Origin of the sequence: Vibrio coralliirubri (assembly GCF_024347375.1) — a bacterium.
Lineage (GTDB): Bacteria > Pseudomonadota > Gammaproteobacteria > Enterobacterales > Vibrionaceae > Vibrio > Vibrio coralliirubri.
The window spans coordinates 2475009-2532679 of the sequence record NZ_AP025470.1 but is presented as its reverse complement, the minus strand read 5'-3'; the positions used below and the strand labels follow the sequence as shown (position 1 = coordinate 2532679).

Sequence of the window (57671 nt, the reverse complement as noted above, 5' to 3'; positions counted from 1 at the left end):
GCGGTGTATGTTTCACGAAGAAAAACCTCTGGCGACAGAGGTCATCGCCAGAGATCAGAATCATTTGAGGATTACGTTTTAATAGAAATTAAATCCAAATGTGCAATATTGGGTTGGCCTAGGTTCTAACACGTTACGAGAATCGGATTAAAAGTGAGCAGCCCAACCAATCAGGAACCCTTGCGATGCGGTATCGTATTCAAAGGTGCCCTTGTTTTCGTAATCAACCCAAGTGGATTTGTAGGCAACATTTAAGTCAGACCAACTGTTTATCTGGTATCGCACGCCAGTTAACAGAGATGAAGTAAAGTTGGTGTCACTGCCAAGCCCTGCATCAATGGTTGCGTGAAACTTCCAATCCTTATTGATCTGCGTTATCCATCTCACACCTATTTGGTAATCTATCCAATCTTCATCGAGTGATCGGTCTGTACTTAGCTTGCCACCTGAACCGTAAAGCTTGGCATCAATGTCGTTATCCCACCAACGAAGCCCAAACAGATAATCAATCGTGCCAAAATCGTATTGGTAGCGCTTAAACCCCTTCACATCTAAAACACCTTGTCGGATATCAAGATTGCCTTTTAATACCTCTAGGTTGCTACCTAACACTGAGTTTGTTTTTCCGCTTAACTTCATGAAGCTGTAGTCAATGTAATAGCCCCATTGATTGTCATAGATACCCTCTAAGCGCACCATTGCGGTCATATCAAGATGATCCATGATGAATGCAGGATCAACATCGACATCAGCAGATAAATCACTAATGGTGCTGTCTCCGCGGATGTTGAGTGCAAGCGCGTAAATTTCGAAGCTATGTTGCCACTTTTTTGTATCCGCTTGTGCACTTGCTTCCTGAGCATTTACGGTTGAACTTGCAGCCAATGCTGATGCGAGTAGGTAACGCCATTTAGCCATATTGATATCCTTATCTTCGATGTGAAATAGCACGAATGTGAATGTGTGTTTTAACTATCCATTTTTCACATATGCAACTTGTATATCGCTGATTGTAGACTATGTTTTTTGAAAAGAGCCAAATTAAAAGAGTAAGGATATGAAGCCACAAAGCATTTTTTTGTTCGTCGCTGTTTTGGGTTTAACACCGATTGCGTTGTCGTACGGTTATGCCCCCGTTGTCTCCCTTGATTATCTTTTCGGAATTGATGCTAGCCCTATCAATGTCACTCATATCTTTCGTGCCGTGATGGGGTTGTACTTAGCGTTGGCTCTGTTTTGGATAGCAGGGGCGTTACTAAAGAAATACCGACTGCCAGCACTCTACAGTTTGGTGGTTTTCATGTTGGGTTTGGCTGCCGGTCGAGTCATTAGCTTGTTGATAGATGGCATGCCTCACTGGCTACTTGTCGTCTATCTACTATTGGAGCTTGGCTTTGGTAGGAATAAAAATGGTTCACAAAGAGCAATCTGAAACAGTATAAGGACATTCTATGAAAAGGATTTTCCACCTTGTTGTGATGAGTGTGTTGAGTAGCTTTTCGCTATCGGCATGGTCAGCACAAGAGCAACCGAATATTTTTGTTATCTTCACGGATGATATTGGGATATCAAACCTGAGTGCTTATCACAATGGTGTGATGAGTAGTGAAACACCGAACATCGATAGTATTGCTGAAAAGGGCATGCTCCTGACCGATTATTACGCTCAGCCTTCTTGTACGGCAGGTCGCTCTGCATTCTTAACGGGTCAACTTCCTGTGCGAACCGGCATGCACTCTGTTGGATTGCCAGGTGGCCCAGTGGGTTTAAGTGCTGACACACCAACGCTTCCTGAAATCCTTAAAACCATGGGTTATGTGACGGGTCAGTTTGGCAAAAACCACCTCGGTGACCGAGATGAATTCCTACCGACAATGCATGGTTTTGATGAGTATTGGGGTTGGTTGTATCACTTGAATGCAATGGAATACACAGAAGATCCTGATTGGCCAAAAGATGGCTCTTTGGATGCGTTTGCACCTCGTAATGTGATTTACGCAAGATCAGACGGTAAAGGTGGTCAAACGATCGAAGACGATGGTGCATTGTCGATCGAGCGTATGCGTACCCTCGATGACGAAGTGAATAAACACGCGATCAACTTCATCGAAAGGGCGGTTGAAGCGGATAAGCCCTTCTTCACTTGGTACTGTCCATCACGTGGTCACGTTTGGACGCATCTTTCACCTGAATACGAAGCGATGCTTGGCCAAAATGGTTGGGGGCTTCAAGAAGTGGTCATGAAAGATCTTGATGATCATGTCGGTGAGATGATGGCGAAAATGGAAGAGCTCGGTATTGCCGACAATACCATCATCATTTTCACTGCCGATAACGGCCCGGAGATCATGACTTGGCCTGATGGCGGTATGACACCTTATCACGGTGAGAAAGGGACAACTTGGGAAGGTGGCGTAAGAGCCCCTGCATTGGTCAGCTGGCCGGGTAAAATCCCAGCGGGTACAGTGGGCAATGGCATCTTTGATGGTATGGACTGGTTACCAACTCTGGTTGCTGCGGCTGGTGGTCCAACGGATCTAAAAGAGAAACTGCTGAAAGGTCACGATGGCTTTAAAGCGCACCTTGATGGTTACAACCAAGTGGATATGCTGACTGAGAAAGGCGAGTCAAACCGTAAAGAGATCTACTACTACGAACGAGATCAGCTGCAAGCGGTTCGTGTTGGTGATTGGAAGGCGCACTTCATCGTGCAAAATCACGGTTGGAGTGGTCCTAAAGAAGCGCTAAACGCACCATTACTGTTTAACTTACGTCGTGACCCATACGAGCGAGCGGCAGAAGAGTCGGGCATGTACCTAAAATGGATGGGACAAAAAATGTGGGCATTTGGTCCTGCACAAGCGGCTGTCCAACAACATCTAGCAACTTTTCAAGAGTGGCCTCCAGTAACGCCTGATTCTCCGGCTGAGAAAACCGGTGGTGTAGGTAACTAGTTAAATATCATAAAAAATCCCGCTCACACTGAGCGGGATTTTTATTTGAATGCGTCTTAACGTTGGTTCTATTTTAGCGTCGTTTTTCGTTCAATGAACTTCACTGGCACCATCAGCTTAACTAAGCTCGTGTCTTGCTCTTGAATCTGGCTAACGACAATTTTCACTGATTCACGTGCAAGGCGTCTGAAATCTTGCTTGAAGGTAGTGAGTTGGTAGTTCAACCATTGAGTCTGTGGGATATCATCAAAACCAATCACTTGAAGATCTTCTGGAATACGCAGGTTAAACTCTAAGCGCGCCACATCCATTACCGCCATCGCGAGGTTATCTGTCGCACAGAAAATCGCTTGAGGATGTGTGGGTTCTGAAAACAGGGTCCGAATGGTATCTAGAGCATCAAGGTAGTCATAGTCGGCTTCAATAACACGAGCTTGCTTGCCAGTGAGATCTTCGAATTCTGAGCAAAAGCCCGATTCACGCTCGCCGTTGGTGTAGGTTGGTACGTTACCTGTCAGGTAAACCGCTGATTTTGTTCCTACGCTATGTAAATGCTGAGCGGCGACTTGGCCAGCGGCGTAGTTGTCACTCACCACATGGCTACTCTTCGTCCCTTCAACAACACGTGCGAACTGAACGATAGGGATGTCGAACTCTTCACACTCTTCATAAAGCGACTTATTAAAGGTCGCAGAAGCTGCAATCACGCCATCAACTCGGTATTGGAAGATATTAGGAATCGAGTGGTTGTCGTTTCCATCAACTTGCCAAGGAATCAATACCGCAGAGTAACCCTGCTTTTGTAGCTCAGTAGAGATAAGCTGCAGAGTTTTCATGTGGATAGGGTAGTCGGCATCTGGGAAAACTAAGCCAATCAATTTGGACTCATTTGTCGTCAGACTGCGGGCAAAGGCATTAGGACGATAATTCAACGACTTTGCTGCATCGAACACTTTCTGCTTGGTCTTTTCAGACACTGAACTGCCCGGCACAAATACACGAGATACAGTTGATTGAGAAACGCCAGCAAGTTTAGCGACATCTTTAGAGGTGACGGTTGGCTTTGACGCCGTGGAGTGTTTTGGAGAGCTCATAGACCATACTTTTGAACCAAATTAACTGCGCACAGAGTAACATATTTAGGTACGTACTCATAAAGTAATACCAAGGAATGATATGAAAAATAAGGAATAATGATTATTTTGAATTTGATGTTGGGTATAACCCATTCTCTGTATTGGGAAAATAGTATGATTACAGAGGTAGTGACAAAAAAGCTCTGCGTAAGAGCAGAGCTTTAGATTTCGAATTTACCCATAAAATGAGCAACATGCCGCTACATCGTTAGAAGTAGTAACGGATACCTGCAGCGAATTGGTCATCGCTATTTTCGTAATGGTTACCAACAGATTTGTCGTTACCATTATCAAACTGGTATTCCGTCCAAACTAAGAACTTATTCTTCTTAAAGTGGTACTCAAGGCCAGGAATAATAAGCTGGCGCTCGTAGCCGTTTGCGTTGTCGTCGGTATCCGTTAAGTAGTTCACGTTAAAGGTTGGACGCAGACCGTTTTCAAAGTGGTAGTAAGTGAAGAATTCCGCACCACGGTGGTCGTAGAATTCAGCTTGACTGGTGGTTTCCCAGTTTGAACCTTGGCTGTAGGTGAAACCAACGAATAGACCGTCATTGGTATAGTTAACACCTAATAGACCAATGCGTTGGGTATCTCCATCTTTGATGTTTTTAACGCCCGCATCGACATCATCAAACTCATTCTGGTGGTAAGCTAAACCAATCGTTAGGCCATCCATAACAGTGTACAGCGTTGACGCGCCCATACCGTTTTTCAGCGTTGCTGTTAAGCCGTCTGCTAGGCCAACATCTTCGCGAGTGGTTTGGTAAGTGAAGCCGTATTTCCAGTTGTCGCTAATGCTGTTGCGGTAAGTAATCGAGTTCTCGGCACGACCTGTACCTGACGCAATACCCCAGTCAGATAGGTTGTAGTAACCAGAACCACGCGAACCGAACACTCGACCCATATCGGTAAACCAAGCCACATCGTAGAAGGTGGACCATTGCTTAGTACCTGCTGCGATCTTGCCGTATTTATCGTGCTCTACGCCTGCGTATAGAAGTCGGTCGTAAATATTGTCGCCGTTAGCACCTGAGTTGTAACCCCATTCAGCATGGCCAAAGCCAGTCCAGCCGTTATCGAGTCCCATTTGACCTTTAAGGCCGAAACGAGAGCTACCGCTGTTCCACTCACCGTTGTGGTCGCCGCCCTTATCTTGGTAACGAACGTCAAAACGACCGTCTAAAGTAAGGCTATCGCCCGCGTCATTGGTAAAAGTGTGTGCAGCAAAAGCAGAACCTGAGGTAAGTGCTGTCAGGATCACTGCTGAAAGAATCGACTTTTTCATTGTAATTCTCTTTATTCAGGCCGTAGAAAGCCACCGTGCTTTCAAGCCCGTTATATTGGTAATGGTTTGGCAGGGTGTACCCCATCCATGAGGCACTAGTAGATTCAGTTATTAGTGGAGCAATAATGAATTGGTTGGAGCACTTACTAGGAGCGAGAAGGGTCCCCCAGTAAGCGTGGCAACCTAAATCAGATGTCTATTTAGGTTGCCACTATTTCGTTTCAATCTTTGGCTTTATCGTTTCTATTAAAGCGTTTGGATTAAAGCGTTTTGATTACAGCGTTGGGTTCATGATGGTTGAAGTGCGTTCGAACACATCTAGACCTTGCTGTTGTAGCCAGTAAGGAAGGTCGATAAGAACCCAGTTCTCAGACAGCTTGTCACCGTCACGGTAGTAAACGTCAACTACTTGCATGTTTGCACGTACTTCACCGCCAGTCATACCTAGGAAGCCACCTGTTGGTGTGTTTGATAGGTTTGGCCAACCGAAGAAACAAGAGAAGTTACCTTCAGCGAAACGACAAACGTGACCGTTGAACTTCTTGTCTTTCAGGTTGTTACGGAAAGGAAGTTGGTGCTGTTGTTGGTAGCGAGGAATTGTGTAAGACGCGCCGATACCACATGGGCCGTACCAAATCATGTCTTTTGACCAGCTCTTCGCTAGTACTTCTGGTGGGCAACCCATCGCACCGCTGTCGTTAAGAGCAGACAGGTCATCAACCATTTTGTTTACTAGAGCAAGTGTCGCAACACCTTCTTCTGGAGCCGCGTCTTCGAATAGCAGACCATCGTGGTTACGTGGGCCAGGGTATACGAAGTGCTTACCAGTTGATGGTGGAAGTGGGTAACAACCCGCTTGATCCATCATGCCTAGAAGGTCTAGGAACAGGCCTGTCTTAGTGATTTTGCCATCAACAACGCAGTTAAACTCTGCGTAGCGAACGTTCATGATCTTGCCAGTTGGGCGCATGCCTAGGTATTCAGCGTCGAATAGACCCATGAAGTGACCCATGCTCATTACCCAAATCTCATCTGGGTTAACTTCGTTGTTACCACCGATGAAGATGTCTTGACGACGCTGCATGCGAGTCATTGACTTCATCATTGGTGCCCAGAATACGTCAGCAGCTGCTTGTGCGCCTTCTTGCTCACGGAATGGGTAAACACCGCGCCACAAGTAATCTTCAGAAGTGTGTGCTTTTAAAACTTCAGCAACGTTCTCGTGAGTTGCGTTTTCCATTGCATCGAAGTAATCACGAACAATGCGTTTAGCTTCTTGATATTTAGACATAATAATTTCTCTTTGTGTTGTCGAGTCAACATTCGGAACAGGACTCGATTTGGATTTTGTTACCGGCTGACTTATCAGCCGGCTTTAAATTTTTCGTATTTGAACTTCAGCGTATGAGTTTCGAATTAAGCTTTTGCTGCTTCTGATTTTTTGCTCTTATCGAAGACGCCACCTTTAAGAGTTTCAGGCAGTGTTAGCCATAGTAGGCCGGCGATAATCCATACGATTGGTGAGCCCCACATTGCTGTTTGTAGGTCGGTACGCTCTTGGATGAAGATAAGAACCATTGGTGCCCACATGCCGATAATACGACCGCCATGGAACAGAGCAGCACCATAGCTACGCAAGCGTGCTGGGAACAATTCAGAGAAGTAACCGCCCCATACTGCAGAAGCAGACAGGCCGAAGTTGTAGATAAGACCTAGAAGAGCCAGCATGTTTAGGCCGCCAATCATCATGTCGCCAGGTGCGACAAAGAAGATAGAAACCATGATACCTGCGAGGATGAAGCCGAACGCGTTGATCTTACGACCGTACTTATCTGCTGCCCATCCCCAGAACCATGCACCGAAGAGTGAACCAAATGCTGAGATAGAGAAGATCAAACCGATGGTTGCACCATCAAACATACGAACATCTTTCAGGTAGGTAGTTACAAAGCCACCGAAGAATTGGAATCCGTAGAAGTTAAGACCAGAAAGAAGTAAACAAGTAATCGTAATTTTGCGGTAAGGCTTGCTTAACATCTCACCCCAAGAACCTTTTTTAGCTTCGGTTACTTCCCCTGCTGCATTGGTTGTTGTTTGTTGATCTTCTTCACCGTAGGCGATCACTGTTTTGTCGCTTGGTAATACAAAGATCATTAACGCTGCTGCTACAAGCGGTGGAATACCACCTACCCACATTAGGCTCTGCCAAGGTGCATCAACACTTGTGATGAAGGCTGCGTAAGCGCCCATTGCCACTAAAGCAACAGAGAACATTGAAGAAGCAAAAGCAGTCAACTTACCGCGAACCGTTGGTGTAAATAGGCCAATCATCAAAGATACAGCTACAGTGAAGTAACCACCTAAAGACAGTCCAATGATGAAACGCATTGCAGCCCAAGTAGCGTAGTCGGTAAACATCATGTTGATGATGGTTGCACCACCGTTTAATGCCGTAATTGCTACTAGTGTGGACTTCTTGCCGAACTTGGTTGCGAACCATGCACAGCTTAGTGCACCAATCAGAGCACCAACCGACTGCCAAGTGTAGAACTGAGCGGTATCAGAAAGGCTAATACCAGCATATTCTTCCACAATGTATGGGCGTACGTAGTCAATAATTACAAAGTTATAACAATAAAAAAAGTAACCCACTAGAATTGCTAGATATGCGGCTACCCTTTGAATCATAGGAACTTCGCTCATGTGTTTTTTAATGGTCATGACCGATAAACCTTTATTTTATATAGGGTGGCTTTGGTTTTAATTATTGTGTGTTGATTATTTAGTTTCATCACACCGTCTTCATTTCGGGAGAGATAATAGAATTTTTGTGGTTATTAGATCCGTGATCAAAGTCAATTTTAGAATGAGTGCGTACCCATTTTGTGTGTTTTGGTGACCTGGATCTCATTTGATCGCATTTTTGTGCTTTGTGGGGCGATTTGAGTGTTTAATCGTCTATCTTAGTGATAATAGTCACACTTACTGTGGGTTTTTGAGGGAAAATATCCATTTTTGAGTACTATTGGCGGCGAATGATTTGCGACATACAATAAACTGAATCTAAAAATGGTTACGTACTCAATTTTTGTGGTTATTGCTCTTTATGTACTAACTACTTTGTTTATCAGCTACTTAGTTAATAGGCGCTATAGCGTCGGTGGCGACTTTTCGACTGGTGGAAAACAGTTTGGTTGGTTTACGGCAGGTGTGTCGATTCTTGCAACCTACATCAGCGCAATGACGTTCGTTGGCATGCCGGGCTGGGTTTATAGCTCAGGCATGGAAGCGATGAGCGTACATTTGAACTATCCAATAGTGATCTTTTTCACTGTGCTTTTCTTTGTTCCGGTGTTTTACAAGCTCGGCCTAACCTCGATTTACGAATACCTAGAGCACCGCTTTGGCGTTGTTGCTCGCACGATCAATTCCATCGTGTTCATTGTGGTTCAGTGTATTTCGGCAGGGGTTATTTTGTATGCGGTTGCCCTGATTTTAGTGCAAGTGCTGCCGGTGAGTATCTCTGAGGCGATCATCTACATCAGCTTATTTACCGCGTTGTATACCTATGCGGGCGGTATCTCGACAGTAATATGGACTTACATGCTTCAGTCAGCAGTGTTGATTATCGGCAGCATTGCGATCTTTGTTTTATTGCTGATGAAAATCGATGCGGGCGAGGTGTTGTCTCCTGAACATTTGAATATCATCAACCTCGATTTTGACTTAGGCGTCGATACCACATTGTGGGCAGGCGTAGTGGCTGTGAGCTTCTTGCACCTGAGTGTGTATGGTACTAACCAACTGATTATTCAAAGAACGTTGGCGACTAAGTGTGTTAAAACAGCGCAAAAGTCGATGTTACTTTGTGGCTACGGCGCGTTCTTTGTTTATCTGTTCTTTGCCGTGATGGGGGTGCTGTTAAGTGTCTTTTATCAAGACAGCAGCTTTGAAAACAGCAACGAAGTGATTCTCGATTTTGTGTTTAACCATACCAACCCAATCATTGTTGGTTTGGTGATCTCAGCACTTTCGGCAGCGGCCATGTCGACACTGGACTCCACTTATAACTCTATGGCGACGGTCGCAACGTTCGATTTCTATAAGCGCTTCTTCCGCAAGCAAGCCTCTGACGCGCACTATGAATCAGTGGCTAGAAAAATGAGCTTGGTTGCTGCAGCATCGGTTGTTGTACCTGCTTTGTTGGCGGTTTCTAATGAATCGGTACTTAAAACGATTGCGAGCCTAACCTCCATTTTTGTCGGTATTCGCCTTGGCTCTTTCATATTGGGTTTGTTCTTCAAACAAGCGAATGAGAAAGGGGTGATTGCGGGCAGTATTGGCAGTGTGGCCGTCGTATTCATCGCCAAATACAGTGGAATAGCTTGGCCTTGGTTTGCCTTGATTGGCACTGTGGTTTTCTTAGTGTTAGGTGTTGTTGTGAGCCGCTTCTGGGGAGAGGTAACCGAGCAACAAAATGAATTTATAGCCAAGCAAAAGCATTTGTTTGCAAAGCCTACCGCGAGTCATTATGGCTTGTTGGTGTTCGCTGTTGTGACGATTGCTGCTTGTACTGTTATCCCTAATTGGCTTTATGCCGCTCTTTCTTAATTGACCGATTTTTTACTGGTATATCTATGTTATCGATCTTTGATATCTACAAAATTGGTGTTGGGCCATCGAGCTCTCACACCAACGGCCCAATGATTGCGGGTTTTCATTTCACACAATTAATCGCTGATAAAATCGCAGAAGTGACCCGTGTTCAGGTGGATTTATATGGTTCTTTGTCATTGACTGGCATAGGTCACCACACCGACAGAGCAACAATATTGGGGCTACTCGGTAATAAGCCAGACACCATCAAAATCACCAGTGCAAACCAAGCAATGCGTCATGCCGTAGACAGTGGTGAGATGGATTTAGCGGGCACCAAGCACATTGCCTTCAACTACGAAACCGACATGTTGTTTCACAAAGACAACCTGCCTCTGCATGAAAATGGCATGATGATTACCGCGTTCGACCAGAGTGGCAACGTGATTGTCGGTGAAACTTATTATTCAATTGGCGGCGGTTTTATCGCAACCGCTGACGAACTACAAAATGGTACTCAAACCCAAGCAGTAGAAGTCCCGTTTCCATTCAAAAATGCCGATGAAATGCTGCAACAAGCCGATAATAGCGGGATGAGCCTCGGTGGCATGATTCTAAAAAATGAAGCGGAGTTTGAAGGCTCCGACATTATTTCAGATAAAGCGGATCAAATATGGCGAGTGATGAGTCGTTGTATGGAACGCGGCTTTGAAACCGAAGGCATTCTTGATGGTGGTTTGAACGTGACTCGTCGTGCGCCTAATCTACTGAAAAAGTTAGAAGCGAATGCGGCGGTTGAAAATGACCCAATGGAAATCATGGACTGGATTAACTTGTTTGCGTTTGCGGTTAGCGAAGAAAATGCGGCTGGTGGCCAAGTAGTAACATCACCAACCAATGGTGCAGCGGGCGTGATTCCTGCCGTGTTGATGTACTACCATCGCTTCATTAAAGAGTTGGATACCAAGCAGTTAAAAGACTTCTTAGCGGTATCGGGCGCGATTGGCATTTTGTACAAAACCAATGCTTCAATTTCTGGTGCGGAAGTTGGGTGCCAAGGTGAAGTAGGGGTGTCGTCTTCTATGGCGGCGGCTGGATTAACGGCACTTCGTGGTGGCAGCAATGAGCAGATCTGTATTGCTGCAGAAATCGCCATGGAACACTCGTTGGGTATGACTTGTGACCCAATTGGCGGCTTAGTACAAGTGCCGTGTATTGAGCGAAATGCGATGGGCGCGATGAAAGCCATCAACGCATCACGTATGGCTTTGAAGCGTAATAGTAAATCTTTGATCTCGTTAGATAAGGTTATTGCGACCATGTATCAAACGGGTAAAGACATGAACAAGAAATATCGTGAAACGTCACTCGGTGGTTTAGCCTTGATCCATCTTGCTCACCCTTGTGAATAACTAAGCCAGTTACCTAGTAAATAACAACGTTAAGCCCAGAACCTTAGACTTCAGAAATCTATCGCGGCTGGGCTTTTTGTTTGATGTGTTTTAGGGAGCTAATCTGAAAGCGGTAATCGATAGCTGTTTTTCAACTCTTTTACTGAGATGTTCGATTGAATCGCACTCACACCTTTGACTCTTCTGATCGAGCTAATGCGCTCAAAGTACTCTTCCAAATCTTTCGCCAATACTTGCACCATGTAATCAGCGCCGCCTGCAATGCAGTGACACATTGGAATCCAATCGGTTACCGCGACAAACTCTTCGAACGGTTCTGTGTTTTCAACTTCATGGTTACCCAAGGTCACAAGAGTAAAACCAGCCACATGAAAGCCTAATTTCTTACGATTCAGCTTAGCGGCGTAACCATCGATATAGCCAGTTTCTTCCATGCGTTTCCAACGACGCCAGCATGGGGTTTCGCTGAGGTTGACCTTCTCTGCGAGCTTGCTGTTGCTCATGCGTCCGTCTTGCTGGATATGCTCTAAGATGGCGATATCTGTGTCATCTAACACTTCTTTGGTGGATTCTTTCTGTTTCATGGCTATTTTAGAAAAGTCTTGCTCAAATTTGGATTAATATTAGCCTATATAGCAATTTAATTCCTAGTCGAATCTGTAAACTCTCTCCCTATCAATACTTTACTTATTAGGAGTGAGAGGAAATGAGCTCTCAATTAATGCTGGCGTTCTTGCTATTTTCAACATCAATTGCAATTACCCCTGGGGCTGGCAATATCGCATTACTTGGGATTTCAAGTCGTTATGGATTTGCTGCGACTTTACCTTTTATCTCTGGGAACGCTGTTGGCATCATCATCGTACTGGCGGGTTCTAGTGTCGGTTTGGTGAGCTTATTTACCCTTTACCCAGAGCTATACAACATTTTGAAATACGCGGGTGCGGCTTATTTACTGTTCATGGCGTGGTCGATTGCGAACATGCAAATCGAAGAAAGCACCACCGACAATCGTTCAGGTTTCATGTCTGGTGTGCTGGTGCAGGTGTTAAACCCTAAAGGTTGGATTGCTTCGTTAACTGTGTTTTCACAGTTCATTACTCCGAAGGCAGATTACTTGATTCAAGTCGTGACCATTATAGCGGGTATGGTGATTACCGGTGTGCCGTGCATGTTGGTGTGGGCGTATTGCGGTACCATGCTGAAAAAATTACTGCAATCACCAAAACAGATGATGTTTGTGAACCGTTGCTTGGGCGGAAGCTTAGCGATGGTGGTTGCCTTTATGCTTTATCAACCGGCGTAAATCACAAAGAAAAAAACCACTCCTAAATCCATAGGAGTGGCGTCTAAATGTCGACTAAGTCGTTAACAGTAAAGAATTAAGTTAACAAATATTTAAGGAACTTGAGTTAAAAGCTTTAAGCTTTTCAGTGTAAAGGTTAAGCGGTTTCAGCCTCTTTAACTGGAGCTGAGTTACGGATTAGATGGTCAAATGCACCTAAGCTTGCTTTCGCACCTTCACCCATCGCAATGATGATCTGTTTGTAAGGTACGGTTGTTACGTCACCCGCTGCGAAGACACCTTTCATTGATGTTGCGCCATGAGCGTTAATTTCAATTTCACCGCGTGGTGAGAGCTCAACTTTCGAACCCTTCAACCATTCGCTGTTTGGCATCAGGCCGATTTGAACAAAGATACCTGCGAGTTCGATCTGTTTAAGTTCATCGGTGTTGCGATCTTTGTATTCCAGACCGGTTACACGGTTGCCATCACCAATCACTTGCGTTGTTTGTGCCATCTTGATGATTTCGATGTTTGGTGTTGCGTTCGCTTTGTCGATAAGCACTTGGTCGGCACGTAGTGTGTCTGCAAATTCAAGTACGGTTACGTGCTCAACAATACCCGCTAAATCAATTGCCGCTTCGATGCCTGAGTTACCACCACCAATAACCGCTGTTTTCTTACCTTTGAATAAAGGACCGTCACAGTGTGGGCAGTAAGCGACGCCTTTATTTCGGTACTCTTGCTCACCCGGAACGTTAATTTCACGCCAGCGAGCACCGGTACTTGTGATAACCGTGCGAGCTCGTAGTGTTGCGCCGCTCTCTAGCTCAACGTGGATGTAGCCGTCTTCAGTGTCTTCTGCTGCAATGATGTTTGCAGCGCGCTGCTCAGTCATCACTTCAACACCGTACTCTTTTACGTGCTCTTCAAGGCTTGCCACTAATTTAGGGCCAGTTGTCGCTTTCACTGAGATAAAGTTCTCAATCGCCATGGTGTCCATTACTTGACCACCGAATCGGTCAGCAACTACACCAGTGCGAATGCCTTTACGTGCCGCATAAATTGCCGCTGAAGAACCTGCAGGGCCGCCGCCGACAACCAATACATCAAAGGGTGCTTGTTGGTTTAGGTTTGCCGCTTTCTTTTCTGCTGCGCCTGAATCAACCTTGTTCAGGATCTCTGCCAGTGACATACGACCTTGACCAAATAGCTCACCATTAACGAACACGCTTGGTACTGCCATGATGTCGCGAGACTTCACTTCGTCTTGGAATGCTGCGCCATCAATCATCGTTGTCTTAACCAGAGGGTTAATCGCCGACATCATGTTGAATGCCTGAACCACTTCTGGACAGTTTTGGCACGATAGAGAGATGAAGATTTCTACATTAAGCTCTTGATCTAATTCTTTAATTTGCTCGATTACATCCGCTTCAAGCTTGATAGGGTGACCACCACTATGAAGCAGTGCTAGAACCAGTGACGTAAATTCGTGACCCATTGGCAAACCGGCAAAACCGATCGCGGTGCCTTTCTCTTGGTTCACTACCTGCATGATAGGACTGCGAGTGCTTGCGCTGTCATCGCGAGTCACTTCAATTTTGTCGGTCAAAGACGCGATGTCATTCGCCAGATCTTGAAGTTTGTTCGCGGTGTCGCTGCCATCCAGGCTAAGGACTAATTGAACATTGGTTTTTAGGTTTTCTAGGTATGCTTTTAGCTGCTGCTTCATTGCTTGATCTAACATAATCGTGCCTGCTCTTAAATTCTGTGTCTTGGTATTGACCAATACCTTCTTGCTGAAAAAGGAAAATAAAAAGGGGGCGCAAGTCGGCAAATATTGTGGTGTTGATGTTTTGAAAGGGTGGCGCGCGACTGCCCTTTAGGAGGGGGGCCGAAGCGCGCCTGTAGAACCGTTTAGCTATTCTTGTTAGCTAGGCTTAGATTAAATCTTGCCTACTAGGTCTAGAGATGGAGCTAGAGTCTCTTCGCCTTCTTTCCATTTAGCTGGGCAAACTTCACCTGGGTTAGCGGCAACGTATTGTGCTGCTTTAACCTTGCGTAGTAGGTCTTCAGCGTCACGGCCGATGCCTTCAGCTGTGATTTCCATTGCTTGGATAACGCCTTCAGGGTCGATTAGGAACGTTGCACGGTCTGCAAGGCCTTGACCTTCACGCATAACGTTGAAGTTATTTGTGATGTTGCCCGTTTGGTCACCTACCATGAAGTATTCGATAGTGCCGATTTTGTCAGAAGTATCGTGCCATGCTTTGTGAGAGAAGTGAGTGTCAGTTGATACTGAGTAAACTTCTACGCCGCGAGATTGAAGCTCTGCGTATTTGTCTTGCAGGTCAACTAGCTCAGTTGGACATACAAATGTGAAGTCTGCTGGGTAGAAGAAGAATACAGCCCACTTGCCTTTAACGTCTTGCTCAGTGATTTCTACGAATTCGCCGTTTTTGAATGCTGTTGCGTTGAATGGTTTGATTTCTGTGTTGATCATGATTTGACTCTCTTTCTAATTTGTAGTGTTTAACGCTATCCCGCGTCGATGTAGATATATTGCATTGCTACCGAAAATTAGTGAAATCGGACATTTCTATAGATTCAATAGGCGAATCCTATCTTCGAAAGGAAAAGGCTATCGGTAAAAGCTATCAACAAAAACGACTAACAAAAGCCATCAAACATCAGCAACCCCCAATTTGAGTAGCTATGCTCTTTAGGTTGTTCTCTATATTGGGCTTATCTCTATTGGTGTGCGTATCTATGTATCTATGTATCTATGTATCTATGTATCTATGTGTCTATGTAGGTAAAGGTAGATATGGTTTCTTTACGTGAGTTGAGTTGTTATACCAAACTGTAAATAACAAAATATTATCATTAATATAAATTATGATAATTTCAGTTAATTAACGCATGTGCCTATACTCTCTTCATCGAAACGAAACACCGAAGCTAGTCTTCGAAAAGCACAGAATTTAAAACGAATTTGGAGCAAGTTATGAAAATGAATCACGTAGGCATCATGGTGGGTGACATGGACCAAGCAGTCGAGTTTTACACGAAAGCGCTAGGTCTAAGAATCGTAATGAACAACACCAAAGTGATGGAAGAGCGCGAATCAGCAATCGGCCGTATGTGTATCGCTGTGTTCGGTGAAGGCTTTAAAGGCTTCAACATTGCTCACCTAGTAACATCTGATGGTATCGGTGTTGAGCTGTTCGAAATGAAAGAGCGCCAAGAGCGTCACGAAGTTGATTTCTCTCGCTTAGGTATCTTCCACTTCTGTCTGCAGCTTCCAAAAGAGCAGTTTCACTCAGCGATTAAACGTGTTGAAGAGTTTGGCGGTAAGGTCCGTATGGACATCATGCGTTACCACCCAGAAGACGAACTAAAACAAGCACAAATGGTTTACCTAGAAGACCCGTTTGGCAACCTGTTCGAGTTCTACTCGCACTCATACGAAGATACGTACGCGACTGATTACGAGTAATCGCGTTACTATCTTCCATAAGGTAGAAAAGCCGAAACACCCCTAAAGAGGATTGGTAGAGATACCAATCCTTTTTTGTTTGTGCTTTTTGGGGAAGGGGAGATGTGCTGTTGGCAGGGACCACAGCAGCCACAATGACGGGTTATTGGTCTTCGATTTTTACGCATCGAACCGAGAACATATAGTCTTTTGAACTTGTTGCTCTGCGTATTTCACCTTTATGCGTATTCCACCAAGCGTAAGCAAGTGTTCGGATAATCCCTTTTTTGTCGGATGCGCTGCTCGCAGTCCAAAACTCGGTGTAAGCACCTTCAGTGATATACCAACCATTCCATTTTACGCCTGCAGGTCTAGCAAAGAAGTTCTGTTTATTGATAATAGATGGGTCGACTTTGGAAAATAGCCCGTCTGCTTGAGCTTCTTTGAGTTGCAAACCTAACTTTTGCTCACCCCCACGCCAACCGTTTTGGTGTACTTCTTCCTCAGGCATACCGATGGCCAGTTCCAACTTTTTCCAATCCTTATCGGTGGCCACTCGCCAGCCGGGTGGGCAAAGGTTTCGTTGATCTGAAACATCATGCCAATTGTATAAACGTCCGTATTTTAATAGGTTTTCTTGATCATCTTTTGGGATCGCGCCAGATCTTACCGGGCTACCATCTTGGAACTGAGTGCTTCTCAGGCTTTCCGCTAACCAAACCTGTTCCCCGATAGTAACGGCGCGATAAGTGTTACCTTCCGCGTCTTGAACCGTATCCGTCAGTTGGTATAACTCTTTGTTGATGTCGTTAGCCGATGATGTGGCAGCAATAACCATACTGACTCCTATAGATGAAATTAGCTTTTTCATGATGAATAACCCGTTGTAATCTTATGGGGCTACTTTAACTCTCATGTTGAGCTTAAAATAGGCGATATGCTCTCTAAAACATGCCTATTTGTCTCATTTAGTATGGTGGAGAGATTTGATAGTCAGTTTGTTTTATTGCTATGCGATGTTTTCAATCAGCTGTTTTGATTGGCTCCACTGCTTAGGTGACTGGCCATACACACGCTTAAACTCACGACTAAATTGAGAAGAGCTGACGTACCCAACCGCCATCGCCGCTTCATTGACATTCTTACCTGCAGCTATCTTCATCGCCGCATTATTCAAGCGCATCGACTTCATAAATTGGATCGGTGACATTCGGGTCGCTTGTTTGAATTTTCGGTGGAATACCGCTCGGCTCATCCCGACATGCGATGCAAGCTCATCAATCGTGACGTTCTTTGTCAGGTTCAACGATAAATACTCAATTGAACGGGCAATTTCATTACCAATACTAAACGCACCTCGTACTGAAAGACCCGCCTCACCTTGTAAGACAGCATAATAGAGTTCTCTTAAACGACTCTCGCCGAGAATGGCGGTTCCTGCTTTATCGTCTCCTAACTGAATGAGTCGAAGTAGAGCATCAGAAAAAGTGTCGTCCCAATTGGCGAGTGATAGCCCTTGAGGTTGTGGGCTGCCTTTAGGGATCTTGACCGCACCGCTGACACTCTCCATTGCGATGGCTAACTCGGTCATCACTTTGGTATCGAGTGAGATAGCTACCCCTAACAATGGATTTTCAGGCGTTGCTGCTGGTGTACCCGCCTCAACAGGCATGGAGACTGAGCAGCACAAGTACTGACTGCTGTCATAGATGTACTTATCGCCATCCAATATTGCTTCTTTACTGCCGCTTAAAATCACGACTAGCGTTGGTTCATAGACGGCTGGAGCACACGGAATAGCTTGGGTCATCTTAAATAGGCGAACTCCCTTTATACCCGTTTCGAGCATGCCATCTTCCGTTATGCGACTTTCTACTAGCTGCTTAATTTTCTGTTTCATCAACCTGCACCGTAAATTCGATCTGATACAAATAGGCATGTTTTTGAGATTAATTGGCCTATTTATGAGTCTCTGTGAGAGTTATAGTGACTTCAGACAACAATACTACCGCTGATAGGCGCATGCAAACTGCTTTCGTGCTTTATCAAAAGCTCAATCTAGGCCTGGTCGTTATATCGAAAAGGCTTGGTGGAGATAAGTAGTTTTAAAATAAAGAGTTGGAAAAAGAATATGTTAAAAAGCTTCATTGTCACATTGGTTACGCTGTCTTTGATGGCCTGCTCAACACCTAATGTTTATAACGATCTCAATGCAATACCTTCTACGGAAATGGGTGAGCATGAACTCGGTATTGCGTTTGGCGGTGGTGGCGTTCGTGGGTTTATGCACCTAGGCGTGATCAAAGCCTTGGCGGAGGAGGGCATTGCCCCTGATGTGGTGAGCGGCACCTCTGCGGGTTCGATTGCTGCGACTCTATATGCTTCAGGGCTGAGTTATGAAGAGATGGAACTCGCGATTGAAAAGGTAGGCATGTCTGATATCGCCGATTTTGTCTTTTCTTCAAAAGGCTTGGTGAATGGCAAGAACTTGTCAGAATGGATAAACAGCCAAGTGACGTATGATGATCTGTCTGATATGCCAATGCCTGTCGCGCTTACCGCGACCAATCTGACATCGAGAGAGACTGTTATTATTCGTTCAGGTAACCCGGGGCACGCAGTGCAAACCTCATCAACCATTCCGGGCGCATTTGTACCCGTTGAAAACCAAGGTGATATCTTAATCGATGGTGGGATTTTTAGTGTTGTGCCTGTTTACGCAGCTAAAGATCTGGGTGCAAAAAAGGTGATAGCCGTTGATATCTATTGTCACAATCAAATCACACCAGAAGTCTCGGCGAGCAAGATTACGCTTGCGGCTTTTCGCATGCAAAGCTGTCGCCTGTCTGAGCAAGAGTTAAACAGTGCCGATGTGGTCATTAGACCGGACTATGAGCCGAGTGGAAGTGCTGCTTTTAATGAAAAAGAACAAGCGATACAAGCGGGTTATCTGGCTGCAAAAGAGGCGATGCCTGAGATAAAGGCGATGCTATCCATCTAGCGGCGGAGATATTGCTGAAACACTGTTTGGCTCAAACTCTGGTTAACTGAGATTTAGACGTCCTAGAAAGGATTGGTAGAGGTACCAATCCTTTTTTGTGTTTGTAGGGCCTAATTTAGGAACATCGGATAAACCATCGGTTGCACTAAAACAAGCCGACAATGTTGCTCTTTAGTGCAGTATATCCTTGATGGAAAACTTAACTGATTGATAAATATAATGTTAAACCATTGGCATATATGTTGCTCTATTCCCTTTATGTAAATTGTATACAATAAAAAATACATTAAGGAAGTCACATGGAACAGAACAGTGAATTGATCTACGGATTGGATGACCGACCATCAGTTAAAGCAGCCAGTTACGCGGCACTGCAGCATGTATTAGCCAGCTTTGTTGGCATTATCACCCCCACGCTTATTATCGGTGGCGTTTTAGGGTTGGGTGAACACATTCCTTATCTGATTAGCATGGCACTGATGGTGTCTGGGGTAGGTACCTTTATCCAAGCAAGAAAAATAGGGCCAGTTGGTGCAGGGATGATTTGTGTCCAAGGGACCAGCTTTGCATTCTTAGGATCTGTATTAGGTGCGGGCTTCCTTGTTAAAGCGAATGGCGGTGGCCCGGATGAAATGCTGGCGACCATTTTTGGCGTTTGTTTCTTCGGTGCGTTTGTCGAAATTGTCCTATCGCGTTTTATCGAAAAGTTGAAAGTGGTGATCACCCCAGTTGTAACCGGAATCGTTATCACCACAATTGGCATCTCTTTGATTAAAGTTGGCGTCACAGATATTGCTGGTGGCGTTGGCGCAGAAGATTTTGGCTCTGGAAGCAATCTGATGCTGGGTGCCATCGTCCTCGGAACCATAGTTGCGCTTAACCTGAGTAACAATAATATGGTTAGGCTGTCGTCGATTTTAGTTGGGTTGGTAGTTGGCTGGGGCGTTGCCATTTTGATGGGCAAAGCGTCTATGGTTTCTTTTGCTTCTCAACCGCTATTGAGTATTCCTGTCCCATTTAAATATGGCTTCGCTTTTGATTGGCAAGCCTTCCTGCCTATCGCTTTTATTTACTTGATTACCGTTATTGAAACCACGGGCGACCTTACCGCCAACAGCATGTTTTCAGGGCAGCCGGTTAAAGGGCCTAAATACCTCAATCGACTCAAGGCTGGCGTGCTGGGTGACGGCGTGAACTCACTTATCGCTGCGGTATTCAATACTTTTCCGAACACGACTTTCAGCCAGAACAACGGTGTGATCCATTTTACGGGGATCGCGAGTCGCTACATCGGCTACTTCATTGCCGCGATTCTTTTTCTGTTAGGGCTATTTCCCATCTTAGGTGCGGTATTAATGACGATTCCAAAGCCAGTATTGGGCGGGGCGACATTAGTGATGTTCGGTACGGTTGCTGCGGCGGGCATCAAAATCATCGCTAATGAGAAACTGGATCGCCGCAGAATCATGACGATAGCCACCTCACTAGGCTTAGGGCTTGGTGTCATGCTGGTACCAGATTTATTGAAAGAAGCACCCAAGCTAGTGCAAAGCATATTTGGCTCACCTGTAACCATGTCTGGTATTGCCGCGCTTGTGATTACCGGGTTGATGTCATTGGTGCCTGAAACAAAAGCCAAGCCGATCTCGGATGCAGTTCAAACCAGTAAAGCGTAACGGGGCTCTTCGTGCTGAACTAAGGATGTTTAACTAGAGCCACATGATATATGTGGCCCTGAACTTTAACTTATTGTGTGACGTGTTGGCATCTCACTTAATTTGGTAAATAACATAAAATTATCATTAATATAAATTATGATAATTTCAGTTAATCACCCTATCTCCATATACTCTCTCCATCGAAACGAAAGACCGAAGCAGTCTTCGAAAAATACAGAATTAAAGAGAATTTGGAGAAAGTTATGAAAATGAATCACGTAGGCATCATGGTTGGCGACATGGACCAAGCAGTCGAGTTTTACACGAAAGCTTTAGGTCTAAGAGTCGTAATGAACAACACCAAAGTGATGGAAGAGCGCGAATCAGCAATCGGCCGCATGTGTATCGCTGTGTTCGGTGAAGGCTTCAAAGGTTTCAACATTGCCCATCTAGTCACTTCAGATGGCATTGGTGTTGAGCTGTTCGAAATGAAAGAGCGCCAAGAGCGTCACGAAGTTGATTTCTCTCGCTTAGGTATCTTCCACTTCTGTCTGCAACTTCCAAAAGAGCAGTTTCATTCAGCGATTAAGCGTGTTGAAGAGTTTGGCGGTAAGGTTCGTATGGACATCATGCGTTACCACCCAGAAGACGAACTAAAACAAGCACAAATGGTTTACCTAGAAGACCCGTTTCGCAACCTGTTCGAATTCTACTCGCACACATACGAAGACACGTACGCGACTGACTACGAGTAATCGCGTTATCTACTTGTCATAAGGTAGAAAAACCGAAACATCCCCTAAAGAGGATTGGTAGAGATACCAATCCTTTTTTGTTTGTGTGCTTTTTAAGTGCTCCATCATATGGTGCGGTTAATAAAGCAACAGCTTTAAGGCATTGTTAAATTTGACGTTTTGAAGATAAAACCTTTCATGAATATGACTGAAGCGAGCGTGCTTCATGAAAATATTGCGGAGTCACATTGGAGATAGCCCTCGCTGAGAACTCACAATACTCAGCTTAATACTGCTGAACCGCACTACAATGAAAATAGATAAACATTACATAAAGAAGATCTACTCAAATAGCATGAAAAAACTAAACCTTATCTTTGCCGCTTTTCTTATTACTTTGCTTGCCGGATGCTCGTCACATGCAGCCGTCGATACTTCAAAAACAAAGGGCTATGCCAATTCACATGCGCTTGTGGGAGTGGCTTCTTGGTATGGCGATAAATTCCACGGAAAACTGACAGCAAGTGGTGAAACGTATAATAAAAATGTTTATACAGCCGCTCACAAAACCTTGCCATTTGGGACTATCGTAAGAGTGACCAATACAGCCAATAACAAGTCAGTCGATGTGAAAATTAATGATAGAGGCCCTTACGTAAAAGGCCGAGTGATTGACCTTTCGCACAAAGCATTTTCTCAAATTGGTGACGTCAAGAAAGGCGTAGCAACAGTCAAAATTGAGATCATTGATGACAGCAACACCTTTCGATACAAACACTAGAATCCCCTCCTAACCTCCCCTTGGCTTACATCTACGATCCATTACTAGTAGTGGGAAAGGGGAGGAACAAAACCTCGATACCGATGAATGAATAGCTCATTTATGCTTACTCAATAGGGCTGCTTTGTAGCCTTTTTTTGTCTTCTTCTAATCAAATTTTAATAAGATTATCTCATTTCTAGTATTCGGGTTGATGATGTTATGTGGTCAATAAATCAGTGTCTTAGCTTTCTTATCATTAGGGTTCATTGAAATTCATTGTGAAATAATGAAAAGCTGAACTAATCCCAAATTGGTTGTGGCGGGAGTGTAATAGAAAGGGGGGCTCAGTCCAAATTGACGGGGAGAAGAAGAGGGAAATTACATTTCGTTACTCACTGAAGTAAATCTGAAATATTGGTGACACGGTTCTGAAATTTTTGGTGTTTAGCTTATGGGGTTCTATATCGCATTCAAATAAGGAAATACCCGTGAAGCTAACCCCTGTCGTTGCAGCCGTAATTATGTCTTTCAGTTCAGCAAGTTTTGCTTTTAGCTTGCAACAATCTGCTAATGAAAACAGTGAAGATCTCGTATGGACAGGGCATCTAAGCCCAGACAGCGACACGGTAATGTCTGCGATGCTCGCGGCTCATATCTATGGTGGTACAGCGACAGTGCCAGAGCCGATTAATCCAGAATCCACCTTCATTTTGAACTACTGTAATGCAGAATCGCCACGCGTAGAGACAGATTACTCTTCATACCGCGTGGGGCTGGTGGATTTCAACCAAGTCACTCAGCTAGCGCCAACCATTGACCAATCATCGATTGTTGCTGTGGTTGATCATCACGCAATTGGTGGCTCACCGATTAACACACCACAAATTGTCGAAATGGATATTCGAGGTTGGGGATCGGCTGCCACTATTCTGGCTGATAACGCTGAAAAGCTGGATGTGACACTACCTAAGCACCTTGCTTGTGTCGGCTTAGGCGCGATTCTTTCTGACACTGTCGTATTCCAATCATCAACCACGACTGAGCATGATCGTGAGTACGCAGAGAAACTGGCAAAAGTTGCAGGCATTTCAGATATCGAAGATTTCGGCCAACAGATGCTGATTGCTAAGTCGGATCTCAGTCACCTTTCTTCTGAAACCATTCTGACGCTGGATTACAAAAACTTTAAATACGGTGGCAAACAGGTGGGTATTGGTGTCGCTGAAACGCTAACGGCTCAACAACTGATTGACCGTAAAGACGATCTTCTAGCAGCAATGAAGACTTACAAAGAAGAGAACGGGCTAGACCATCTGTTCTTCTCAATCACAGACACTAAGAATAAAGAAGCAAACTTACTTTGGGTAGATGAAAGCGACTATCAAGTGATTAAATCGGCTTTCAACGCTGAACCAACAAGCGACATGTTGACGTTAGAAGGCGTCACTTCGCGTAAGCGTCAGATTGGCCCTGCGGTACAAAAGGCAATTGAGAGCTTGTAAGTTTTAAGAGAGCTTTAGAAGGGATTGGTAGAGATACCAATCCCTTTTTGTTTTTGGGTGGTGTTGAATTGGGGTTGGACAATTCAGTTTTACCAGCCAAAACAGAGTGGCTTGGTGGCGATAAAAAAATGCGAGACTAGTCGGTAAGTAGGATTGCTTTTCACCATCTGAAGTGAAATTTCATGAGCAAAAAACTAAATCCCAAAGAACTCATTTGAATTAGCTAAACACTGGTACATAACTTTTTTCCAGTGGTTATTGAACTGGTCCGAGTCTATCATCGGTTGAAGATTTGCCTCGACAAAAGCATTTTTGATATCGATTGGCATTGCGTTGGGGCTAAACCTTAGAATCATATTTCTGAAAGCATTTTTCTGATCGATTACTTCACTAAGGTGTTTACCAGCTTCTAATCGATAGCGACTAGCTAAATCTAGATTCGTAAAATGGTTGTGTGCTCTGGCTTTATCTTCTTTACGCCACGTAACTGGACAACTTACATAGTAGCTAAGAGCACCCTCATCCTCATCAAGGTATTCTGCGAATACCCATTGCTCCTGAAAAAACATGTCTTTATCAATATATGGATGAATCGCTTGTTCTTCTTCGACAGTAGCGTAATTCTGCCCCTTCTCCCCCATATTACAATCGCGGCATGATGGGACTAGATTGAGAGGCATAATAGAGAACTCTGGGAAGTGAGCCTTGGGCAAAAAGTGATCAAGATTCTTGGTTTGTCCGATATCACCACAAAACGGACACCTTTCCCCTGAAGATATCAATAGCTCGTCATAGAAGCGCCTAGCAGGCTTTTCTTTATTTCTCAGATTGTTCTCGTATAGGTTAACCAGCTTTCGCTTAGTCAAATTCCCAACAACTTGAGTATCATTAGTCAATGGCGTCGTCTTAGGATAATGAAACAAATTGCCAGCCAAACTCAGACCCTGATACTGCGTTTCCTTTGATGAAAATATGGGTAAGTGGGCGACAAAGTTGGCTTTCACATGGACCTGGTCCATACCCTCAGAGCATTTCTCCAACATATCACCAAAAGTTATGTCGTGGGGTTGTAGTTTTTTCATTGAGTCTGACCTGAGTCTCTACTAAGGACCATAGCTTTCAATACAGTCCTCCCTTCCAAGCCAATCTGACTGCCGTATTGGGCCAAAATATCTTCATAAGAAAGGCCCGATTCAACAGAAGTAGCTAACAACGAATGATACCCCGAATTTTCAACTTCCAAGGAAAACACCTCTCGAGTGAGCACTCCAAGATTTTCTCCAAATGTTTCAATTTCTGGCCGTTGTACATTTATAGCTTCTCTAGAACGGTTTACCTTCCATACACAAGATTTAGGCACTTCTTGCAATACAACTGGAGAGTGCGTAGCTATTATAGCAACACCATTTTTCGCATAGAGTAATTCGCTCAAAGTCCGTAAAAAAGCAGCTAACAACGGGGGATGCAGATGCCCTTCTGGTTCATCGATCAAAATAAGTGACTTCTCACCAACCGTATCTACCAATCTAGTTACAGTAAATAAAACAATGGCGTGTCCAGAACTCATCCGAGAAAGGTACTTGTGAATATCCTGATAAAGCAGATCCCTGAACTCATTGCTATCGACCTGCGTATTGGCTGTCTTATCTCTAAGGGCAATATACCTAGTATTAAGGATACTAAGCCCCATATTTGAGAAGTTCTGATCGCTACTTAATTTTTCAATCGCTTTAAGCCACAGCGCTTTTTTGCTTTCTGCTCTCAAGCAACCAATCAAAGCGGATACAAACTCCAAGCGCAGATCATCGAGAGAGCTTAAGACCTGATTATTATGTTTATCTCTTAATCCGATATAGAAGTACTTTGTACCTTTGGCTGGGTCAGGTTGCTCTTGAGGCGGAGAAAAGGGGTCAAAAGCGCTAAATGATACAGATACCAACGAGCGAAAATACCCAGTGGGTATCCGTGACTCATTGAAGTAGTTGCTCTCGGTAAAAAATAGTTTGTCGTTATCTGGCCTTACAATGGCAGCTATCATACCATTTAATATCGTTGTCTTTCCGCAGCCATTACGACCAATAAAGGCGTGTATGTTTGTACTTGGGACTGAGTTGACCATCACCTTAAAAGGTACTCTCAAATCACAAAAGCCGTCCGCGCCACTACGTATAAAATTGAAGTTGAAATCTGAAAGCTCCGCAAAACCTTCTAATACCCTTGCAAACTGGCCATGAACTTCTGACAATGTTACGCCACGAAACAAGGAGGTGTTTAACACTTCTTCATCTTCAATATCAGGCAATCTAGCCGGCAGATAAACGATATCCTGCAAGGAATTTAAAATATGCTTCTTCAGCCTATCATCTAGCTTGTTCAGGTTCTTATAATATTCAACATTTTCCCCAACAGAGAAGTACTTGTCAGTGAGATGATCGAAACTCCCCCCTAGTGTAGAGTGTGTGCTGGTACTTATTGTTTGGCTCTTAAAGGCGATTTTCACATTACCAATGTCATGTAACGTGCCGTTCTGGTCAAACACCGTCATGTAAAACATTGTTACAAAAGAATAATCATTCCAAAAATCCACCTTCAGGTAAACGGTGCTTATACTGGTGGTAGGTAAGTGTACATTTCTATCCAAGACTACGAAGTTAATCATCACATCCCACCATAAAACGTACTGATGAAGCCTTTAACACGCTCAGTGAGTCGTGCAATAACCATATTGCGGTGAAGGAGGATAGGCGGCTTAGTCATTGTATTAATAATCTCTTCCCTATGCGGCTCATGAGTGTTTGCCACCAGTGGCACATAGTACTTTAAGTGACATATCGCTAATTTGAGCTAGGTCTTATAATAGTCCCATCGGTCAGAATGAGTAACCCATAAATTTTCTTATCTGTACTTATTGTCTAGAGTTGACATCCTGTGAGGCTTATTACCCAAAGCCATTCCAGATTAGGAATAGTATCTAGGTCAATTGGGGTATCTAACACGCAATGGGGCAACCCCGTGTTGGTCCAACCTTAAACTCTTTCCTAACCTCCCTTAATCTGCATCTTCGATCCATCGTGGTTTGTAGAAAGAGGAGGCACAGAATACCGATCGTTACGTGCGCAGTTATATATTCAGCGCCAAAGAAGATTCTCCCCCTCGATCGTCAATCTAGAGGGGGTGATGAACTCAACTTGAGGGGGAGTTAGAGGGGGAGGGTGTTTCAAAACATGCGAAAACACGGCAGCCAATCAGTTATCGAAAGCAGTGTGATTGAGCCTGATATAAATGGAACGTACATGCATTCAAATTGAAGATTCGCCGTTCTAAGACTCACAACGTATAAGCGTTATTCGATTCCAACCACTCTTTTACCGCTCGGTTAAAAGTGACCAACTTCTGCGGTGTTACCCTTCTTTGAGCATAGATAAGGCTTAGCTTTTGGGCTTTTATCGACCATTCTGGAAACACGTGAATAAGCACACCTTGTTTGAGCTGCTCTTCAACTTGATAGAACGGCAAGCTGGCGACACCTATCCCTTGCATCGCTAACTCTAAAATTGAACTGTAGGTATTCGAGCTAACGCTTCCGGTTACTTCAACATGGTAGGTTTGCTCACCATTGATCAACTCCAGCTGATTCCAACGTTCATTTTGACTGTTAAGAATGAAGCTGCATTTATGGATGTCTTTAGTGGTGGCAAGTGGGTTAGTCGATGCGTAACCCGCACTGCAAACGAGAACATTGCGGATATGCCCGAGATCGTTGGCAATCACATCATTAGGCAGTTCATCGTAGGCTCGAAAAGCAATGTCAAAGTCGCCAGACTCGATCTTCTTTTTCATCGGCCCAAAGTCGAGAATCAAATCCACTTTTGGGTACTCTTGCTTGAAAGTAGGGATGATATGACGACAAAGCGCACGCCCAAACTCTATCGGTGCGGTAATTTTTAAATCGCCTGCCACTTCCTGCGTCATGTCTAAGACACGCATTTCCGCTTCGATTGCTAATAGTTGAATTTGCTTCGCTTTCGAATACAACTCTTCGCCCACTTCCGTGAGGCTGATAGAACGAGTCGTTCTGTGAAACAGCTTAGAATTCAATGTTTCTTCGAGTCGTTGTACATGCCGAGACACCAAACCTTTTGACACATCCAATACTTCAGCGGCCTTGGTGAAGCTTTGCTCTTCGGCGACAGTCAAGAAGGTCTGCATATAAATCAAATTCATCATTAACACTATTTAGTAAACAGTGAAGTCATTTTGTACTGTTTTTCTCACTCCTTCAAGAAACTAAGATTCAAAACGTAAACAAAAAGGAGAAGAACAATGAACAAATTACTACTTATTACCGCTGCAATGGCTGCCTCTATGAATGTTTCAGCTGCCTCTGTTGTAGAAAGCAACCCAACATTGGTTGGAGACTCATTCGGCTTTGTTGAAGGCCCAACATGGGATGTGGAACATCAACGTTTCTTGTTTAGCGATATTCCAAATAACACAACCTATTCTTACGATCTTAACGGCAAGTTGAGCGTTTTTGATGACAATTCTGGCTATGCCAATGGTCTCGATATTGATGCCAAAGGCAACCTGTGGGCTGCCCGCCATGATAGAAAGCTGTCGTACCGTGAGGGCAACGGAGAGAAAGTGATTGTCGCTGCAACGTATAACGGCAAACTGCTTAATAGCCCTAACGATTTAACCGTTAACAGCGATGGCAGCGTGTGGTTTACCGATCCTCCGTTTGGTATCCAAGGTTACGGCCCAGCAAAGGCAGAACCAGAGCAACCGGTTAATGGCGTTTATCGTTACCTAGATGGTGACCTAAAGCTGATCACGGGAGAGTTCAAGTTACCAAACGGCATCGCTTTTTCTTCTGATGAATCTTCGTTATACGTTGCCGACACATCTGATGGCTGGGTATACCGATTTGATGTTGATGGACAGTCACTCAGCAATAAGACGCAGTTTGCCCAGGTGAAGGCGGAGTCTGGCTCTGAACCTATGGTTGATGGTGTCGCTGTTGATGCCGATGACAACCTATTTGTTGCAGCGCACGGTGGCGTGGGTGTGTTCGATAAAGACGGTAAGCAGATTGACTTCATTGCTATTGATGCGGGCCATATCAGCAACCTAGAAATTGGCGGGAAACAGCAAGAGTTACTGATGGTAACGGCATACAACAAAGTGTTGGTGTTCAAGCTTAAGTAACACCTTACACAAACGAAAAGAAAAAGGGACGGGTAGAAATACCAGTCCCTTTTCTCATTTGAATATGTCGAAAGTGGGTTAGCTCGATGCGCTGTAATGATGTAGCCGATGATTAAGGCTTAGGCTGATTGGCTTCTATATCTAGGGCCGATTGATTTGGCCTGCTGAAGTACTTCTTCCATTTTATTGGCATCATAGGAATGACGATCAGGCTGATGCCGACAAGGGTCAACATGTCTGGAATCTCGTCAAACCACATCACGCCAAATAGGGTCACAAACACCAACCCCGAGTATTCCGCGAGAGCAATTTGGTTTGCTGGCGCTTTTTTATAAGCCACCACCACAAGGGCATGGTATCCCAGAACGAATAGGTTGATTGCCATAATCCATCCAACATGACGCCATTCAATCGCCGCCCATGCAGGCAGAGCAAGAGCCAATGCCAGCGGCAGAGTCATCACACTGGTCCAAAATAGTGTCGAGATAATGTGTTGTTCTGCGTGAAGACGTTTAATCAAAATGTTGCCGACGCCCATCGCGAGCGCACTGCCTAAGCCTGCAATAGCGGCCCAGTGAAATTGCTCTGGACGCAACACGATTAACACACCCACGAAGCCAATCAATGTCGCGACCACTTTTGATGACGTCGGTTTCTCTTTCAATAAAACAATAGAAAGCGGGAGCATGAGAATGGGCCCAACATAGAACATCGCGTTTGCGGTCGCCAAGGTGAGGTGTGTGATGGCAATCATTGCGCAGCCGCTGCCCACCAGGATGAATTGGGCCCGCAAGAAGTTGATGCGACAACCACCTTGCATGCGCGTCTCTTTGGGGAGCTTTAGCCAAAAAGGAAGCAGCAACATCACGCTCAATAGCTGACGGATAAACACATATTGGAACGTGGGCACTTCACCGTTCAGCACTTTGAGTGAGACGTCTGAAAAGGAGGCGAGCAGGTTTGCGAATACTAAGAGCAAAATCGCGTGGTTGGTGGCTTTGGTCATACAGAAACGGTGCTACATATTTGTCATACAATTATGGGCGCACATAATACATGAGAATCGAAAATATGTAAGAACAAAAAACCAAGTAAGAACAATGTCGTTCGATGCTTAGTGATATGGGGTGCGAGATCTGCTATTACGACCTGAGTTCAGTAGGAGAGTGCCCAGTCCAGTTTTTGAATGCTCGACTGAATGCGCTCGAGTCGGAGAAGCCAAGTTCGTAAGCTACATAGGTAATATTGCCGTCGTTCTGATTCAGTAGCGTCATGCTCAGCTCAAGTCGGTATTTATCGAACAAACGACGAAAACTCACACCTTGTTGTTTAAGTTTACGATTCAGGGTTCGAGGGCTGATGTGAAGATTGTTCGCCACGCTATCTAGGTTGGTGTCTTTCACCTCGAGCACCTTGAACGTTTCATTCACTTTGTAGATTAGGTTAGTTTTTAATGTTTTTTCCATCTGTTGATCGGCGATTCGTACTAACTCTTCATGAAAGCCAGCTTGGAATTGGCGAGGTTTCGCTTGGACAAGATCGTTAGGAAATAGGAGGTAGCGGGCGGGGAAGCCCTCCTTCATTTCAACATTAAAGACACGCTCATAGATGCTCAAGAACTCATCACCGATGGTGTTCTTGTGGATGTGAATGGCGAGCTTTTGATTCGGCGCATTAAGGTACCTGCGAACGAGCTTGATCATAATACTGAAATAGAGCCCCAAGCTGATGTGTGTCATCAGTGTGGTTTCGTCAATGTACTCGGGTGTGACGCCCCAAAGCTCAACTTCACCATTTTCTGTTTCACGGCTGAAAATTTTCAGTAATGGATGTATATGAATGGAGTATCGACTCAGCAGTTGGCAAAAGCTGGCGAGATCTGGCGCGGTGAGCATGGCCATTACCGGCGCGCCCATTTCAAGCTCATCGAAGTAGCGAGCAGATTCATCAAATAGGTCGATCAGTTCATGATCAAAGCGTTGGTAGATATTGGTGATGGCGGTTTGAAGCTGATAAGCCGAGATCGATTCGGCGGAGCAAAGTTGTTTATAGACCTCTGCTCCCGACCAGATATCGCTGCTGTCTCCAATTCTAGCCTGAATAGCAGAATCTAAAGTTTTAAACCAAAATATGGGTAATTGAGTACTAAAACTTTCCACCATAACTCCCTGTTATTGCTGGCGATTGAAGAGTGTTCTTCTCGGTAATATGTCCAAATTAAAGGATTTGTTTACGGGTTACAAGTAATGAAAATCTCAGTTCAACCTTAGAATTTGTAATCAACACCGACTGAAACCACATATTGTGATGATTGGTAATACTCAATGTTTGAATTCGTTGTCTTCGCGCCGAGTAGTGACACCAGAGACCAGTTTTTAGCCTCAAAGATATTGGCATATTCATAAGCAACGAAGGCGCCAAAGTCTTTGTCTTCACGTGTCTTATTAAAGATTGGATTCTCTTTATCATAGCTGCGTTTTGCTGCATTGAGTGTTAAAGCAAGACCATGATTTCCGTATCTTTTCGCTAGGTTAATTTCCGCGCCAAGGCTCAAGAACGACAGTGCATCACCCTCAGAATCTGAAGAGAAAACATTCATTGAAGGTGTGAGAATGCCTGACCCGTCTTTCAAGAAGTACTGGTAACCAGACTTGAGATAAAAGTACTTTCGTTCTCGAATCATCAATGCGCGCTCTTCTTCGGTTAAACCAAGCCCTTTAAGGCCGGTGTTTTCTTTTTTAACGTCTGACTCACCAGAAGCAACATCGAGATTGAAGTTTGAACCCATTATTCTTGAAAGCTGCATTCGAACCACAGTGCCAGTGAGGTCGGTTTCTTTCCTATTTGAGTCAATAGCATAAGGGTCATCCCACACTTCGCCAGATATCAGAGTCGGCAAGATAGAAAAATCGACCACCATGCCGCTTTCCACTTGCTGCCTATATCCAACTTCAAATGCCAGCGTACCAGTGATGATGTCGTCTCTTGAGGTACCTAAGAAAAACTGTTTGTGATTCAAAGCGCCAAAGGTGTATTGCACCGAACCCAAAACCGCGACCATTCCCTCGGCTTCCGTGTTACCCGACGACGTTAAATCAGCTTGAGATTGATGGTTGCTTTGACCAACATCGAGGTTACTTGAGTTTGCGGTGAAGCCAGTTAGGAAGGTCATGTTGCCACTGAAGCCTTCGCTTGGTGCTAGAGCTGCGAATGAGTGTGGCGCAAGCGTCAGGCTTGCCAAGAATAGGAAAATAATATGTTTCATCAAAAGACTCGTACTTAAATGGTTTTCTAAATTGAACTGTTTTGAAAGTGAATTGCTTTTTAAAGCGCAATCGGGGCTTTTCTGTTTGCCCAAGGCTTGGCGTGTTCTAGTTGATAGGCCAATTCAAATAGCAGGCGGTCGTTGCCTCTTGCTGCGGAAAAGTGGCTACCAACAGGAAGGTTCTGCTTGTTCCAATACAAGGGAACCGACATCGCCGGATTGCCAGCCACGTTTTCGATTGGCGTGTAGGACATCAATTTTTCTGAACGTGCCCATATCTCTTTGCCGGAGTGCGCTTTCTGGTCGAAATATGCGATGTCCAAAGGAACATGGTTTGCACAAGGGGTGAGCCATATATCGATGTTTTTAAAGAACTCTCGGTTATGACTGGTTGCGAAGTTTTGGCATCGCTCTTGAGAGTCGATATACAAGCTAGGAGTGGCTTTTAAGCGTGCTTGCATCGTACGAGCTAAATAGACGACGTTGTCGCTCACTTTGTCTGGCATCGATTCTAGCGGCATCCCCAAGCGGTCGAATTGCTCAGCAAAGCTTGCCATCTTGTTGCCAAATACGCCCATGTAGTTACGCATGAACACATCGCCATTTTTGATTGGTTGTTCAACTTCGATAACGATATGCCCAAGGCTTTCGAGCAAAGAGACCGTAGAACGAATGGCTGCGAGCGTATCTTCATCAGGAAGCCTGCCGTGGATATCTTTGAGGGTGACGCCAATCTTTATCTGACGGTTAAGAGAAGCATTAACCATTCCTATTGGGGTTCGAGGAAAAGGCGTCTCAAAGTTATTTTTTGTATGATGCTCTGTGACTGAAACTGCCAAAGCCGCGTCACGAACGGTTCTCGACATAAACGATTGATGGGTAAAACCTTCGTTTGTTGAGCCGTCAGTTAGCCCTGAGATCAAAGATTCTCGACTTGGTTTAAAGCCAAAAATACCAGTTGCTGAAGCAGGCATGCGAGAAGAACCGCCGCCATCAGTAGAGTGCACTAAGGGTACATAGCCAGCTGCAATCGCCGCTGCGCCACCGCCAGTTGATGAGTGAACACCTCGGCTTAGATCCCATGGGTTGCGCGTCGCGCCATAAAGGGGGTTCTGGGTGCAGCCTAGTGTCATCATCTCAGGGATGTTCGTCATGCCAATGGTGTTCAGCCCTGCATTTTGAGTCGCACGAATAAACCAAGAGGTCGCATTAGGTTTTCTGCCTTGGTTTAGCTTCGAACCCAGGGTGCATTCAAGCCCAACAACATCAACGCAGTCTTTCACCAAGAAAGGCACGCCAGCAAAGGGTGAGTTCGGGTTAAATGAGTTTGCTCGCTCTAGCGCTAAGTCAAAGCACTCAGAAACAACCGCATTAACTTGATCGTTGGTCTGGCGAATTTTATAGATAGCTTCTTGCACGAACTCTTTTGGCGAGGCTTTTTTGTCTCTTATCAGATTCGCCATCTCAGTCGCATCCAGTGGCGAGTCAACGGTTTGGTGATCTGAAGGCAAATTGGTTGGCGAAGTTGGTGTTGCATTCGCTAAGGTAGGCAGAGAGATAGCCGCAGCAGAAACTGCACCTTTCCCCATAACTTTGAAAAAATCTCTGCGTTTTAATTCATTGATAGTCATCGTTTCTATCCCAAGTTAGAAAGTCACTATCCTTGTTTCGAAACCTAGCTCGCTAGGCTTAGCGTCACTCCGTGTGCTGATTTATGGGAGTAGAATAAAGATTGGCGTGTTGGCGTGCAGTGCAAATACCGCCAATGTTCATACCATTCACGCCAACTGGTTTGTCGGGTTATGTATAGGGAGGGGTTATTGCTCTGCTGCTAGCCAAAAGCTCGACAGGTCTTCAAACAGATCATCATTATCTAAAATACTGAGATGGTTTTCGTTGTAACCACGAATTTGGTCGGCGTTCAATTGAGCGGGGCGTGATAACTGGCTTGATAAATTGATGACGCCATCGTTACTGTTGGTATTAAACAGATCACCCGAGTTATAACCAAAGGCTAAAAAGTGGGGAATGTGGATTTGATTGTTTTCAACAAATAAGTCGCTAATAAATTGGCCGTCTGGGTTTAAGTCAACCCAAGCAGGCATTACCACGGGAGAGTATTCCACCCCTTGCTTAGCTGACTCGACACCACCAAACGGCGAAGAGATGGTGGTTACGCTGCTAATAAAATCACATAACTGCCCAATGCGACACTGACGAATACTGTTAGTCACGATCAAGCCACCCATACTGTGGGCAACAACATGCAACTGTTGGATCTTATATTCAGTCACAACTGTATGGAATAGGTTATTTAAGCCTTTCGAATTCAAAGACAGAGACAGACCTGAAGGGTAGTTAAACACCCATATTTGGTATTTAGATTGGTCCACTTTTTCAATGAGAGGGGCGAAATCTAAAGCCGTTGAATTGATTCCATGTACGAATAGGATTGGGATTTTATTTGGGTCATATTCAGATAGAAAATAGAGCCCAGCATTATCTTCAAGTAAGAAGGTCAGCGGCTGCCACATGCCAAGCTTTGCATTTCTTTTCTCAAAGGGAGAATCTGTTAAATTCACCACGGTGCCTATATCGACGAGGTCTAACTCTATTTTCAATAGTGAGGACAATGAACGATCAACAAACGCTCTTGGGGCATCACTCTCATTAATGGTAAGTGATACTTCGATTGTCGATTTGTCTTTGTGATCGCGCAGGTTAACCACACTGAATGCTTCATCAGCTTGTAGGGTTAGGTCTTGATTCTTATCTTCAAAGATAAGTAGGTAGTGGATGTTATTCGATACATGTAAGTGAATACTGTCACTGTCTATAATGCCATCGTAGCCATCAACCTCGCCTTTGTTAATGTCTTTGATTTGTTCAATCACCACGGCAGAACGGGAGGCCGGTTGATTCAAGATAACCATGTATTGATTGGTTATGGAGTCGATGGCTTGTATCTCATTAGATAGGTTTCTAAAGTTACCGCACCCTGACAGCAGTGAACTGAGTAATAGCACTGTGCTGAGTAGGCGTGCAGTAAGTAATAGCTTCATTCTAATTTCATCCTTAAATCAACTCGTTCCATCATTGAATCAATAGTCTGTGTTTAATAGTAGCAATAAAACAGCGCTTAACAAAAAGGCAAGCAAGCTACTAGAAAGGTCGCTTGCTTACCTTGGAGGTTTAGTTACTCAGTGAGTAATTTGAGCACTAAAGCGTGTTTTTATACACCTTACCGTCTTTCATGATCAGTTTTTGTGTCTCTGTGTTCGCCACACACGCAACACTTTCCAGTGGGTTGCCATCGATGATCAATAGGTCGGCATACGCGCCTTCAACGATCTGACCTAACTTGCCTTCTTGGTATGGGTGTTGATAGGTCGACATCTCGAACAAGCGTCCACAGTTTGATGTCGCCATGCGAAGTGCGGTGATGGTATCGAATACTTGCTCAATCGCACCAAGTTCATTCAATTGTGTCGCATGAACGTTGGTTTCACCCACACAGTCAGTACCAAAAGCAATGTTCTGAATGTCGTATTTCTTAATCAGTTCTGCTGACTTGAACATCGCTTTACCTACGCGTTCTGTTTTGCGGTATGTCTCTTCGTTTGGCAGTGGGATCTTACGCTCTGCAATCAATGAAGAGGTAAAGTAAGAAGGAATAACCCAAATGCCTTTGTCTTTAATTATCTCGGCAATGTCGTCGTCCATGATGGTCGCGTGTTCGAATGACATCACGCCCGCTTCAGCTGCTCGACGCATCGCATCTGAAGTGTGGATGTGCGCAGCAACATAAGTACCGTAATCGGAAGCGGCATCAACCGCCGCTTTCATCTCTTCAGATGTGAATTGCAATGTGTCTAGCGGATCAAACGTTGAAGAAGCGCCACCACCCGCCATGATCTTGATTTGAGAAGCGCCCATAAACAGCTGTTCGCGAACCGCTTTTAAGACTTCTGAACGACCATCTGCCACTTTCATTGCACCAAGCTTCATCATTGGTGAATCTTCATGCCCGTTAGCTAAACGCTCTTGCGCTTGGTTTTGACGGTAATCGGAATGACCACAGGTTTGCGAGATAGCCGCCATCGAAGGAAGAATGCGTGGGCCAGTGGCATAGCCGTTGTCGATACTGTTTTTAAGGCCAAGCGTATTACCCGCCACATCGCGAATGGTAGTAAAGCCACGCATCAGCATCTCTTCTGAAATCTTTGCTGAGCGAATCGCCACTTCTTCACGCGTCATGGTATCAATGATATTGAATGGTGCAGATAAAGTGATATGAACGTGCGCATCAATCAGGCCTGGCATGACTGTACCGCCTTGAGCATCAATCGTTTCATCGGCAATCGTTGGGTCAATCTCTCCAATCTGAGTGATCAAGTTATCTTCGATGAGGATTGATACGTTATCGATTAAGTTGTTATCAACACCGTTAAATACGTTCGCGTTAGTGATTAGCTTTTTCATAGTCTGCACCTTTTGGAAATGAGTGTGTGTCGCTGATGGAGTCATCTTATGGGGCGCAGCATTTGAAGAATGGCCATTTGGTGACAGTGATGAATTGGGTGTGTTTTTGCTATTGCTATAAGAGAGGAAAGGGGGATTTCTGTCGAATCATTAATTTGATAAATGAATGTTGGCGGTGTCATGAAATGGTAAGTTTTGCTTCGATTCGAACGCTAAGATGTATTTCAAATCAAGGCGACTTATCAAATTAGATTAGAGAGAGACAGAATGACTAAATCAGACAAAGTTTACGGGTTCAACACACCACAACGTCTATTCGTCGGTTACACGTTAGCCGTGCTGGTGGACTTAGTAGTGCTTAACTTCTTCGATGAGTACTGGGACTTCGTTAACATTGAGTCTTTCACTATTTCTTTGATTGCGGCATTGTTGTTGCAGCTATTATTGAAGCTCTCTATTGGTTTAGAGCACAAGATTGCCGAGCACTTCAAAAGCAAGCCGGGCACTGCGCCTAAGGTGTACCGAGCAATCACCACTTACATTATCTTGGTGGGTTCAAAATTTGTGATGCTAGAAGCGATTAACCTTCTGTTCGGAGATAAGGTGAGCTTCACAGGCCCTTGGGGCGGTGTGGTAGCGTTCTTCGCGGTGGTATTTACAATTTTGGTTGCTGAAGTGATTGTATCGAAGATCTACTTTGCTCTGGATGACAAACAAGATTCAAATGTGAAAGCGCTTAAAGATACCAACGCGTAACACAACATAAAATACAGATGTGAATAACAGACGAGCCAGCTGAATAAGCTGGCTCGCTTTCGTTGTATCAAGTACTACTCTGCAATAAGTTCGGGGATCTCATCAACCCCACTTTCTGCTATCGTTGGAGAGCCCTGAACAGTCACACCATCGCAACTCACGTAAACTTTTCCATTTCGCCTTACTTGAGTACATTCTTCCGGAATTATTTCCTTTTCAACCGTTTCTGTAACTGTCTCGGTTACAGTTTTAATAATTGGCTCTTCAGTAACTAATCTAAATAAATAATATAGTCCCAAGCTAGCAGCCACAAGAGTTGTCAAAAGCAAAATGATTAGAAAAGCTACTTTTAACCAACGTAGGGCTTTGTCTATTCTACTATTCCAACTATTGTCGTTACTATCTTGTTGCGCTTTCGATTCGGCAGCTATTGCTTTTGCATTTGCTTGAGCTGCTCGGTTGTTAGCTTCAGCTGCCTTTCTTTTTTCGTTAGCAATTTGAGGCTTTGTTGCGTAATTCAATGGAACTAAATCAAGAACCTACGATCTGATCAGCTACCTCCACTCTATCTCGTAGTCCTATGCCTAAGCCTCGTTATAAAACAACCAACTGGAAGCAATACAACCGATCACTCATTAACCGTGGTTCTCTGACTTTTTGGATTGATGAAGAAGCAATAAGCGGATGGGCGCAAAGCAAACAGAATAAGCGCGGTAGGCCGCGTCGGTTCAGTGATTTAGCTATCACGACAGCACTCATGGTCAAACGAGTTTTTTCTATGCCATTGAGAGCGCTGCAAGGATTTATCGACTCGATATTTAGGTTAGCCCATGTACCGTTAAGTTGTCCGCATTACACCTGCATCAGTCGTAGAGCCAAGCAAGTTGAGGTTTCATTTAAGACTAAAACGAGAGGAGCGATACAGCACCTAGCCATTGATGCTACTGGCCTTAAGGTTTATGGCGAAGGTGAATGGAAAGTCAAAAAACATGGGACGGATGGCAAGCGTAGAGTCTGGCGAAAGCTGCATATTGCAGTCGATACCAACACTCATGAGATCATTGCCGCCGAGCTAAGTTTATCGACGGTTACAGATGGAGAAGTACTCCCGAACTTACTGAAACAAACACGCCGAAGTATCCTTGAGGTGTCTGGTGATGGCGCTTACGACACGAGAGCGTGTCACGCTGCTATTAAGATTAAGGGAGCTATTGCGCTTATTCCCCCAAGAGAAGGGGCTGCCTTCTGGGAGCGTGGTCACCCTCGAAATTTCGCCGTGGGTTGCCAGAAATTATACGACTCAAATAAGTATTGGAAAGAGCGGTATGGATACCACAAACGTTCACTCTCAGAAACAGCGATGTATCGAGTTAAACAGTTGCTAGGAGGGAAACTGAGCTTAAGAAATTACAATGCCCAGGTGGGTGAAACTTACGCGATGATAAAAGCGTTGAACAAGCTTACTGGGTTAGGTATGCCTGAAACTTGTCGTATTGACTAAGAAACAAGCGAAACGGGTTGGCTCTATCTCTAAATTTAATTACGCAACAAAGCCGCAAACATAGATATTTTTAGAACCCGACTTGATACGCTCCACTCTCTGATTACCGCTGATGTCCAAGCTAGCACTGCAATTTCTGCACAACCAAGTAAGATTCCAAAAGGAGAAATTGGGATGAATGGAATCAGTGGCTCTGCATGAAATAATACTTCATAACCTTTAACGTTAAAAAGAATAATCATTGCTCCCATGACGAAGAGCATAACTCTAAGCCATATATGTTCAGGTAATTTTATTGTGTTAATGGGCATCAATATTTCTCTACAGGAATATAATTGTCGATATTGTTGGTTTTGAGTATCAGCATTTCATCTCGACCGTACTCAGACATAAATTTGTCATACAAGCTTTTGTTACCATCTACAGCTGCCCAATAAGCTTGGTATTTTTTATAAACCTCATCAATAAACTCAGGAGTGTCCGCAACTCCTGGAATGTATGGACGGTGAAATCCAACTTCGGCACCTGTTTGAATGTACTTTGTAGAACCAGCTGCATAAATGAAACCGCAAGTTGAATAACAGCGCATATATTTATCAGCATCAGTATTCCAGTTATTTTGGAGTATATATTCTCCAATTTTTAAGCCTTCATCTAGTACACCACCAGGGCTATGAAGCATAAACCTTCTTAAATCAACGCCTTGGCTTTTATAATGATCGACATAAGCAATGAATTTTTTGAAAGCGCCAGGCACGATAGGACCTTCACCATACAAGTAAGAACCCTTACTATCTTCGCCAATCATGAAGTTGAGTTTCTTTGAGTGACGTAGTGGGTGTTTATACTTTTCAGGCGCATAAAACTCAGGAAAAACTAAAGGCTGGTGGCTAGAGTTATTGTTTTCTTTTTCTACTTGTAACTTCTTTGGTGTCTTTTGTTTCTGCTCTAATGGTTTTTCATTTGCTAATTTGGGCTCTTTTTTTATAGCATCTTTCTGTTTTTTAGTTTCTTTTGGAGCTTCTGTTGTAGAGGCCTTCTGTTTCTGCGAAGGTTTGGGAATCGACTGAGTCTGCAGATTGTCCTGCTCTTTTTCATGTGACTCTTGTAAACCTTGAGAAGTCGTACTTTCCGCTGTGGGAGCCTGTATATACGTATTGTTAGGCGTCGTGTCTTTTATGTTCGTAACATCGTGTGATTTTTCGCTACTAGAAGTAATAGCTTTATCTGTGCATGCGGATAACAAAATGCTCAGCACAATGACTATTGCGCCAATCAGTATTCTCATGTCAAGTAAATCTCAGTGGAGGTTAATTATTGCGCGCACTATACGGTGTAGCGTATGCAATATCAATAACGTATTTGGGCTTTGTTGCGTAATTCAATGGAACTAAATCAAGAACCTACGATCTGATCAGCTACCTCCACTCTATCTCGTAGTCCTATGCCTAAGCCTCGTTATAAAACAACCAACTGGAAGCAATACAACCGATCACTCATTAACCGTGGTTCTCTGACTTTTTGGATTGATGAAGAAGCAATAAGCGGATGGGCGCAAAGCAAACAGAATAAGCGCGGTAGGCCGCGTCGGTTCAGTGATTTAGCTATCACGACAGCACTCATGGTCAAACGAGTTTTTTCTATGCCATTGAGAGCGCTGCAAGGATTTATCGACTCGATATTTAGGTTAGCCCATGTACCGTTAAGTTGTCCGCATTACACCTGCATCAGTCGTAGAGCCAAGCAAGTTGAGGTTTCATTTAAGACTAAAACGAGAGGAGCGATACAGCACCTAGCCATTGATGCTACTGGCCTTAAGGTTTATGGCGAAGGTGAATGGAAAGTCAAAAAACATGGGACGGATGGCAAGCGTAGAGTCTGGCGAAAGCTGCATATTGCAGTCGATACCAACACTCATGAGATCATTGCCGCCGAGCTAAGTTTATCGACGGTTACAGATGGAGAAGTACTCCCGAACTTACTGAAACAAACACGCCGAAGTATCCTTGAGGTGTCTGGTGATGGCGCTTACGACACGAGAGCGTGTCACGCTGCTATTAAGATTAAGGGAGCTATTGCGCTTATTCCCCCAAGAGAAGGGGCTGCCTTCTGGGAGCGTGGTCACCCTCGAAATTTCGCCGTGGGTTGCCAGAAATTATACGACTCAAATAAGTATTGGAAAGAGCGGTATGGATACCACAAACGTTCACTCTCAGAAACAGCGATGTATCGAGTTAAACAGTTGCTAGGAGGGAAACTGAGCTTAAGAAATTACAATGCCCAGGTGGGTGAAACTTACGCGATGATAAAAGCGTTGAACAAGCTTACTGGGTTAGGTATGCCTGAAACTTGTCGTATTGACTAAGAAACAAGCGAAACGGGTTGGCTCTATCTCTAAATTTAATTACGCAACAAAGCCACGTATTTGGACAAATATAACGCCTACAGATATTGATCTTATAATTACATTCACTTGTTACCTTTATGTTTTAATATTATTGATGCTTTTTTATGTTTGTGTTTTTTGGTTGTCTTGGAAAAGATAATGTTCAGTGATTCTTAGCTATTTTTTACTTACCTTTGGTTATACGCTCGTAAACCACATCCCCGCGTAACACCGTCATCAACACCTGAGTTTTGGCTATTTGTCTTGCTGACACTGTGGTGATGTCGCGGTCGAGAATGGCGAAGTCAGCGGATTTCCCTACCTCAATAGAGCCTGTTACATCTTCAATTCCAAGACTTTTGGCTGCATTGAGCGTGTAAGCGTCGATGGCGGTATAGATATCAGTTAGGCCGGTTTTGCCCATGATTAAGCTGTTCGCGATGCCGACCAAAGGGTTGATGTCGTGTACGTTCCAATCACTGCTTAATGTGATATTGGCGTCGGTTCTGAGGATTGCATCGAGGTTCATCATGGCTTTGGCACGGCGAGCACCAAGAAAAGCTTCGGCCCATTGGTGTTGATGCCTTGCAACGTAATCAGAGCCGACTTGGAAATCTGCAGTCACGTCTAATTGGCGAAAGCGTGGCACATCTTCATCATTGATTAATTCGACATGGGTTAGGGTGTAGGGTTTGGTTGAACCTTGCTTGCGAATACTTTCTATCGCATCAAGCGATTCACGAACCGCTCCATCACCAATGGCATGAATGTGGGCGCTAAAACCGATTTTTTCGAGCGCAGTTAACCACTCTTTCATTTGTTCTGGCGGAATATAGTTCAAGCCATTAGGAGACTGGGGCAGATAAGTATCTAAGTAGGGCGCGAGCGTTTTGGCGGTGCCGTTGATGAAGATACCATCACTGTACATTTTCACCTGATCGACAAGTAACAGACGGCTTTTATCGTCGGAATACATCTTCTCAAAGACTTCTAATTGAGAAGGTATTGCCATCGATGGATACACCCAAGGGCGTAGCGAGACACGCGCCGTTAAGTCTTGATTTTTCTCGGCCTCTAGCCAAACGTCATACCAACCTCGTTTCCAATACATGCGACCGTCGCCAATGGTGGTGATGCCGTGGGCTGCCGCTTCCTCAAGTCCGAACATTAACCCTTGGTAGCTTTGCTCAAACAGTTCGCTTTGGCTGTTCCACGCCATCTCCATCAATTGATCGCCAGCATTGTCTAGCAAGATGCCATTGAGCTTGCCACTGTCTTGGTCTTTTAAATAAACACCGCCTTGTGGGTCTGGAGATTGTTGGCTGATTCGAGCGATTTTTAGTGCTTTTGAGTTGACCCACATCGAGTGTGAAGTTTGCTCCATGATCACCACTGGGCGATCCGGGAAGATACTGTCGATGATCTCTAGCGGTGTATAGTCAGAATCGCTATCGAGCGTCGCTTCCAAAGAAAAACCATAACCCATTGGCCAACCTCTGCCATCGGTATCAGCATTGATCTTACACGCTTCTAAGTAAGGGATTTGCTCTTCTAACGTCGCTTCAGAGTCGAGTTCACAATTGCCACCCAGCTCTGAGGCGGCTTCAAACACATGGTTATGGTTGTCAATGAACCCCGGCAGCACAAAGGCATTGTCTAGATCAATGACATCAGTACTTTGCCCTTGAAAAGTTTGCGCCTGTGATTGGTTACCAATGAAGATGATCTTGCCTTTGTGGGTAACGATCGAGTCCGACTCGCGATGCCCGTATATATCTGCATTGGTAAATATCTGGTCAGCACTTTGGCTTTTAACGGCTGTTTGCGCTTGAACTGCTGTTTGTGTTTGAACAATAGTGTTGGCTTGCGCAAGCACCGGCGCGACGGCCGTTAAGCTTGCAAGTAATGCTATCCATGCAGTGCGTGGCAGAGTGAGTTTGTTATTCATTATTATGTGTTCCATGTTCCACTGTTTAGTAAGTATAGAAAGCGAGTGGCAAGTGTGAAACTCTACATGAATGACAAATAAAAACCGCGATTAATCAATGAATTGTGGTTTGAATAAGCCTTTCATTACGACTCTTGTCTTAAGCTATTACGCAGATCTTTCTTATATTCGTCATAAGAGTTATAGCCATAGAATTTCCAGGTGTGATCACCTTTAATATTGTGGCTGTAGGTGATCTCGCCGATCCACTGCTGACGTGTGGCAAGAATCATATCGCGAATTTTTAATAATAAAGTGTCCATAGTTGCTCTCCTGATTAAGTTCACTTGCAGTATATTTATCGGAGACGAAGAGAAGAGTACCGTCAGTGCAATGTTCAATACTTTTCAGTCAATGTGCTGATTTGGGTGGTTTGTTACGTATACTTTCAATATTAAAAGGTCATTGAGTATCGTAATGAAAGGTTACTTGGAAAAAGTGCCACAACGAGTTGGCATGTCTTGGCGCTATAAGAAAATTGTCGAGAACAGTAAAAGCTATGGTTGGCACCGACACGAAGAGTATGAGATAGCGATTCATCGTCACTTTACTGGTCATGGTTTTATTGGGCATCACCAAAGCGATGTGTTCCATAATCATATGATTTTGGTTGGGCCGGACTTGCCCCACGCTATTTATTCGGACGACAGCACGGATGACCAACGAGTATGTGAAACGCATGTGATTTGGTTTCGTAAAGACTGGATAGAGCCATTGATAGCCAGTTGTCGAGAGCTTGAACCGTTGCGTGCACTGCTGGAAGGCTCAAAGAAAGGATTGCAGTTCTCTCCTAGTTCGGCAGAGAAGGCGACTGAATTGCTAGACAGGGTGATGGAGAAACCGCCACACCAACAGTTACTCACTTTATTCTCGTTGTTTTCGGTATTACTTGATGACGAAGAGGTGGTGCAGTTGATCAACCCGATCTTTAAGGACAATGAAGGTGATGAGATCAGCGATAAGCTAGATAAGGTCGAAGCCTTCTTAATGAATCACTTTATTCAAGATATCTCGATTAACGATTTAGCCAGTCACCTATACATCAGTGAGAGCAGTGTTAGGCGTTTATTTCAAAAGCACTATAAAGAGAGCTTCAGTCAACGGCTTAAAAAGATCCGATTGAATGTTGCGTGCGACTTGCTGATTAATACCTCATTGCCTGTCAGTTTGATCTTGGAGAAAGTGGGATACGACAACCAAGCCAACTTCAATCGTCAGTTTAAATCCTATAAACAGGTGACGCCGACTCAATATCGAATAGCAATGAAACGTCATTGATTCATTCGCAGACTAAACGATTCACATAAGATTCTGAATAAATTACAGTTAAGTGAACTATAAAAATGGATTTAACGTATTACCAAGGATGTAAGTTTATGTTTTCACGAGACTTACTCGCATTACTAATAAAAACAAGTCGAGGTTAGGATGAAAAAAATATTATTGCTGCTTAGCGTGATCTTATTGGGTGGTTGTGTCGGCATGCCCGAAACGGTTAAGCCCGTTCAACAGTTCGAGTTGGATCGATACTTAGGGAAATGGTACGAAGTGGCTCGTTTGGATCACTCGTTTGAGCGTGGCTTAGACAACATCAGTGCTGAGTATAGTCTGCGTGATGATGGCGGCGTGAAGGTGATTAACCGAGGCTATTCGGCGGAAGAGGGTGAATGGAACGAAGCGGAAGGCAAAGCGTATTTTGTTGAAGGCAGCGAACAAGGCTATTTGAAAGTGTCTTTCTTTGGCCCTTTCTACGGCGCTTATGTGGTGTTTGAATTGGACAAAGAGGGTTACCAATACGCGTTTGTTTCAGGTCCAGATACTGATTACTTATGGCTGCTTTCAAGAACGCCAGAGGTTGCGCCAGAGGTGATGGAGAAGTTCAAAAGCATGTCTAAAGAGCGTGGTTTCAACACTGACGAGTTGATTTTTGTCGAGCACACAAAGTAACGATTTTGGGCTTCTTTTGGTCTTTACCTAACTTTACTTATTTACCCTATAAAGTGTAATGATATTAGGCGAAAATAGCGTCATTATTAGAGACATAAAGTGGTCATCATGAGTAAATCGTTATCGAAAAAGACTGTTGTTTTCCATTGGCTTACCGGTATTTTGTTCCTTGTCGTGTTTGTTATTGGACTTCAATTTGAAGGCATGCCGCGTGGCCCCGAAAAAGGCGAGTTAATGGGGCTGCACAAATCGTTGGGTTTGATTGTTTTAGTTGTCGCACTTTCACGCTTGGTATGGCGTTTTAAAGAGGGCGCAATTGAGAGTGTTGCCGTATTGACGAGAGCACAAGAAATCGCAGCGAAAAGCGTTCACCATTTCTTATTGTTGGTGACGTTGGCGATGCCAATTTCTGGTGCGGTGATGAGTGTTGCTGGTGGACGTGCATTAGACGTGTTCGGGTTCGAGCTTATCGCTGCTGGTGAAAAAACCGAATGGTTACAGTCTGCGGCTTCTTTCGTTCATGTCAATTCAGTGAACTTGATCATGGTGGCACTTGCTCTGCATGTATTAGGCGCATTGAAGCATCAGTTTGTCGATAAAGATGGCACGCTAAGTCGTATGCTTGGTCGCTCATAGCCTGACGTTAAAGTTAACGATTTAATACGAAAACACTCGGCATATACCGAGTGTTTTTTTGTTTGTGCTATCTGAATTCATTGGTTGGTTAAGCTTGCTTGCGAACCTGCAACACGCTCAGTATTGATAGAAACAGGAAGAACGCCGGATCACTCCAGCCGAAGCCAACAAATATTCCTGTAAACGCCGCATACAATGTGATGATGGCGCCAAGCATATTTGTAACCACCAATCCTTGGATGAGCTTTTTAGCGGACACGCCAGGTTCAATGTCTCTAAGCAGCCAGCTTATTGCAGCGATACCACCCAAAAATATACTGGTGTGTTGAGAGAGAAAGTACGCGTACTTATCATTGATCTCTACGCCGTACATTGGCCACATAACGGTGGGTAGGAAAAACAGCGCGAAGGCAACCCCTGCGTAAATGATGCCGTGTAGGCTCAAGAATGTTTTGTTGTTCATTGTGTCGCTCTCTTTTTCAACTTGGTGATATCGCTAATCTGTCTCTTTGCTCAATACTTGAGTGAGTGAGTGAGTGAGTGAGCGATGCGTTAAGCGTTGATTGGGCCTTTATTAATGGTAGTTAAGGGCTGATTTACGTCAAAAATTACACCACGCACTTCCTGTACACCCATCTCTTTTAAGCGAGCAGCGTGCATCGCCAGATAGGTTTCAGCACTCAGCTGATCTTCAAATAAGTAGACGCCGCCCCCCAGTTTTTCTGCTTCGTTCTCTGTCCAGATTTTCCAGATCATGCCCGGTTCGTTGTTAATAGACTTTGCTAGGTCAACGAGTGTGTTCGACATCTCTTCACCGAAAGGGCCTGAAAATTCAAAATCAACTTGTAGTAGTTTCATGGTGTTTCTCCGTTTAATAAATTCTGTTTAGCAAATAGGTGTTCAAGACAAACAAGCTATTCTCGTTTGTTGTTGAAACTCATATTACCTGTAAAAAACAGACAGAAAAGTTCATAATATTGTCATTAACTGTCAGGATTTTAGACCGATGAGATTAAAGACCACCCTAGACCAATGGCAAACGCTTTACGAAATTGACCGCGCAGGCAGCATTCAGGCGGCGGCCGTGCAATTGAATAAGAGCCATACCACGTTGATTTATGCTTTGAGAAAATTGGAGGATCAATTGGGTGTGTCTTTGGTGCAAGTTGAAGGACGCAGGGCGGTGCTGTCGGAAGATGGTAAATCACTGTTGCGCCGTGCAAGCAGCATGTTGGAACAGGCGAGAGAGTTGGAACTCATTAGTGAACAGCTGGCGAAAGGCGTCGAATCTGAAATCGTGGTCGCCGTGGATCATCTGTGTTGTCTTGAACGTCTATACAAACCGATGGCGCAATTTATGGCTGAGAACAGCACAACATCGATTCAAGTGATGGAAACATCGTTGTCTAAGACGACTGAAATGGTCACTCAAGAGCTCGCTGATGTTGCCATCATCAATCTGCCTGTCACTAATCATTCTGCTGAGGCTTTTGGCTTTACTATGATGGAGCCTGTTGTTGCGAGTTCACATCCGTTAGCAAGTGCTGCTTCTGTGTCGTTGAATCAACTGTCGTCTTTGCCACAAATTGTGGTGAGGGATTTAGGTGCACGATCCAGTCAAGACACTAAAAAACAAGGGAATAAACAGGATGTGGGGTGGTTGAAGTCGAGTCAGCGTATTACGGTGGATAATTTCGACCATGCATTTGGCGCGGTAGAGCAGGGTGTGGGTTACTGCCGATTACCAAAACACATTGTGGAAAGTCGAGGTAGCGATAAGCTGACGGTGCTCAATGTCGAAAATGGCAGTGGCTATCACGTTCCGCTGCATCTGACTCTGCCAAAAGGGGCCAAGACAGGCCCTGCCGCAAAACGTTTCTATGAACTGCTTCTTGAGTCAGCTTCTATGGGTGGCTAACGGATAAATATTTTAAGATTAACGAGGTTGATTGCCGTTTAAGAACAGCGCGACACACTCTTTGGTGTATAGGAGTCTCTCTTGCTCAGACTCGCCACTTTCATGCCCGAAGAATCCCCAATATGCCGACTTACCATGAAACATAAGCAGCAGTTGTCTTGCTGCGATGATCGGCGAGCTTGATGTCGATAAGATCAAATCACCCGATTCCACTTTGCTTTGTAGATAATCTGCGAGTAAAAGGGTGGTTTTTTGCGGCCCTGTTTCTAAGTAGATTGAAGCGATCTCTGGGTGCGTGTTGGATTGGCTCACCGCATTTTGAAAGGTCTGTCTGGACTGCTCATCAAGTAACAAATCTTGAAACTTCACACCAAACTTCACCAATTCTTCTTCCAAAGTGGCATTCATATCAAAAGCAGAAGGGCTGAGTTCACGCTCGGCACACTTAGTTTGCATGCAGGTTTCGAAAAGCTCGTCTTTGTTTTTAAAGTGAGAGTAGACCGTTTGCTTGGAAACGTTCGCTGCTTTGGCTATCTGATCCATATTGATCTTGAAGCCATGTTCAGAGAAAAGTTTACTTGCTGCGGTTAAGATCTGCGATCTCTTCTGTTCACTCTTGATGATTTTTGTCACGTGCTTGCTTCTCGTTACTTGGTGTTGGGGCGTTACCTAGCTTGTCTCTTTGCTTAGTGCCTATTGATACTCAGTAATAGGTGTCTCGTTTGCGCTAAGCATTATGCTTTTTGTGATGGTTTTATCAATCATTAACCATGAAACTTATTTTTAACACAATCAAACTAGACAGTCTAGTTTGGTTTGGTTAGTCTAAAAAAAGAACGTGATGAGTACCGCATAGGAACAGGAAGTATGTATAAATTGATGAAGGGAAGCGCAGTAGCAGTGGCGTTGTCGACTCTTCTTGTCGGGTGTGGTGAAAATACACAAGCCGAGACAGCATCCGATGCTGATAATGCTGCAGTGGAATCGAATAGTGCAGCGTCGACAGTCTTAACAGTGGAAACTGTCGCTTTGGAACGCTCTCGATCGTATGCGGTACAACGTGAATATGTCGGTGTAGTAAAGGCGGGGCAGCAGGCGAATCTTGGTTTTGAATTGGCAGGCAAGGTAAACGAGATTCTGGTGGATGTCGGTGACACAGTCACAACGGGTCAGCCGTTGATTCGATTGGACACTCAGCTATTGGAAACTGAGTCTAGCCAACTGAAAGCGCAGGCTGAAGAGGTGAAAGCTCAGTTGAGTCTTGTTGCTGCTAACTTAAAGCGTCAACGTTCATTGAAAGCGAAAGGCTTCAGTGCGGAAGCGGAGATTGATTCTCTCACCAGTGAGCAACGGGTATTGCAGGCGAACTTGCTACGTATCGATGCATCAGTGAAAGGCAACGAACTGAAATTGGTGAAGTCGACAGTGCTTGCGCCTTATTCTGGAACCATCGCGACGCGCTTTGTTTCGCTCGGAGATGTGGTGAATGTCGGTAATCCAACTCTTACACTGCTCGCTTCTGAGGGAAAAGAAGCCTTCATCGGTATTCCTGCTCACCAAATGCAAAAAGTCACCTCACTTTCTTCGCCTAACATCCGAGTTGGGAGAACAGATTATGCCGTGGAGCTATTGAATCCCGGCGCAATGGTGGATACCCAATCTCGTAGTGTCGGCTTGCGTTACCTATTCCCTGAAAAGTCGTCGGTATTAGAAGGGCAACTTGCCTACCTTAAATTTGATGAACAGATTGAAGAGCAAGGTTACTGGGTGCCATTAACCGGTTTGATTGATGGTTTACGCGGTGTGTGGAACATCTTTGTGATTGGTGAAGATAACAAGGTTGAACGTAGAAGTGTTCAGGTGTTGTTTGCCAATAATCAACAAGCATACGTGAGTGGGGCGATTGAAGACGGTGAACAGGTGATTGCCAGTGGCTTACATCGTTTAGTTCCCGGACAAACCGTGAAGCCAGCAAGCGCGGCTGAGTAGGTAATAGTATGAAAATTATAGAGACTATTTCCAACACTCGACTGCTTATCTTGATGACAGCGCTGCTGATGGTGAGTGGTATTTCGGCGTTCATGACCTTGCCACGTGCAGAAGACCCAGTAATCATCAACCGTTATGCGAACATCACAACCAGTTTCCCCGGCGCCAGTGCCGAGCGTGTTGAAACCTTGGTTACTGAGGTTATCGAGAATAAGCTGCGTGAACTGAGTGAAGTTAAACTCGTGAGCTCAACCTCTAGGCCGAGCGTATCAATTGTTACGCTAGAACTTAACGACACCATCACCGAGCCAGAACCCGTCTGGTCCCAAGCTCGCGACAAGTTATCTGACATCGAATCCATTTTGCCTGCGGGTGCTCAATCTCCCGATCTCGATAGCGACCATACCTATGCTTTTACGACCATCGCATCTCTAACGTGGTCTGGTGCGGGTGAACCAGACAGGTTAACGCTGGGCCGTTATGCCAAAGAGCTCGCCAAGCGGTTACGAACCTTGTCGGGTACCGAATTCGTTGATGAATACGGGATGCCGCAAGAAGAGATTCAAATCAGTTTACGTACGGCCGATGCCGCTGCTCTAGGGCGTTCGAGTGCCAATATCGCTGAATCGCTCGAAGGGGCAGACGCCAAGAACTCGGCGGGTGAACTGGTCAGTGCCTATTCCCGTTTTGGTTTGGGAATTGAGTCTGAACTGGACTCCATTGAACGTATCAAGCAAGTGCCAATTGCCACTGACAGCAATGGTCACATCATCCGCATGGAAGACATTGCGTCTGTGAAACGTGGTGAGAAAACCCCACAAGATCAGATTGCGATTATTGATGGTGAGCCGGGTGTGATTGTCGCGGCAAGAATGCATCCTGATCTGCGAGTTGATAATTGGACGTCGCGAGCGAACGCTCTGATTGGCAAGTTTGAGCAAGAGTTACCAAGTAACGTTAAGGTGACGGTATTATTTAATCAGCAAGGTTATACCGAAACTCGCTTAGACGATTTAGGCAAGAGCTTGATGATCGGTTTCGGTCTGATTTTGATTGTGCTGTTTGTCACTTTAGGCGTACGTGCCGCGATCTTAGTCGCCATTTCTTTGCCGTTAACCTCATTATTGACCCTGTCGATCATGAAAATGACCGGTGTGCCGATTAACCAAATGTCGGTGACCGGTCTAATTGTGGCGCTCGGGATCATGGTCGATAACGCGGTGGTGATGGTTGATACCATTCAAGCGTATCGTTTGAAAGGGCAACAACGAGCTGAAGCGACCATGAATGCATTGAAGCATTTATGGGTGCCGCTATTAGGCTCAACCTTAACTACCGTGTTGGCGTTTGCCCCGATTATTTTGATGCCGGGTGCATCGGGTGAATTTGTCGGTGGTATTGCGATTACCGTTTCTTTCTCGTTGATCGGCTCTTACATTATCTCGCACACCTTAATTGCGGGTTTAGCGACCAAACTACTGCCTAAGCAACTCAGTGATGTCGACAAGAAAGGCCAGCACCATTGGTACATGACTGGTTTGAGAATCCCGGCTTTGACGCGCTGGTTCTCATCTTCTGTCCGCTTTGGCGTCACGCATCCAATCATCACGATTGCTTTGGTGCTGTTGGTTCCGTTTACTGGCTACTGGAGTATGTCTCAGCTGACTGAGCAATTCTTCCCGCCATCAGACCGAGACATGTTTGAGATTCAGGTTTACATGCCACCTCAAGCGAGCATTTACGCCACCAAAAACACCTCTGAAAAAATAGACGACATCATTCATCGTTACCCTGAAGTGGAACGTATTGATTGGCTAGTGGGCGCAAACTTCCCATCCTTCTATTACAACCTGCAAGCAAGGCAAAACAACGCGCCATACTTCTCGCAAGCGATGGTGAAAACAGAGAACTTTGACCAAGCTAATGCGCTAATTCCACAGTTGCAAAAGGTGTTGGATGAAGAAGTGCCGGAAGCACAAATCTTGGTACGTAAGCTCAACCAAGGGCCTCCATTTACTGCGCCCGTTGAACTGCGAGTTTACGGTGAAAACCTCGATACCCTAAAAGCTATTGGTGAAGATGTACGCTTGATTCTGGCGGGTGTTCCTCATGTCACGCACACAAGGGAAACGCTGCAACCGGGTACGCCTAAGGTGTGGTTGAAAGTCGATGAAGACACCGCAAAGCTGAATGGTATTTCATTGAACCAGTTTGCTGGCATGTTGCAAACCACGCTGACAGGTCGTGAAAGTGGCTCTGTGATTGAGGGCAGTGAGTCTGTGCCAATCCGTGTTCGTGTTGCGGATGATGCGCGTGAAAACTTGGCTCACCTGAGTAATATTCGCTTGCCGATAAGCTCTGATGTCTATTCTACGGGTATCAATGTGTCTACCTTGGCTGAGCTTGAACTGACCACCAGTCGTGGTGCGATTACGCGCAGAAATGGGCAACGAGTGAATACCATTGAGGGTTATATTGAAGCGGGAGTCTTGCCTCAAACCGTGCTCAATGAATTCCAAAAACGCCTAGAAAGCTATCAGATGCCATCGGGCTATACGATTGGTTTTGGTGGTGAATCTGCTGAACGAGATAATTCAGTCAACAGCCTGATCTCGAACGTCGCAGTCGTGGTGGTATTGATGGTGTTGGTGGTGGTGATGTCGTTTAACTCGTTCCGAATGAGCAGCATCATCTTCATGGTAGCAGGATTGGCGGGTGGGCTAGGGTTGTTGTCGGTGTGGATTTTCGGTTATCCGTTTGGCTTTACGGTGATTATCGCGATGCTCGGGATTGCAGGCTTAGCGATTAACGCGGCCATTGTGATTCTGACCGAATTGAAACTCGATAAAGAGGCTTCCTCTGGGAATGTCGATGCAGTCGTTGAGGCCGTTATGTCATGTACTCGACATATCAGTTCAACCACGATCACAACCGTGGGCGGTTTTATGCCATTGATCATTGCTGGCGGTGGTTTCTGGCCTCCGTTTGCGGTCGCGATTGTGGGCGGTACCGTGTTAACCACGCTTATCTCGTTCTACTTTGTGCCGGTGGTTTATCACTTGATGACTCGAAATCAGCGAAAAACCATCGCGACTCAAGCTGCGTAACTGTCTTTTAATTTAACTGCTCTTCAATTGCCCATAATCGAGCCGTATCTGGCTCGATTATGGCATTGTTGTTCTCAATAAATTCATCCCAATATTTACCATTTTGTTGTTCTTTTCACCGCTATTACGCCCTCAATTAGTCAAATTATTCTTTCTGTTAGCCTCAGTATTCTTTCTGTTAATCATTATATTCTTTCAATTCGTCACATTAGTGCGTCGATGAATGATTGGTTATCTTGCTGGTGAATGAGTGGGTGTTTTGAATAATCTAACTAGTGAATACCTTGTAAATGGTATGTGAATTCACAATCTTGACGGGCGTCACACTTCTATTTATTCGCTCTTTCTAATGTACCTTGAACTTGCCTTGAGCTGTGGTGACGCGCGAGTGTTTATCTGCTTTTTCTAAATCCCTTGTCAGCACTGGCTCCACCTATGTAGCACGCTGCTGGTGTGTGTCTTAATCCTCTTCTACTTCTTAGTTTTCGCATCCATAAATGGAAGGTTAGTTTCCAAGTTTGTTTGGTGAGCTTTCAAATTCAACTCTTCATAATGCGCCAAATGTAACAATGTATTTCAAAGTGTAACAATTAAGTCATGTTTTCTGTGTGGTTTTAACCCAGCAGTAACGGGCTCTATTGCATTGCTTTTTGAGATGCGGCGTTTCACATGCTCAACACATAAATATTCTAATGATCATGACAACCAGTACTTAGGCGTTCGTTCTGAGGCTGGATAACCATCGAGAAAGTTAATGGAAGCTTCAAGATATAAACGCATTTTATCGAGGACAAGTTTGTCGAAGATTGGTTTGCTGGGAACCATTCTGATGCTCGAAGGATGTAACTCCGCATTGCTCGACCCAAAAGGTAGCGTTGGCGTTCAGGAAAAAGAGCTGATTATCACGGCTCTGTTGCTGATGTTGATTGTCGTCATCCCAGTAATTCTGATGACCATCTACTTTGCTTACCGATACCGCGAAAGCAATACCACGGAAGAGTATGCACCAGACTGGGCACACTCGACCAAAATTGAAATAGTGGTATGGACAATTCCAATCATCATTATTGCGATTCTAGCCACCATCACTTGGCGAACAACTCACGAACTGGAGCCATCTAAGCCTCTGGAAAGTGACGTTAAACCCATGGTGATCGAAGTGGTCTCTCTGGACTGGAAATGGCTGTTCATCTATCCGGAGCAAAACATTGCGACGGTTAACTATGTTGCGTTCCCGAAAGATGTTCCGGTGACGTTTAAGCTGACTTCAGACAACATCATGAACGCGTTCTTTATCCCGCGTCTTGGTTCGCAGATCTACGCGATGCCGGGAATGGTGACTAAGTTGAATTTGATCGCAAACCACGAAGGTGACTTCAAAGGCTTTGCTTCGAACTACAGTGGCAAAGGGTTCTCTCAGATGAAATTCACCGCATCGGCCATGCCTGATCAAGTGGCGTTTTTAAACTGGGTAGAGAAAGTGAAAGCAAGTCCTGAACGCATCGAAGATTGGGAGCAGTTCCGTTCATTGGCCGCGCCAAGTGTGGCTGAACCTGTGACGTTGTTTTCTAGTATCCCACCATTTTTATTCACTGATGTCGTGACCCAGCACCCTGGTTCAATGAACTGTCTGCCGGAAACCCAAGGATAATCGTAATGTTTGGAAGATTAACTCTAGACTCTATTCCCTACCACGAACCCATTATTTTGGTCACCTTAACCATGATTGCTTTGGTGGGTGCTTTAGTGGTGTACGCGGTCACAAAAGCCGGTAAATGGCAATACCTCTGGAATGAATGGTTTACGTCTGTAGACCACAAAAAACTGGGCTTCATGTACATTGCGGTTGCGATGGTGATGTTAGTTCGTGGTTTTGCTGATGCGGTCATGATGCGCAGTCAGCAGTTGCTTTCTGCAGCTGGTGAGACGGGCTATTTACCGCCACATCACTACGACCAGATCTTCACGGCTCACGGCGTGATCATGATTTTCTTCGTAGCGATGCCATTGGTTATAGGCTTGATGAACATCATCGTTCCGCTGCAAATTGGTGCTCGTGATGTTGCATTCCCTTACCTGAATAACTTGAGCTTCTGGCTGTTTGTGGTGGGGATTATCCTAACCAACATGTCACTGGGCTTAGGTGAGTTTGGTCGCACGGGTTGGTTGGCGTATCCGCCGCTTTCCGGTATTGAGGCAAGTCCGGGAGTTGGGGTCGATTATTGGATATGGGCACTGCAAATATCCGGTGTGGGCACCACGTTAACGGGTGTGAACTTCTTCGCGACTATTTTGCGCATGCGTACTCCGTCTATGCCAATGATGAAGATGCCTGTATTCACTTGGGCATCGCTGTGTGCCAACATCCTGATCATCATCTCTTTCCCAATCCTAACGGTCACCATCGCGTTACTGACTTTGGATAGATACATCGGCACGCACTTCTTCACCAACGACCTTGGTGGCAACGTGATGATGTATGTGAACCTGATTTGGGCATGGGGACACCCTGAGGTGTACATCCTAATCTTGCCTATCTTCGGTGTGTTCTCTGAAGTGACTGCAACCTTCTCTCGCAAAAAACTGTTTGGTTATACCTCGCTGGTATGGGCGACGGTGGCTATCACGATTTTAGCGTTTGTGGTTTGGCTGCATCACTTCTTCACTATGGGTTCTGGCGCCAATGTGAATGCCTTCTTCGGCATCGCTACCATGATTATCTCTATCCCAACCGGAGTTAAGATCTTCAACTGGCTATTCACCATGTACAAAGGTCGTATCCGCTTCACTACGCCAATGATGTGGACGGTCGGTTTCCTAATCACCTTTACCGTAGGTGGTATGACGGGCGTATTGATGGCGGTTCCGGGCGCAGATTTCATCCTGCATAACTCGGTATTCCTGATTGCTCACTTCCATAACGTAATCATCGGTGGCGTGGTCTTCGGTTGTTTTGCTGCGATTGGTTACTGGTTCCCGAAAGCGACCGGCTTCACTCTGAACGAGCTTTGGGGCAAACGCGCATTCTACTGCTGGATCATCGGTTTCTTGATGGCGTTCTTGCCGCTTTACGCTCTGGGCTTTATGGGCATGACGCGTCGTTTGAGCCAAGACATCAACCCTGAGTTCTTCCCACTATTGGCGGTTGCTGCTGCAGGTACGGGCGTGATTGCGATGGGTGTGGTGTGTCAGTTCGTTCAGATTTACGTGAGTGTTCGTGACCGCGACCAAAACCGAGATCTAACCGGTGACCCGTGGGGCGGACGCACCTTTGAATGGGCAACGTCTTCACCACCGCCGTTCTACAATTTTGCAAAACTGCCCAAGGGCGATGAGATCGATTCGTTCTGGTATCAAAAGCAAAGTGGTGAGTTTGACCCAACTCAGGAAGAAGAATACGAACGTATTCATATGCCGAAGAACACACCGACAGGTATTTATGTGTCTGCATGGGCGTTGGCATTTGGCTTCGCAATGATCTGGTACATCTGGTGGCTAGCGGCTGCAAGCTTAGTGGGCATCGTGGTGACGTGTATTCAACACAGCTACAACGACGATGTGGACTACTACGTGGAAGTTGAAGAGATCAAAGCGATTGAAGCGGCTCGACGTGCGCAGCTTGAAGAAGCTAAGAAACAGTCAGTGAAAGGCGACCATTCTGGTCGTGGTAACAGCGCTGACAGTGATGCAGACAGTGGTAATAACGACAATAAAGATGATTTGGAGACGACGTATGCAAGCTAATACTCCGTCACACACTTATGATCTTGCACACTCGCATGATCATCACCACGAAGCTGCGGGCAACAAGTTGTTTGGCTTCTGGGTTTACTTGATGAGTGACTGTGTCCTGTTTGCCACGCTTTTCGCGACGTATGCCGTGCTTGAGAGTGGATCTATTGCAGGGCCGACAGGTAAAGACATCTTTGAACTGCCGTTCGTGTTTGTCGAAACCATGATGCTGCTGTTCAGTAGTATCACCTTCGGTTTTGGCATGATTGCGATGAAGCGCAAAGACGTGACCGGACTGAAGCGCTGGATAAAAGTCACTTTCGTATTGGGCTTAGCCTTCATCTGTATGGAAGTGTATGAATTTCATCACTTGATTGCAGAAGGCTATGGCCCTCAAGAAAGCGCATTCCTTTCTGCGTTCTTTACCTTGGTTGGCACACACGGTTTGCACGTAACGTTCGGTCTGATTTGGATGGCGGTGGCGTATCACCAGCTTTCAACCAAAGGCTTGAACGACAACATGTCGATGCGTTTCCAGTGCTTAAGCCTGTTCTGGCATTTCCTTGATATCGTTTGGATTTGTGTATTTACCATCGTGTACTTAATGGGGGTGATGTAATGGAACAGCATCTAGATAGCGGTGCAACGGATTATGTGAAAGGCTTTATTGCGTCACTGATTCTCACCATTATTCCGTTCTACATCGTGTGGGCCCATGCGCTACCAAGCACGGAAACTTACGTGATCTTGTTCGGCTGTGCGCTGGTGCAAATCTTTGTCCACTTTAAGTACTTCTTGCACATGGAAGCGAAATCTTCCGATGGGCGTTGGAACTTGGTGTCACTGATGTTTACCGCCATCGTTGTATTGATCCTTATCGCTGGCTCGGTATGGATCATCTACAACATGAACGTCAACATGAAGTTGTAGGCTAGGGTATGCTGAAAAGA

Annotated in this window: 52 protein-coding genes and 1 pseudogene (1 of these 53 only partly in view); 26 read left to right on the top strand and 27 right to left on the bottom strand. The window is 44.9% G+C overall.

Annotation, left to right across the window (positions count from 1 at the left end; translation table 11 throughout):
• Positions 1–147: 147 nt before the first annotated feature.
• Positions 148–918, bottom strand: coding sequence for a DUF481 domain-containing protein (locus OCV20_RS11495; protein ID WP_086775031.1), 771 nt, complete (start codon positions 916–918; stop codon positions 148–150).
• Positions 919–1057: 139 nt separating this feature from the next.
• Between OCV20_RS11495 and OCV20_RS11490 the strand changes: the two are divergent.
• Positions 1058–1442 (top strand): annotated as a pseudogene (locus OCV20_RS11490) (DUF4345 domain-containing protein).
• 9 nt (positions 1443–1451) lie between these two features.
• Positions 1452–2954 carry an arylsulfatase gene (locus OCV20_RS11485; RefSeq protein WP_086775030.1) on the top strand — a complete coding sequence of 501 codons (1503 nt, stop codon included), beginning with the start codon at positions 1452–1454 and terminating at the stop codon, positions 2952–2954.
• Between the two features lie 68 nt (positions 2955–3022).
• On the opposite strand, the gene OCV20_RS11480 is transcribed toward OCV20_RS11485, so the two are convergent.
• From OCV20_RS11480 to OCV20_RS11465, 4 genes are all read right to left on the bottom strand, one after another.
• On the bottom strand, positions 3023–4048 hold the full coding sequence (locus tag OCV20_RS11480) for a LacI family DNA-binding transcriptional regulator (RefSeq protein WP_048614684.1): 1026 nt from the start codon (positions 4046–4048) through the stop codon (positions 3023–3025).
• A 250-nt stretch (positions 4049–4298) separates the two neighbouring features.
• The gene (locus OCV20_RS11475) at positions 4299–5375 is read right to left on the bottom strand and encodes a porin (protein ID WP_050646350.1); all 1077 of its coding nucleotides are present in this window, start codon (positions 5373–5375) and stop codon (positions 4299–4301) included.
• Between the two features lie 274 nt (positions 5376–5649).
• Positions 5650–6666: a nuclear transport factor 2 family protein gene (locus OCV20_RS11470; RefSeq protein ID WP_016788980.1), complete on the bottom strand. Its 1017-nt coding sequence runs from the start codon at positions 6664–6666 to the stop codon at positions 5650–5652.
• Between the two features lie 125 nt (positions 6667–6791).
• Positions 6792–8096, bottom strand: coding sequence for an MFS transporter (locus OCV20_RS11465; RefSeq protein ID WP_048614680.1), 1305 nt, complete (start codon positions 8094–8096; stop codon positions 6792–6794).
• 348 nt (positions 8097–8444) lie between these two features.
• Between OCV20_RS11465 and OCV20_RS11460 the strand changes: the two genes are divergently transcribed.
• Both OCV20_RS11460 and OCV20_RS11455 read left to right on the top strand, forming a co-directional pair.
• Complete coding sequence (locus OCV20_RS11460; protein ID WP_086775029.1) at positions 8445–9986, top strand: sodium:solute symporter family transporter; 1542 nt, start codon at positions 8445–8447, stop codon at positions 9984–9986.
• A gap of 26 nt (positions 9987–10012) precedes the next feature.
• Positions 10013–11383, top strand: a complete 1371-nt coding sequence (locus OCV20_RS11455) for an L-serine ammonia-lyase (protein ID WP_086775028.1) — start codon at positions 10013–10015, stop codon at positions 11381–11383.
• A gap of 98 nt (positions 11384–11481) precedes the next feature.
• On the opposite strand, the gene OCV20_RS11450 is transcribed toward OCV20_RS11455, so the two are convergent.
• The gene (locus OCV20_RS11450) at positions 11482–11967 is read right to left on the bottom strand and encodes an Lrp/AsnC family transcriptional regulator (RefSeq protein ID WP_017065258.1); all 486 of its coding nucleotides are present in this window, start codon (positions 11965–11967) and stop codon (positions 11482–11484) included.
• 122 nt (positions 11968–12089) lie between these two features.
• Here OCV20_RS11450 and OCV20_RS11445 point away from each other — a divergent pair, with 122 nt between their 5' ends.
• Complete coding sequence (locus tag OCV20_RS11445) at positions 12090–12689, top strand: LysE family translocator (protein ID WP_086775027.1); 600 nt, start codon at positions 12090–12092, stop codon at positions 12687–12689.
• 136 nt (positions 12690–12825) lie between these two features.
• Here OCV20_RS11445 and ahpF read toward each other — a convergent pair whose 3' ends face one another.
• On the bottom strand, positions 12826–14418 hold the full coding sequence (gene ahpF / locus OCV20_RS11440) for an alkyl hydroperoxide reductase subunit F (RefSeq protein ID WP_086775026.1): 1593 nt from the start codon (positions 14416–14418) through the stop codon (positions 12826–12828).
• A gap of 198 nt (positions 14419–14616) precedes the next feature.
• On the bottom strand, positions 14617–15174 hold the full coding sequence (ahpC, locus tag OCV20_RS11435; RefSeq protein WP_016798107.1) for an alkyl hydroperoxide reductase subunit C: 558 nt from the start codon (positions 15172–15174) through the stop codon (positions 14617–14619).
• 504 nt (positions 15175–15678) lie between these two features.
• On the opposite strand from ahpC, the gene OCV20_RS11430 reads away from it, so the two are divergent.
• Positions 15679–16170: a VOC family protein gene (locus OCV20_RS11430; protein WP_016798106.1), complete on the top strand. Its 492-nt coding sequence runs from the start codon at positions 15679–15681 to the stop codon at positions 16168–16170.
• A gap of 142 nt (positions 16171–16312) precedes the next feature.
• On the opposite strand, the gene OCV20_RS11425 is transcribed toward OCV20_RS11430, so the two are convergent.
• Together OCV20_RS11425 and OCV20_RS11420 are read right to left on the bottom strand one after the other, a co-directional pair.
• Entirely contained in the window at positions 16313–17020 is a 708-nt protein-coding gene (locus tag OCV20_RS11425) for a fibrobacter succinogenes major paralogous domain-containing protein (RefSeq protein WP_261881410.1), read from the bottom strand.
• Between the two features lie 138 nt (positions 17021–17158).
• Entirely contained in the window at positions 17159–18049 is an 891-nt protein-coding gene (locus tag OCV20_RS11420; RefSeq protein ID WP_202910143.1) for an AraC family transcriptional regulator, read from the bottom strand.
• 231 nt (positions 18050–18280) lie between these two features.
• Between OCV20_RS11420 and OCV20_RS11415 the strand changes: the two genes are divergently transcribed.
• From OCV20_RS11415 to OCV20_RS11395, 5 genes are all read left to right on the top strand, one after another.
• Positions 18281–19150, top strand: coding sequence for a patatin-like phospholipase family protein (locus OCV20_RS11415; protein WP_050712183.1), 870 nt, complete (start codon positions 18281–18283; stop codon positions 19148–19150).
• 299 nt (positions 19151–19449) lie between these two features.
• Positions 19450–20826: a uracil-xanthine permease family protein gene (locus OCV20_RS11410; protein ID WP_086775023.1), complete on the top strand. Its 1377-nt coding sequence runs from the start codon at positions 19450–19452 to the stop codon at positions 20824–20826.
• 245 nt (positions 20827–21071) lie between these two features.
• Positions 21072–21563, top strand: a complete 492-nt coding sequence (locus OCV20_RS11405; RefSeq protein ID WP_086775022.1) for a VOC family protein — start codon at positions 21072–21074, stop codon at positions 21561–21563.
• A 334-nt stretch (positions 21564–21897) separates the two neighbouring features.
• Positions 21898–22323: a septal ring lytic transglycosylase RlpA family protein gene (locus tag OCV20_RS11400; protein WP_086775021.1), complete on the top strand. Its 426-nt coding sequence runs from the start codon at positions 21898–21900 to the stop codon at positions 22321–22323.
• 470 nt (positions 22324–22793) lie between these two features.
• Positions 22794–23807: a manganese-dependent inorganic pyrophosphatase gene (locus OCV20_RS11395; RefSeq protein WP_048609317.1), complete on the top strand. Its 1014-nt coding sequence runs from the start codon at positions 22794–22796 to the stop codon at positions 23805–23807.
• Between the two features lie 194 nt (positions 23808–24001).
• Here the strand turns inward: OCV20_RS11395 and OCV20_RS11390 are convergent, their stop codons facing one another.
• From OCV20_RS11390 to OCV20_RS11380, 3 genes are all read right to left on the bottom strand, one after another.
• Positions 24002–24889, bottom strand: coding sequence for an HNH endonuclease (locus OCV20_RS11390; RefSeq protein WP_086775020.1), 888 nt, complete (start codon positions 24887–24889; stop codon positions 24002–24004).
• The gene (locus OCV20_RS11385; RefSeq protein ID WP_086775019.1) at positions 24886–26466 is read right to left on the bottom strand and encodes an AAA family ATPase; all 1581 of its coding nucleotides are present in this window, start codon (positions 26464–26466) and stop codon (positions 24886–24888) included. Before OCV20_RS11385 ends, OCV20_RS11390 begins: the two co-directional genes overlap by 4 nt.
• A 668-nt stretch (positions 26467–27134) precedes the next feature.
• On the bottom strand, positions 27135–28031 hold the full coding sequence (locus OCV20_RS11380; protein ID WP_086775016.1) for a LysR family transcriptional regulator: 897 nt from the start codon (positions 28029–28031) through the stop codon (positions 27135–27137).
• 99 nt (positions 28032–28130) lie between these two features.
• On the opposite strand from OCV20_RS11380, the gene OCV20_RS11375 reads away from it, so the two are divergent.
• Positions 28131–29015 (top strand): SMP-30/gluconolactonase/LRE family protein, encoded by an 885-nt coding sequence (locus OCV20_RS11375; protein ID WP_086775015.1) that lies wholly within the window; start codon positions 28131–28133, stop codon positions 29013–29015.
• Positions 29016–29127: 112 nt separating this feature from the next.
• On the opposite strand, the gene OCV20_RS11370 is transcribed toward OCV20_RS11375, so the two are convergent.
• The 6 genes from OCV20_RS11370 to OCV20_RS11345 all read right to left on the bottom strand — a co-directional run bounded on the left by OCV20_RS11370 (position 29128) and on the right by OCV20_RS11345 (position 36762).
• Entirely contained in the window at positions 29128–30021 is an 894-nt protein-coding gene (locus OCV20_RS11370) for a DMT family transporter (RefSeq protein WP_086775014.1), read from the bottom strand.
• Positions 30022–30157: 136 nt separating this feature from the next.
• Entirely contained in the window at positions 30158–31177 is a 1020-nt protein-coding gene (locus tag OCV20_RS11365) for a helix-turn-helix domain-containing protein (protein WP_086775013.1), read from the bottom strand.
• A 104-nt stretch (positions 31178–31281) separates the two neighbouring features.
• On the bottom strand, positions 31282–32280 hold the full coding sequence (locus tag OCV20_RS11360; RefSeq protein WP_086775012.1) for a DUF2860 family protein: 999 nt from the start codon (positions 32278–32280) through the stop codon (positions 31282–31284).
• 59 nt (positions 32281–32339) lie between these two features.
• Complete coding sequence (locus OCV20_RS11355; protein WP_086775011.1) at positions 32340–33911, bottom strand: amidase; 1572 nt, start codon at positions 33909–33911, stop codon at positions 32340–32342.
• Positions 33912–34097: 186 nt separating this feature from the next.
• Entirely contained in the window at positions 34098–35342 is a 1245-nt protein-coding gene (locus tag OCV20_RS11350; RefSeq protein ID WP_086775010.1) for a lipase family alpha/beta hydrolase, read from the bottom strand.
• Positions 35343–35499: 157 nt separating this feature from the next.
• On the bottom strand, positions 35500–36762 hold the full coding sequence (locus OCV20_RS11345; RefSeq protein ID WP_086775009.1) for a metal-dependent hydrolase family protein: 1263 nt from the start codon (positions 36760–36762) through the stop codon (positions 35500–35502).
• Positions 36763–37029: 267 nt separating this feature from the next.
• Between OCV20_RS11345 and OCV20_RS11340 the strand changes: the two genes are divergently transcribed.
• Entirely contained in the window at positions 37030–37518 is a 489-nt protein-coding gene (locus OCV20_RS11340; RefSeq protein ID WP_086775008.1) for a hypothetical protein, read from the top strand.
• A gap of 74 nt (positions 37519–37592) precedes the next feature.
• Here OCV20_RS11340 and OCV20_RS11335 read toward each other — a convergent pair whose 3' ends face one another.
• Entirely contained in the window at positions 37593–38039 is a 447-nt protein-coding gene (locus tag OCV20_RS11335; protein ID WP_261881409.1) for a hypothetical protein, read from the bottom strand.
• A 59-nt stretch (positions 38040–38098) separates the two neighbouring features.
• Between OCV20_RS11335 and OCV20_RS11330 the strand changes: the two genes are divergently transcribed.
• The gene (locus OCV20_RS11330) at positions 38099–39019 is read left to right on the top strand and encodes an IS5 family transposase (RefSeq protein WP_086773621.1); all 921 of its coding nucleotides are present in this window, start codon (positions 38099–38101) and stop codon (positions 39017–39019) included.
• A gap of 35 nt (positions 39020–39054) precedes the next feature.
• Here OCV20_RS11330 and OCV20_RS11325 read toward each other — a convergent pair whose 3' ends face one another.
• Both OCV20_RS11325 and OCV20_RS11320 read right to left on the bottom strand, forming a co-directional pair.
• On the bottom strand, positions 39055–39330 hold the full coding sequence (locus OCV20_RS11325) for a hypothetical protein (RefSeq protein ID WP_086775301.1): 276 nt from the start codon (positions 39328–39330) through the stop codon (positions 39055–39057).
• Positions 39330–40307: a hypothetical protein gene (locus OCV20_RS11320; protein WP_086775300.1), complete on the bottom strand. Its 978-nt coding sequence runs from the start codon at positions 40305–40307 to the stop codon at positions 39330–39332. The genes OCV20_RS11325 and OCV20_RS11320 overlap by 1 nt, the downstream gene beginning before the upstream one ends.
• A 156-nt stretch (positions 40308–40463) precedes the next feature.
• Here OCV20_RS11320 and OCV20_RS11315 point away from each other — a divergent pair, with 156 nt between their 5' ends.
• On the top strand, positions 40464–41384 hold the full coding sequence (locus OCV20_RS11315; RefSeq protein WP_086773621.1) for an IS5 family transposase: 921 nt from the start codon (positions 40464–40466) through the stop codon (positions 41382–41384).
• Between the two features lie 205 nt (positions 41385–41589).
• Here the strand turns inward: OCV20_RS11315 and OCV20_RS11310 are convergent, their stop codons facing one another.
• Together OCV20_RS11310 and OCV20_RS11305 are read right to left on the bottom strand one after the other, a co-directional pair.
• Positions 41590–43353, bottom strand: a complete 1764-nt coding sequence (locus OCV20_RS11310; RefSeq protein ID WP_086775323.1) for an amidohydrolase — start codon at positions 43351–43353, stop codon at positions 41590–41592.
• Between the two features lie 125 nt (positions 43354–43478).
• Complete coding sequence (locus OCV20_RS11305; protein WP_019826761.1) at positions 43479–43655, bottom strand: hypothetical protein; 177 nt, start codon at positions 43653–43655, stop codon at positions 43479–43481.
• A 154-nt stretch (positions 43656–43809) separates the two neighbouring features.
• Between OCV20_RS11305 and OCV20_RS11300 the strand changes: the two genes are divergently transcribed.
• The 3 genes from OCV20_RS11300 (at position 43810) to OCV20_RS11290 (ending at position 45975) form a co-directional block, all read left to right on the top strand.
• Positions 43810–44670: a helix-turn-helix transcriptional regulator gene (locus OCV20_RS11300; protein WP_050053039.1), complete on the top strand. Its 861-nt coding sequence runs from the start codon at positions 43810–43812 to the stop codon at positions 44668–44670.
• 150 nt (positions 44671–44820) lie between these two features.
• Positions 44821–45339 (top strand): lipocalin family protein, encoded by a 519-nt coding sequence (locus tag OCV20_RS11295; RefSeq protein WP_050645693.1) that lies wholly within the window; start codon positions 44821–44823, stop codon positions 45337–45339.
• 108 nt (positions 45340–45447) lie between these two features.
• The gene (locus OCV20_RS11290; RefSeq protein WP_048616656.1) at positions 45448–45975 is read left to right on the top strand and encodes a cytochrome b; all 528 of its coding nucleotides are present in this window, start codon (positions 45448–45450) and stop codon (positions 45973–45975) included.
• Positions 45976–46063: 88 nt separating this feature from the next.
• Here the strand turns inward: OCV20_RS11290 and OCV20_RS11285 are convergent, their stop codons facing one another.
• Both OCV20_RS11285 and OCV20_RS11280 read right to left on the bottom strand, forming a co-directional pair.
• A complete protein-coding gene (locus tag OCV20_RS11285) occupies positions 46064–46438 on the bottom strand; it encodes a hypothetical protein (RefSeq protein WP_086775322.1) in 375 nt (124 codons plus the stop codon).
• Between the two features lie 89 nt (positions 46439–46527).
• The gene (locus tag OCV20_RS11280; protein WP_086775321.1) at positions 46528–46833 is read right to left on the bottom strand and encodes a monooxygenase; all 306 of its coding nucleotides are present in this window, start codon (positions 46831–46833) and stop codon (positions 46528–46530) included.
• A gap of 148 nt (positions 46834–46981) precedes the next feature.
• On the opposite strand from OCV20_RS11280, the gene OCV20_RS11275 reads away from it, so the two are divergent.
• Complete coding sequence (locus OCV20_RS11275) at positions 46982–47893, top strand: LysR family transcriptional regulator (protein WP_086775320.1); 912 nt, start codon at positions 46982–46984, stop codon at positions 47891–47893.
• Positions 47894–47911: 18 nt separating this feature from the next.
• On the opposite strand, the gene OCV20_RS11270 is transcribed toward OCV20_RS11275, so the two are convergent.
• Complete coding sequence (locus OCV20_RS11270; protein WP_086775319.1) at positions 47912–48526, bottom strand: TetR/AcrR family transcriptional regulator; 615 nt, start codon at positions 48524–48526, stop codon at positions 47912–47914.
• 234 nt (positions 48527–48760) lie between these two features.
• Between OCV20_RS11270 and OCV20_RS11265 the strand changes: the two genes are divergently transcribed.
• From OCV20_RS11265 to cyoE, 7 genes are all read left to right on the top strand, one after another.
• Positions 48761–49882 carry an efflux RND transporter periplasmic adaptor subunit gene (locus OCV20_RS11265; protein ID WP_086775318.1) on the top strand — a complete coding sequence of 374 codons (1122 nt, stop codon included), beginning with the start codon at positions 48761–48763 and terminating at the stop codon, positions 49880–49882.
• 8 nt (positions 49883–49890) lie between these two features.
• Positions 49891–52989, top strand: coding sequence for an efflux RND transporter permease subunit (locus tag OCV20_RS11260; protein WP_086775317.1), 3099 nt, complete (start codon positions 49891–49893; stop codon positions 52987–52989).
• Positions 52990–53743: 754 nt separating this feature from the next.
• Positions 53744–54640 (top strand): ubiquinol oxidase subunit II, encoded by an 897-nt coding sequence (gene cyoA, locus OCV20_RS11255; RefSeq protein ID WP_086775316.1) that lies wholly within the window; start codon positions 53744–53746, stop codon positions 54638–54640.
• A 5-nt stretch (positions 54641–54645) separates the two neighbouring features.
• Positions 54646–56733, top strand: coding sequence for a cytochrome o ubiquinol oxidase subunit I (cyoB, locus tag OCV20_RS11250; protein ID WP_086775315.1), 2088 nt, complete (start codon positions 54646–54648; stop codon positions 56731–56733).
• A complete protein-coding gene (gene cyoC, locus OCV20_RS11245; RefSeq protein ID WP_076671315.1) occupies positions 56705–57340 on the top strand; it encodes a cytochrome o ubiquinol oxidase subunit III in 636 nt (211 codons plus the stop codon). The genes cyoB and cyoC overlap by 29 nt, the downstream gene beginning before the upstream one ends.
• Positions 57340–57651, top strand: a complete 312-nt coding sequence (gene cyoD, locus OCV20_RS11240) for a cytochrome o ubiquinol oxidase subunit IV (protein ID WP_016786088.1) — start codon at positions 57340–57342, stop codon at positions 57649–57651. Before cyoC ends, cyoD begins: the two co-directional genes overlap by 1 nt.
• 8 nt (positions 57652–57659) lie before the next feature.
• On the top strand, positions 57660–57671 hold the beginning of the coding sequence (gene cyoE / locus OCV20_RS11235; protein WP_086775313.1) for a heme o synthase. It continues 861 nt past the right edge of the window; 12 of the gene's 873 nt are visible here — the first part of the coding sequence; the start codon lies at positions 57660–57662; the stop codon falls past the right edge of the window.

What these genes read in the sequence shown, in the direction of transcription:
- OCV20_RS11385 (WP_086775019.1), bottom strand. Translation starts at nt 26,466, where the DNA reads ATGATTAACTTCGTAGTCTTGGATAGAAATGTACACTTACCTACCACC.
- OCV20_RS11450 (WP_017065258.1), bottom strand. Translation starts at nt 11,967, where the DNA reads ATGAAACAGAAAGAATCCACCAAAGAAGTGTTAGATGACACAGATATC.
- OCV20_RS11265 (WP_086775318.1), top strand. Translation starts at nt 48,761, where the DNA reads ATGTATAAATTGATGAAGGGAAGCGCAGTAGCAGTGGCGTTGTCGACT.
- OCV20_RS11405 (WP_086775022.1), top strand. Translation starts at nt 21,072, where the DNA reads ATGAAAATGAATCACGTAGGCATCATGGTTGGCGACATGGACCAAGCA.
- OCV20_RS11315 (WP_086773621.1), top strand. Translation starts at nt 40,464, where the DNA reads ATGCCTAAGCCTCGTTATAAAACAACCAACTGGAAGCAATACAACCGA.
- OCV20_RS11305 (WP_019826761.1), bottom strand. Translation starts at nt 43,655, where the DNA reads ATGGACACTTTATTATTAAAAATTCGCGATATGATTCTTGCCACACGT.
- OCV20_RS11300 (WP_050053039.1), top strand. Translation starts at nt 43,810, where the DNA reads ATGAAAGGTTACTTGGAAAAAGTGCCACAACGAGTTGGCATGTCTTGG.
- OCV20_RS11330 (WP_086773621.1), top strand. Translation starts at nt 38,099, where the DNA reads ATGCCTAAGCCTCGTTATAAAACAACCAACTGGAAGCAATACAACCGA.
- OCV20_RS11410 (WP_086775023.1), top strand. Translation starts at nt 19,450, where the DNA reads ATGGAACAGAACAGTGAATTGATCTACGGATTGGATGACCGACCATCA.
- OCV20_RS11340 (WP_086775008.1), top strand. Translation starts at nt 37,030, where the DNA reads ATGACTAAATCAGACAAAGTTTACGGGTTCAACACACCACAACGTCTA.
- OCV20_RS11475 (WP_050646350.1), bottom strand. Translation starts at nt 5,375, where the DNA reads ATGAAAAAGTCGATTCTTTCAGCAGTGATCCTGACAGCACTTACCTCA.
- OCV20_RS11285 (WP_086775322.1), bottom strand. Translation starts at nt 46,438, where the DNA reads ATGAACAACAAAACATTCTTGAGCCTACACGGCATCATTTACGCAGGG.
- OCV20_RS11430 (WP_016798106.1), top strand. Translation starts at nt 15,679, where the DNA reads ATGAAAATGAATCACGTAGGCATCATGGTGGGTGACATGGACCAAGCA.
- OCV20_RS11350 (WP_086775010.1), bottom strand. Translation starts at nt 35,342, where the DNA reads ATGAAGCTATTACTTACTGCACGCCTACTCAGCACAGTGCTATTACTC.
- OCV20_RS11375 (WP_086775015.1), top strand. Translation starts at nt 28,131, where the DNA reads ATGAACAAATTACTACTTATTACCGCTGCAATGGCTGCCTCTATGAAT.
- OCV20_RS11355 (WP_086775011.1), bottom strand. Translation starts at nt 33,911, where the DNA reads ATGACTATCAATGAATTAAAACGCAGAGATTTTTTCAAAGTTATGGGG.
- OCV20_RS11485 (WP_086775030.1), top strand. Translation starts at nt 1,452, where the DNA reads ATGAAAAGGATTTTCCACCTTGTTGTGATGAGTGTGTTGAGTAGCTTT.
- cyoD (WP_016786088.1), top strand. Translation starts at nt 57,340, where the DNA reads ATGGAACAGCATCTAGATAGCGGTGCAACGGATTATGTGAAAGGCTTT.
- cyoA (WP_086775316.1), top strand. Translation starts at nt 53,744, where the DNA reads ATGGAAGCTTCAAGATATAAACGCATTTTATCGAGGACAAGTTTGTCG.
- OCV20_RS11465 (WP_048614680.1), bottom strand. Translation starts at nt 8,096, where the DNA reads ATGACCATTAAAAAACACATGAGCGAAGTTCCTATGATTCAAAGGGTA.
- OCV20_RS11295 (WP_050645693.1), top strand. Translation starts at nt 44,821, where the DNA reads ATGAAAAAAATATTATTGCTGCTTAGCGTGATCTTATTGGGTGGTTGT.
- OCV20_RS11260 (WP_086775317.1), top strand. Translation starts at nt 49,891, where the DNA reads ATGAAAATTATAGAGACTATTTCCAACACTCGACTGCTTATCTTGATG.
- OCV20_RS11400 (WP_086775021.1), top strand. Translation starts at nt 21,898, where the DNA reads ATGAAAAAACTAAACCTTATCTTTGCCGCTTTTCTTATTACTTTGCTT.
- OCV20_RS11290 (WP_048616656.1), top strand. Translation starts at nt 45,448, where the DNA reads ATGAGTAAATCGTTATCGAAAAAGACTGTTGTTTTCCATTGGCTTACC.
- OCV20_RS11415 (WP_050712183.1), top strand. Translation starts at nt 18,281, where the DNA reads ATGTTAAAAAGCTTCATTGTCACATTGGTTACGCTGTCTTTGATGGCC.
- OCV20_RS11470 (WP_016788980.1), bottom strand. Translation starts at nt 6,666, where the DNA reads ATGTCTAAATATCAAGAAGCTAAACGCATTGTTCGTGATTACTTCGAT.
- OCV20_RS11365 (WP_086775013.1), bottom strand. Translation starts at nt 31,177, where the DNA reads ATGGTGGAAAGTTTTAGTACTCAATTACCCATATTTTGGTTTAAAACT.
- OCV20_RS11345 (WP_086775009.1), bottom strand. Translation starts at nt 36,762, where the DNA reads ATGAAAAAGCTAATCACTAACGCGAACGTATTTAACGGTGTTGATAAC.
- OCV20_RS11320 (WP_086775300.1), bottom strand. Translation starts at nt 40,307, where the DNA reads ATGAGAATACTGATTGGCGCAATAGTCATTGTGCTGAGCATTTTGTTA.
- OCV20_RS11460 (WP_086775029.1), top strand. Translation starts at nt 8,445, where the DNA reads ATGGTTACGTACTCAATTTTTGTGGTTATTGCTCTTTATGTACTAACT.
- ahpF (WP_086775026.1), bottom strand. Translation starts at nt 14,418, where the DNA reads ATGTTAGATCAAGCAATGAAGCAGCAGCTAAAAGCATACCTAGAAAAC.
- OCV20_RS11425 (WP_261881410.1), bottom strand. Translation starts at nt 17,020, where the DNA reads ATGAAAAAGCTAATTTCATCTATAGGAGTCAGTATGGTTATTGCTGCC.
- OCV20_RS11360 (WP_086775012.1), bottom strand. Translation starts at nt 32,280, where the DNA reads ATGAAACATATTATTTTCCTATTCTTGGCAAGCCTGACGCTTGCGCCA.
- OCV20_RS11455 (WP_086775028.1), top strand. Translation starts at nt 10,013, where the DNA reads ATGTTATCGATCTTTGATATCTACAAAATTGGTGTTGGGCCATCGAGC.
- OCV20_RS11280 (WP_086775321.1), bottom strand. Translation starts at nt 46,833, where the DNA reads ATGAAACTACTACAAGTTGATTTTGAATTTTCAGGCCCTTTCGGTGAA.
- OCV20_RS11380 (WP_086775016.1), bottom strand. Translation starts at nt 28,031, where the DNA reads ATGAATTTGATTTATATGCAGACCTTCTTGACTGTCGCCGAAGAGCAA.
- OCV20_RS11445 (WP_086775027.1), top strand. Translation starts at nt 12,090, where the DNA reads ATGAGCTCTCAATTAATGCTGGCGTTCTTGCTATTTTCAACATCAATT.
- OCV20_RS11420 (WP_202910143.1), bottom strand. Translation starts at nt 18,049, where the DNA reads ATGAAACAGAAAATTAAGCAGCTAGTAGAAAGTCGCATAACGGAAGAT.
- OCV20_RS11370 (WP_086775014.1), bottom strand. Translation starts at nt 30,021, where the DNA reads ATGACCAAAGCCACCAACCACGCGATTTTGCTCTTAGTATTCGCAAAC.
- OCV20_RS11310 (WP_086775323.1), bottom strand. Translation starts at nt 43,353, where the DNA reads ATGAATAACAAACTCACTCTGCCACGCACTGCATGGATAGCATTACTT.
- OCV20_RS11495 (WP_086775031.1), bottom strand. Translation starts at nt 918, where the DNA reads ATGGCTAAATGGCGTTACCTACTCGCATCAGCATTGGCTGCAAGTTCA.
- ahpC (WP_016798107.1), bottom strand. Translation starts at nt 15,174, where the DNA reads ATGATCAACACAGAAATCAAACCATTCAACGCAACAGCATTCAAAAAC.
- OCV20_RS11275 (WP_086775320.1), top strand. Translation starts at nt 46,982, where the DNA reads ATGAGATTAAAGACCACCCTAGACCAATGGCAAACGCTTTACGAAATT.
- OCV20_RS11325 (WP_086775301.1), bottom strand. Translation starts at nt 39,330, where the DNA reads ATGCCCATTAACACAATAAAATTACCTGAACATATATGGCTTAGAGTT.
- OCV20_RS11390 (WP_086775020.1), bottom strand. Translation starts at nt 24,889, where the DNA reads ATGAAAAAACTACAACCCCACGACATAACTTTTGGTGATATGTTGGAG.
- cyoC (WP_076671315.1), top strand. Translation starts at nt 56,705, where the DNA reads ATGATTTGGAGACGACGTATGCAAGCTAATACTCCGTCACACACTTAT.
- OCV20_RS11480 (WP_048614684.1), bottom strand. Translation starts at nt 4,048, where the DNA reads ATGAGCTCTCCAAAACACTCCACGGCGTCAAAGCCAACCGTCACCTCT.
- cyoB (WP_086775315.1), top strand. Translation starts at nt 54,646, where the DNA reads ATGTTTGGAAGATTAACTCTAGACTCTATTCCCTACCACGAACCCATT.